The sequence below is a fragment of the Bacillus sp. T2.9-1 genome (assembly GCF_950097965.1).
Classification (GTDB): domain Bacteria; phylum Bacillota; class Bacilli; order Bacillales; family Cytobacillaceae; genus Niallia; species Niallia hominis.
The window spans coordinates 57,672-115,342 of the sequence record NZ_CATNHG010000108.1; the positions used below are offsets into that span (position 1 = coordinate 57,672).

A 57,671-nucleotide genomic window follows, 5' to 3' on the forward strand; every position below is an offset into this window, starting at 1 on the left:
ATAGAGCATTTAGCCGATATAAAAATGCAGACAGATTATGGTTCCAGCACCTTATCTCAGTCTGTTGTAGAAAGCTGGCTGCATCATGGCTTATATGAGGATTTTCTAAAGGAAGTAAAAGCTGAGCTCAGGTATAGAAGAGATTTTACAATGGGATTATTAAAGAAATATTTTTCAGATATTGCAACATGGCTCTCTCCTAAAGGCGGGTTCTATATATGGCTAAAACTAAAGCCAAGCATCTCTACACGAAAGCTATTTGATTTAGCACTTCGTGAAGGAATTCTTATCAATCCAGGAATCATTTATGATAAAACAGATGATCAGCATCTGCGCATATCCTATTCATATGCTACATTGGATGAATTAGAAAGAGGATTGATAATCTTAGCACAGGTAATTAAAATACAAGCAAAAGGACAGTTCTACTGATGATGTCCTCAGTAGCGCCGTCCTTCTGCGGTCTGAAAAAATTCTTGCAAATATGCGGTATTGTCTATATTCCTATTGCATTCGCTGCTATCTGTACAAATAAAATTTCCAATAGCCTTGTAATAATCTGCATTTTTGGGTTTTTTGTCTTTGGTAATCGTTGAAAAATAAGCAACTTCTCCAAAGCTATTGCAGAAAGAGCAAATATTTTTTTTATTAGTTGCTGTCATTTTCCCCTCCATTCCTACTAATTGTCCTTCTAAATCATAAATAATAAATTTTCTATTAGACTTTCCATCCGTCCAGCTTAAATAGGTTAGTTTATGGTGATCGATTGTTGTTAAATCAGGTAATTTTAATTTCTTTTGCTTTGGAAATAATTTTTTTAGTTGTTGTTCCGTCAGTTTCGGAAATGGCAATACATATGCAGTAAGTCCCTCGATGTATTGATCGTATTCATTCTTTGTTTTCCATTTGGAAATATCCAATAACGCTTGCTGTTCACTTGATGCTTGAGGAAAAAGTTCTAAAACTTTCGCATGAGCTAATTCTATTACGGCAACTAACACTGTTTTAGGTAAGCTTTTATTCATACTATCCTTAATAATGGCGATCTGTTTTTTAATAAAATTCAGTTGTTCATTTTTGATAAATGGTTCTGTCATTGCATTCTCTCCTATTATTTTGTTGTGTCCTGTCTTTCTATTTTAGTAAAACTCACTCCCTTTCTAAAATGGAAAAGATGATTGAGAAACAATTTTTACATAAAAAACACTGATGAGAGGTCACCAGTGCTAGTCTTTCTTTTTATGTGAGTACACGATTTTCTTAATTGTTTCCGTGGAGAGATGATATTCTATTGCCAATGCCTGAATAGTGCTTCCATTAGCAAAAGCTGCTTTTATTGCATTGTTTCGGCCATCTAGCATTTTTCTTCCACCACTTGAAGTTCCCCACTTCTTATACGCATTTTCTTGTTTCGGAATATACAAGGTCTCACCTTGAACATATTTTTGAATTTCTACAACAAGCTTTTCAGGTAAAACATTCGTTGCATTTGTATACTTCAATTTTGCCCGCTCCCTTATTTTTATTTTTTTCTAAAATAAGGTGCAAAGCCAAAATATTAGTTAGCGATAAAAATTACTTGTTTCGCCCCATGCAAAGTATCGCCTTTCTAATAATAGGCTTTGCATGAGTGGAAGTAGTATCAGACAATCGTATGTGATTCTCCAACTGTAAGCACCCCCTTTTACATTATTATAGCTAAATTTAATAAGTGTTTACATTCAAAGTTTAAGACTGCTTTCGTATCAAACAGCCAAATTTAAAGAATGGCCTCTGCTAATAAGGTATATGACTGCATTTTGTCCTCAAAGTCATAAATATTGGTGATTATCATAAATTCCTCTGTTTGATAGACTTCACTTAAATGCAAAATCTCGTCTTTTACCTTTTTGGGCGTCCCAATTATCGCTCGTTTTCGATTTTTTCTTATGATTGCTTGGTCTTCTTCTGATAGCTGAATCCCTTTTGCCTCTTCTTTTGAAAGAATAAAAGTGTCTTCGCCTTTTTCAATTGCTAGCAGCCAAAGATCTTGGCTAACTGCCATTTCTTCTGCTTCTTCCTGTGTTGGTGCACAAACAACAAATACACATACATTTGCTTGTGGGTTTCTAAGAATGCTAGACGGCTGGAAGTTCTCCCGATAATGTTTCATCGCAATGCTGCCACTGATTGGATTTATAAAGTGCCCATAAGTAAAAGCAGCTCCCTTTTCTGCGGCTAATCTAGCTCCCCGCTGCGAGACACCTAGCATCCAAATTTCTGGTCGAGTTTCAATGGATGGATACGCTTGGACCTCTTGATTAGATTGCGTATTGGCTATATATTCTTGAAGTGCCGTAACCTGACGCGGGAATTCATTTAAGCTTTTTCTCATTCCATCTGTTAAAGCTAGCCGAGTAGGCGCAGATCCACCTGGTGAACGTCCAATCCCTAAATCCATTCTGTTCGGATACAATGCTTCTAACACCTTAAAGTCTTCCGCAATTTTAAAAGGACTATATTGTGGAAGCAAAACGCCACCAGAGCCTACACGTATCTTATTTGTCTGTGCGGCAATAGTCGAGATAAGAACCTCTGGGGAAGTCCCAGCAATTCCATTGGAGTTATGATGTTCAGCAACCCAAAAACGAGTGTAGCCAAGCTCCTCTGTTCGTTTTGCCAATTTAATTGTATTTTGAAGTGCAAACCCTGCATTTAAATTCTTACTAATAACAGATTGATCCAGTACACTCAATTTCATTTGAATGACCTTCTTTCCTTACGTTTTAAAAAATATTACCATATTTCCTTTGCAATAAGCTCATAAGACTTCTTTCTACTTTCATAGCTATTCGTAATAGTCACAATCATCATTTCGTCTGCATTGTACGCTGATTGCAGCTCAACCAATTCCTTTTTAACCTCTTTTGGACTTCCAATAATCATCTTTTGACGCATTTCTTTCATTCTTTCTTGTTCCTCACTCGTAAAAGAATAATTTTTTGCCTCTTCTATAGTGGGAATACCTTTATTTTTTTTCCCTTTATCCGTTTGGATTTTCGATAGGAACCAGCTTAAAGCCAGCTCTTCAGCCTGTTCTGTTGTTTCCGCGCAAATAATCGATATCGTTACAATCACTTGAGGTTCCTGAATGCCATCATTTTGTCTAAATGAGCTTCTATATGTATTCACAATCTCGATTCCATCTCTATCGCTCATAAAATGTCCAAATGCATAGGCTGTCCCATGCTCTGCCGCTTGTATAGCACTTTTTTCACTCGTTCCGAGAATCCATGGAACAGGAGCCACATCAGGAAAAGGGTGTGCTGTTATTTTGGAGAACATCTGATCTGCTGGGTAGTTATTATATAAAAAATGTAGAAGCTCTTTAATGGAGTTAGGCATATTCCGAACATTTTCTAAAAAGTTCCCAGAGAGCGCAATCGAAGCTTCGGCAGATCCTCCTGGCGCTCTCCCTATTCCTAGATCGATTCGATTTGGAAATAATGTCGCTAGCATATTAAATGTTTCCGCTACTTTATACGGTTTATAGTGTGGTAATAATATGGCTCCAGCACCAATTCTTATCTTTTCTGTATTGGCACCAATATACCCAAGCATTACTTCTGGAGCAGAACTAGCAAGGCCGGGAAAATCATGATGTTCCGCAATCCAATATCTTGTATATCCTAGTTTTTCTCCACATTGGGCAAGCTTCATTGATTCTATAAGTGCATCTTGAGAGGTTTTCCCAGATAAAACAGGTGCTTGATCTAAAATACTTAATTTCATATAGAGAACCTCCCTTTCCGTGTATATATAAGAAAAAACAGATCTCTAAATCCGATAAAGATGATCTGTTTTGCTAATTCCCTTCTGAATTTATTCCACTTCCACTAATTCCAAAAAGAAATCACTAATGCTGTTTTCATCGGAGAAATTGGTATAGGAAGTGGAATATTTGTTGATTTTCCCTCTAAAAGCCACTTGCTCATTAGGGATATTTACATCAAATACATTTTCGTATAAAAACTTCGTAACTACGTGGTATTCTTCCCCACCTCTTACTTTAAATTCAAAGCTTACCATTGTTAACAGCTTCTCTGATTTGTTACTTTTAACCTTTTCCTCTTTATAATTGGAAACAGTTAATGCAAAGTCATTTAAGAAAACTTTATTTACCATCTTAATAGCTCCTTATTTAGAAAGTGGAAGCAGAGGGACGGTTATGGAGGTCGGGTTAATCGACCTCATTAAAACCTTCCCTCTGCTCCCCTATTTTCACCGTAATTTCTGTTCCTTTTCCTATCTCACTTTGGACTTGGATTTCTCCTTCATATAAATCAATGAATTTTTTGACAATGGAAAGGCCTAGACCATTTCCCCCAATATTTCGATTTCTTGATTTGTCGGCTTTATAAAAACGCTCAAATATATGCATGAGTGAATCTTTGTCCATTCCGATTCCTGTATCTCTTATTTTAACAGCAATACTCCCATTCTCCGATTTAAATGCCTCGTGAATTCATTGTTATCGTAGAAGAATCATCAAAAAATGAATTAGAAAATATTGCAGACCGGATTATCCAAAGTACTTCGCAACCATATTTCATAAACAAAACGGAAGCTCAAGTTTCTGTTAGCATTGGTATAAGTCTCTATCCGAATGACGGTGAAACGAAAGAAATACTTCTTGAAAATGCGGATAGAGCAATGTACTATGCGAAAAACAATGGAAAAAACCGCTTTAAATTCTATACACCTGATTTAATGAACATTGATCCCCCAAAAGAAGGATTTATCGAAAAATGGCGGAATACACTCCAGAATTCTTTATTTAAAATTGATAAAAAGGGGAAATAGGATTTAAATGCATTTGTACTGGTTAATTAGACATTGACTAGCAAAAGACTAGCAAAAGTAAGAGGAGGGGACATAACTATTCTAATTTTAAGATAAACCCAAACAATTATACGAAGATACCAACGAAGGATTCGGCTAATTGTTTGGGCTTTTTTAATCATTTAATTGTATTCAAGGAAATTTGTTGCTATGACCTGCAGCTCAATACACTTCGCTTTCCATGTGGCAATCGCCAATCCTCTTCATTGCAATATAGACTACATTTTCATACTAGTTATTTATGATTATACATATAGTCATATGTTAAAACTAATTTATTCCAACCACTCGTTTTTCCTCTTGCACTCCTTTAAGTCCTACTAAAGTTATAATCATCAAGACAATTCCAATACCTGCTCCAAATATCGCAATTTGGTGCATCCCTGTAATAGAATCCGATTTTAAAAACAAACCATTTCCTGCAGAGGCTAGCATTGCGCCCATATACATAAATCAGGGGTAAATATTGCGATAAAACTTGATAGACCTACTAATGATGTGGCTATTAAAAAAAGTAATCTAGGACCATATAAATCAATCAATTTCCCTACAACAGGCTGCCCTATTGCCGTTGCTAAATACAAAGCAGAAATAAGCCAAGCTGTTTGTGAAGGTGAAACACCGAATGCTTTTCCAATTGGAATTAAAGTAACAGAAATAATAGAAGAGTTAATAGGGTTCAAAATAGACCCTAAGATCATCGGGGCAATCAACTTTTGATTAAAGTAGCTTTTATCTTGAGTATTTGCCAATATTATTCCTTCCTTCTTATTTATCATGTTCACACAAATAGACTCACAACAAAACAAGGACTATTTTTTGAAAAAACAACCCCCTCTATCTTTCATTCAGTGTATCAATCCAGTCTTGCACATTTAACACATCAGCCTGACTAGGAAAGACTTTATCCATTAAAACGTCATGGACCTCTTTATTCGTATCGAAACAGGCGTCCGCTAGTACCTTTAATTGAAAATCCTTGTCCGCTGCTTCCCTTAAAGTAGATAGAACGACTCCACTTGTTGAAATTCCACTAAGAACTAGTGTATCAATTTGCTGGGAACGCAAAATAATCTCCAAATTGCTTCCAGCAAATGCACTTATTCGATATTTTGTAACAATAGCCTCCCTTACTTCTGGTTTTACAGATTCATGAATTTGTGTTGCTTCATCAAGGACAGTCATCCCACCGTACTTTAATACACTGGAAAATCTTTTGTTTTTTGGACTAATTTCAGGGTATCCTTCTCTGAATCCCACTCTAATAAAAATGACTGGAATAGCATGTTGGCGGGCTGCCATTATTACTTTCTGATAGGTTGTTAATGCCTCTTCTTTATTTTCCCCTAAGTTTGAAACAATGCCGTTTTGAACATCCATAACTAGTAGCGCTGTTTTACTATTGTGATATTGCATATATTGTAATCTCCTTTCTATTAGGTTAAAATTAAGCGGAGTACTCTCTCACTTATAATAAACGGAGAATTCTCCGATTGTCAATGAAAAGCATTATTTTTTGGGGAGTGATAACGAATGACTAATGGAAAATTAACTAATATACGATTGGAAAGACGAGATGCAGCAGAGAATCGTCAACGAATATTAGAGGCAGCGCTGAAGTTATTCGAGCAATATGACGTGGAACAAGTTAGTATGAATCAAATTGCAAAAGAAGCAGATATTGGTACAGGAACACTCTATCGTCGGTACCGTAACAAAGGGGAATTATGTCTCGATTTAATCAAAGATAATATAGTAATATTCTTTGATAATATGGAAAATTATTTGCAGGATAATCAAACAGCTACTCCAGCTGAGCGATTAAAAGGCATTATTCGTTTATTCATCCAATTTAGAGAAAGCAAAGCCCAATTGCTTAAAGGTGTAGAGGATTCTGAGGCATCACCACCCTCAAAACCCAGAACGCGCAGTCCCTTACACGATCAATTGCATCAGCAATTTGTGAACCTATTCAATGAAATGAACAGCACTTCAAAAAAAACTGACACCAATGTCTTTAAAGCAGATATTTTATTAGCCGCTCTTAAAAGTGATTCCTATTTATTTCAACGAGAGGTTCGTGGATATTCACCAGAAGATATTGCAGAAGCACTATATGAAATGTTCATTCTATAAGCTGCAAAAAGACGGTTCTATTGAGGACAACAATATTAATTGTCCTCCAGTAGAACCGTTCCTTTGACTGCCTTGATCTTAAAAATCTATATTTTCTTCACAAATTCCGATTTTAATTTCATTGCTCCAAATCCAGCAATTTTACAATCAATATCATGATCACCGTCTACCAAGCGAATATTTTTCACCTTTGTTCCTTGCTTTAAAACAGAGGAACTGCCTTTTACCTTAAGATCCTTGATTACCGTAACTGTATCCCCGTCGTTCAAAACATTTCCATTTACATCTTTGATCACTCTATTATCACCATCTGTTTCCAAATCAGTGTTTGACGTCCACTCATATCCACATTCTGGACAAACCAAAAATGTCCCATCATCATATGTATATTCCGAATGACATTTCGGACAATTAGGCAAATTGCTCATTATTTTATTTCCTCCACCGCTTGAATTTGTACTAAAGTACTATTATATCAAAAACAGTGGAGCAGTAGAATGAACCTCCATACAATCATTCATTCAAATAAGGTCTTGCTTATGACGTTCTTTTAAAAAATCCCAAGATATCTAATTTTGCAGATGATGCTATTTATGGGAAAGGTAATTACAATAATCTCAAAGGAATCTACACGAAAGATTCGTAATCAATAGTAACTAAGCATTTCTCAGTTCTTATTAGCCTCATATACCTTCAACTGCTTACCTTTTATGGTTGTTTTCTTCATTTTATCCAGTACCATAGGCCCTTTATTATTTAAAATTTCAACATAAGAATGAGTATCCATTATTGTAATGATCCCAATATCCTCTGCTGTTACTCCGTCTATTTTAGCGATCGTTCCAACAAAATCTACTGCTCGAAGCTTCTTTTTCTTACCGCCATTAAAGTATAGCTTCATAATATGCTTGTTTAGTTTTTCATTTTTCGCCTTTTTAATTGTTGGCTCTACGTTTTTCTTTGCCTCAAATTCCGATTTATTAGCAGAAACCTCTTCTTTGGAAGGAGCTATTATAGCTGGAATTACAAAACCGATATATTCTTCAATCTCTTTTAAGAACTTATCTTCAAATGGGGTAACAAATGTGATAGCTTTCCCTTTTTTACCTGCCCGACCTGTTCTACCTGTACGATGCACATAGCTTTCCTTTTCTAAAGGAAGGTCATAGTTAATAACATGGGTGATATTATCAATATCAATCCCTCTAGCTGCTACGTCTGTAGCAATTAAATAGCGGAACTCTCCCCTTTTAAAGTCATTCATTACTTCAAGTCTGTCTTCCTGTACCATACCACCGTGAATTTGATCACAGTTATATCCTAAATCAGATAACTGATCACACAATGTATCTACTCTATCCTTTGTTCGGCAAAAGATGATACAGCTATCGGGATTTTCAACAATCGTTACATCTTGAAGAATAGAGAATTTGTCTTTTTCCTCTACTTTCATAAGCGAATGATCAATTTTATCCGTTGTGAGTCCAGTTGCCTTTATTTCAATATCAATAGGTGTCTTCATATAGCGAAGAGATAGATCTTTAACCGCCTCAGGTAGGGTAGCTGAAAATAGCATCGTCACTCGATTTTTTGGTAATGCCTTTATAATAGCCTCTACCTGTTCAATAAACCCCATGTTTAGCATTTCGTCTGCTTCATCTATTACAAGGTAGTTAATTTGATCTAAAATCAACGTACCTCTTTCTATATGATCTAATACACGTCCTGGTGTACCTACCACTATATGCGTTTTTTGTTTTAATTCTGTTTTTTGGATAGCAAAAGGCTGTTTTCCATATACAGCTGTTGCTTTAATCCGTTTAAATCTCCCTATATTGATAAAGTCCTCTTTCACTTGAACAGCAAGTTCTCTTGTTGGTGTCAAAATTAACGCTTGAGGCTTATTTTCTTCCCAATCAACTAATTCACAAATAGGAATCCCATAAGAAGCAGTCTTACCACTTCCTGTTTGTGATTTGACAACAAGATCGATTTTTTCTAACACGAGTGGTATTACTTTACTCTGAACTTCTGTTGGTATTTTATATTCTAAACTATCCAGAGCCTTTACTATTTGATTACTTAATTTAAAATCATGAAAACCTTTTTCACTCATTACGAAGCCTCTTTTATTTTGAATTATTCTTCTTATTATTTCCGTAACATTTATTCCCTTATACAAACTTCTATTATACGCTATCTTTTCTTGGCAAATGTACAATCCTTTATAAAACAGTCTAAAAAAGACCTACCCTTTTGGTAAGTCTAATGCTTGATATGCGGATTGATACTTTCCGCCTGCTGCTACTTCTGAATGATACAATGCTCTTATAGCCGAACTTTTATCAAGGTCATGTTCATCAATCAAATCCTTTAAGCGTATCTGTAAGTCCTTATTATCTTTGATTAACTTTTTCATTTGTGATTTCATGTATTTCATAAGATATCTATCCTTCCTAGAGCACAGCTTGCACTTCACTCTATTATGACATAGAATCCTCAAATATTAAAAACATCTTTAACTTATGCTAAGGTTCACCAATCTTATGCTCCGTATTGCCTTTTCTCGTGCGCTTTAGGTGCATATTCCCATTTCACCAATTTTTTCTAATAGAAAAAGATGACCTCTACACAGGCAGAGATCATCTTCTATGACTAAAACTCACTTATTTGGTTGCGGATTATCTTCCTCATTCTCTAGCTATAGCTATAAGTTAGGATGGTTGCGTTACTAAAGTGCGCTTTAAGAATTCTCTCGTACGTATTTGTGTCGGGTTATGGAAAATTTGATCTGGACTTCCTTCTTCTGCAATAACTCCTTTGTCCATAAAGATAACCCGATCAGATACTTCCTTCGCAAATTCCATTTCATGTGTTACGATGATCATCGTTTGACCGGAATTGGCGAGGTCTTTCATGACTTTTAGTACTTCTCCCACCATTTCTGGATCAAGAGCGGAAGTAGGCTCATCAAACAACATGACATCTGGACTCATCGATAGGGCTCTCGCAATTGCAACACGCTGCTTTTGACCACCAGATAGCTGTTTTGGCTTTGCATTAATATATTTATCCATTCCCACAACTTTTAAATAATGCATGGCCATCTTTTCTGCTTCTTCTTTGGATCGTTTCAACACCTTTACTTGTCCCACCACACAATTTTTAAGGACATTGTGATTATTAAACAAATTAAATTGTTGAAATACCATACCAAGATGTTTGCGATAATCTGCGACATTATGATTGCTATCCAATATATTTGCACCATGGTAAAATATTTGCCCGCCACTTGCTTTTTCTAATAAATTTATACAACGAAGAAGCGTAGATTTACCAGATCCAGAGGAACCAATGATGGAAACAACTTCCCCTTTATTTACGGAGAAATTAATGTCTCTAAGTACTTCATGTGTTCCATAGGATTTGTTCAGATGCTGTATATCAATGATTTGTTCCATCGTTCTTCACCTTCTTCCATTATTTTTTATCTAATTCTAACTGTGCATCATTTCCGATGATCGTGTAATTATTCGATCCATCTAACTTTTTCTCCATATATAGCAATATTCTCGTAACAATAAAGGTCATTACAAAATAAATCATACAAGCTACGAAAAACGATTCAAAATATCTAAAGTTATTTCCTGAAATGGATTTTGTAACAAAATATAATTCCGTAACAGAAATTACGTTTAATACAGATGTATCTTTAATATTAATAACAAATTGGTTTCCTGTTGCTGGTAGGATATTTCGAATAACCTGTGGTAACACTACATTCCACATTGTTTGTAGATGATTCATGCCAATTGCATGAGCCGCTTCAAACTGGCCCTTATCAACGGAAACAATCCCACCACGAACAATTTCCGCCATATATGCTCCTGTATTAATGGATACAACAATAATAGCTGCAGTGAGCACATCCATATTTAAACCAAAAGCTAGCGCGGAACCATAAAAGATAACCATCGCTTGGACGATCATCGGTGTTCCGCGGAAGAATTCAATATAGATAGACAAGATGATATTAATTACTTTTAATATAACTTTTTTTACTACTCGTTCCGGGGTCGGGATAGTGCGAATAACCCCTGCAACCAATCCGATTGCTGCTCCAATAATAGTTCCGATTAACGCAATCAAAAGCGTTACACCAGCACCACGAAGAAACATCGGCCAGTTCTCTGAAATTATTTTAATGATCCACTCAAAACTCATCTTTTCTCCTCACTTACTTGATAAAACCGTCTGTATAAAGGCTACAGTCGGTTTTATCCTTTTTTATTCTGCTGCAGGTTGATTTTTAATAGCATTATCCATCATGCTTGTACGTTCTTCTTCTGGAATATCTGCTAAAATTTTGTTAATCTTCTCTGTTAAGTCACTGCCCTTTTGAAGACCAACAGCGGTAGTTGTCTCCTCTTCTGACGTTTTGAATCCATCCTTAAATTCAACCATTACAAACTTATCATTTGCAGTGGAAGCACTAATCCCTTCTGGACGTTCAGATACATATCCATCAATAACTCCTGACTCCAGTGCTACTCTCATAGCGGGGAAGTTATCCATTGCCGTCTTTTTTTCTACACTATTAATTTGATCAATAACAGAATAATGGAATGTATTTAACTGTGCCGTAATTTTTGCTCCTTTAAAATCCTGGATAGACGTAGCATTTTCAAACTCACTACCTTTTTTTACTACCATTACTAAATTGGATGTATAGTAGTTACCTGAAAAATCTATTGTTTCTTTACGCTCTGCAGTCGGTGACATCCCTGCGATGATGGCATCAATTTTTCCTGAAACTAATCCTGGTACTAAGCCATCCCACTCTGTTTTTACAATCACTAATTCTTTTCCTAAACCTTCTGCCACTTTTTTAGCAATCTCTACATCATAGCCTCCAGCATATTCTGAAGACCCTTCAATTTTCACCGCACCATTAGAATCATCATTTTGCGTCCAGTTAAACGGAGCATAACCTGCCTCCATCCCTACTTTAAATGTATTATCATCATTCGATCCAGAAGCTGAATCGCTGCTTGTCCCACATCCAGCTAATAAAAGCATTGCGGATAATATTAAAACTAAAAATAATGTTAACTTGTTTCTCATGATGTCTTTCCCCCTGTTTTCCTATTAATCTACTAAAACAAAAAAAGACCTGAGATAAACTCAGGTCGTAGTATATGCGATAGCCCTAAAGTCCTCTCTTTTATCCCAAATGAGATAGCACAACTCAATAAACTAGGTGTTTATTGAGACAGTCCTGCAGCTCTTAACTACAGACCCAGCATGTAATATGGAGAATATTACAAACTTCGGCGACATTTCCTTCTCCCTAGCATCAAAGCTCCTCAAACTCCACTAAAGACTGTTAAATATCGCGCCTCTACCTCACTGTAAAAAAAAAGTGAGGTCTTATTCAATTAGTTTTTATAGTAACGTATTTTGTCGATATTCGTCAACTTGTTTTTTGTTATCCATTATTTCTTTTGAATTTTTAGTGAACTTTTCCTCTTTTTCAACCAATAAAAAAGGATCAACCATATCGTTATGGCCAATCCCTTTTAAAATTATTATTTAGCTTTCTTAGAAACTCTTACGACATTAAAGATACTGGCTGCTAAGCCGCCCCATAGGATAACCATTCCAACTACCATCATGGTGATCGCACTAGCTGACATATTAAACAACCTCCTTATTCTTGTCTAGAGCATTAGATTTCCACTTTTTAAAGGATAGAAGAACCCCAATAATGATGCTCAAAGCGACTACTAACACACCTGCATACAAAATTAATGTTGTTGGATATCCTTCATAATTCTCCTTTAAATTCTGACGAATGTTGTCAACCATCATATAACCAAGAACAAGAGGTGTTACAATACTTAAACAGAACTTCCACCAAGCACCAATACGTATATCAGAAATAGCATTCGAATGAGTCTGTAGTCCATTTAATCCTCTAAAGAACCAAGCAATTAAGATGACTTCTACTAATCCTGCCGTAACAATTCCAAAGTTATTTATAAAGTAGTCAACTACATCAAGTAAATATAAACCGCCATTTGTTGCAAAAAGCAAGGAGATTACTGTTGCCACTAGCCCGCTTGTTAGTACCGCTTTTGTTCGTGATACATTAAACTTCTCTTGAACTCCTGCGATGAAGGTTTCTACGATAGAAATAAGCGATGTCATACCTGCAAAAACAAGAGAAAGGAAGAATAATACCCCAAATAGACCATTCATTCCAGGGAATTCATTGATGATGCTAGGGAAGACTACAAATGCTAGTCCAATCCCACTACTTACTACATCTTCAACAGCAACGCCTTGTTGATTTGCCATAAAGCCGAGTGCAGCAAATACACCAATACCTGCCAATAATTCAAAGCCAGAATTTGCAAATGCAGTAATGAATGCATTATTATTTATATCCGACTTTTTCGGTAGATAACTTGAATAAGTAATCATGATTGCAAACCCAATCGATAAAGAGAAGAAGATTTGCCCATATGCTGCAATCCAAACCTTTCCGTCAAGAATCATTTCCCAGTTTGGTTTAAAAAATGCGTTTAATCCTTGTGTCGCTCCATCAAGAGTTAAAGCACGAATTACGATTACTAAAAACATAACAATCAGGATAGGAAGGAATATTTTATTTAATCTTTCAATCCCTTTTGAAACTCCACGATATAAAACAAAGAGTGCAACTGCCCACACACAAAGTACTGGAATAACAATACCAGGAACTAATCCGCCTATTGTGCCAGGTTGATCCGCTATCTTTAATACACTACCAAAAAAGAAGCTTTCAGGGTCTGAACCCCATTGCGTTCCAAATGAATAAATTGTAAATTTTATCGCCCATGCGACAATAACTGCATAATAAGTACAGATGACAAAGGCAATTAATAATTGCCACCAACCAAGCCATTCTGCTTTTTTATTTAAACGGAACAGCGATAGTGGTGCTGAACCACGAAATTTCTGACCGATTGTAAACTCTAAAATTAATATTGGGATCCCTGCTGTTATAATTGCAAATAAATATGGTAAGAAAAAGGCTCCACCTCCATTTTCATAAGCTACTGCTGGAAACCTCCAGATATTCCCTAAACCAATGGCAGATCCGACAGCTGCCAAGATAAAGCCATACCGTGATCCCCATTGTTGACGTTGTTCCATAAGATGACCTCCGATTAATCACTGTTTTAGAAAGATTCAGATAATTTTTCACATTTTATTAATATAGCGGCTATTTTTTGAAATGTCAAACTATTTATTGATTTTTTTGTCGAATTTTTGTTTTTTCTTTTCTATCACTTGTTTTGCATTTCTCCGTACAAAGGAACTCCATGAAAAACTTGTTTCCCCTAACTGTTACACATCCCTTAGCATATAAATCTACGGAAATTGTTTAAATAAATATAGTAACTGTAAAAAATCCTATTTATGGAAGCGATTGAGCCCAAACAAAAAACCAAAAAATATTGAGTTCTCAGCATTTTTTGGTTTTAATCTCTCTATTTTATTAACTAACTATTTTTTGAATAGACATTTTAGAATAGGCTGCTAAATCATTTCAGAAATGCATGGAATTACACACTCTATCCATCTTCGACAAATTTCGAGAATTCCCTGTGCATCCTAACTTTCAACCTACTCTACTTGTTCATGGAATGAAGAAAGTCTCCTAATAAACTATCTAAATCTTCATTTTCACTGTCTTCTGGTTCCTTTTCCGCTTCTGCTTCTATTGATTGATTATGTGTTGCTTTATCCCAATCAAAATTGTCTAAATCATCCACGCTATCTATCTCTTCGACAACAGCTCTTTCCTCGATTGCATGCAAGTAGTCATCTACTTCCGATGCTGCCTTAAGCTCGCTTGTGCTTTCTTCTTGCAAATACAGGGCCTCGTCTATATCTAAAGAATTACTATTTAAAGATGCAAGCAAAGCTGTTGAACGAACTGGATCTTTTAAAAGCTGGTATATAATCGCACCTAACAACGCCTCAGAATGCTCGTGCTTCAACCAATCTCGCTGTGATTTGCTTAATTTATGGGGAAGAGGAATTGTAATTGTTTCTCGTTCCTTTGAAAAGGACTGACCAACCCCTTGTAGCACAAACTCAGCTATTTTACTTGAAAAATTTCTTCTTTCGACTTCCTTAAGCTTTTGTAAATGATTTAAAAGATGATCAGGAATATCAGAAGGGACACGAAATGAAATAGCTTGTCCTCGCTTAATTCCCTTTGAACTAGAACTTTTCATATCATCACCCTATTAATTTTTCACAGGTTCTTGTGGTGGATTAGGCTTCTCTGTCTTTCTTACAAAATCAGTAATGAGCTTATAATAAGCATTTGCCATCATCCAAATGCTCTCTTTCTCATCTTCAAAGAATTCAATGTTATAGCCATCTAAATTATTATTTAATGTTTTAATGTACTCTTTTAGTACATTTGCTCCTCCACCAACAAAATAACAGATTTCTGTCTGAGAATTCTTCTGCCATACGTTACGTAATAATCGATATTGTTTTTTCGCTAGTTCAAGTAAGATACGATCCGTAATGTCATGAACACTTGTCCGGCTTCCCTTAACCATAATATGGTTTCTGTCATTTTTTCGCGTGATAATTTCCACTACATCACGTCGACTGTCTAATTCAATGCCGTGTTTGGATCGAATTTCTTCTCTTATAGACTCTAGTGATTCCGATACACCAAGATTAAATCCTTGCGCTTTATCATCATCGACATTTCGATTTTTTATAACCGCGATATCTGTAGATAAACCACCTATATCCTGAATAATTATTCTTTTATCAATTAAATCTTTATTAATAATTTTCAACTGATTATCCATGACAAGATTGATATAGGCTGCAAATCCTTCAGGATAAATTTTCACTTCATTAAATTTAATATTTACTTTCAACCCTTGGTATTTAGGGGTCACAAGAAATTCCACTTGATGGACAGAACCAACTAATTTAGATCGATATCCTGCGTCCTTACCTTCCTTTACTTCCCGTAGAGGGAGCCCTGTTCCAAGCGTATAGTTTGCGTCAATGACATTTTTCATTCGTGGGAAAGAATTCGAATTCTTCTCATTGACTGCATCTAAAGCCAATGTAGCAAAAAGCATGACTAATGTTTGATCTTCCTCCGATTTAGCACTGCCTGGATCTAATTCGGTTGCACTGCTACTCTTTGTTGCTAAATGGCCAACACGATAGATAGCATTATTTTCTTTTAATGCAGGGGAGTGAACCTTAATATGTATTCCTTCGAGAGGATTCTTGTTATCTAATTCTTCTATTCCTATTACAGGACGATCTTCTGTATCTCTTGCCACAATATTAGGAATATTCAATTCGTACTCTACTTCTCCAAAGATTGCCTTAATGGAGTCATTACCAACATCTACAGCCGCAATTCTAGAGCTCATCTTTTCATCATTCCTTTTCTTTTTATTGGATACTCTGTTTTCTAAATATCCTATTTCTTATTTAAGGCTATAAGAGATTGCTAGATTAATCAATTGATTTGCCAAAAAAACACTTAATTGTAAACATCTCGTAAACTAAGTGTATTTGTAGACATTTTCGTAATCTTTGAATACAAATGTGTATACATTCGGTAAATACAGTATGTTTACACATTTGTTTACACGTAAACGACTTTGTATACGTGGTGTTTACTTTTTGTATACTTGTAATTGTTTACGTAAACAATTCTTTTCCAAGGAAATTACTGTCTAGGCTTTTAAACATTGTTCGGGGATTTCCTTTATCTTGATATCATCTCCTAAGAAAAAGGAGTCAATTTTATTAGTTCAGTTTATTCTTCTGTATCCTGAATATTAGAGTTGGTATTTTGATAAAAACAGCACCTCTCTATCAATGGAGGATGCTGTTTTTTTATTATTCAGTTGCCCATTTTATTACTACTAGAGAATATTTAATACTAAACTTATACTTTAGAAAAAGTATCAGGATCAGCAAACATCCGTTGGTCCTGATTTAGTGCACTAATTTTATCCATGTCCTCTTCGGAAAGTTCAAAATCAAAGACATCCTTATTTTCAGCAATGCGATGGGGCTTAACCGACTTTGGAATCGTCACTACTCCTGTTTGTATGTCCCAGCGGATAATAATTTGCGCTGTTGATTTATTGTATTTTTTTGCAAGTTCAACCAAAATTGGATTCTCAAGCAGACCACCCTGCATTAACGGAGACCAAGCTTCAAGCTGGATGCAGTGCTTTTTGCAAAAATCATGCAATTCTCGTTGATTAAATCTGGGATGATATTCTACCTGGTTGACCATCGGCACAATTTCACCTTTTGCAATGACTTCTTCTAGGTGATGAACTTTAAAATTACTTACACCAATAGCACGAACACGTCCATCCTTATAAAGCTTCTCAAGTGCTTTCCAAGTGTCTATAAATTTCCCTTGTGAAGGAAGTGGCCAGTGTATTAAATAAAGATCTAGATATTCGAGCCCCAATTTCTTCATACTAACGTCAAATGCTGCCAATGTTGCTTCATATCCTTGATCAGCATTCCAAACTTTCGTTGTAATAAATAGCTCCTCACGAGGAACATTTGATTCAGCGATGGCTTTGCCTACACCCTCTTCGTTTTTATAAGCAGCAGCCGTATCCACGCTTCGATAGCCGACCTCAAGAGCAGCTCTAACTGAATTTACAACCTCTTCTCCGTCCTTTACTAGAAAGACGCCTAAGCCTAACCATGGCATCTCCACACCGTTATGCAAAGTAGTAGTACTTCTAAGATTAGAAATCATTTATTATCTCTCCTTATTAAAATAGTCATTACATCTTTACATAATCTCTCCACTTATGAACAGGCTGCCAATTTAATAATTTCTTCGCCTTTTCATTGTTTAATAGCGGTGCAAAGCCGGATAAATCTTTACGAAAATCCGTTACAGTTGGATAGCATGTTTCCATTAACTGTTTGCTGTCAATATCCATACTTGTTTCATCCGCCCCAATATTAAGGGCAATTGATCCAAGTCCGTCTGTCTCAACAGCTAATCGATAGGCTGTCGCTGCATCTCGTGTATCAATATAACTCCAGAGAATCGTTTTTCGCTGTTCTGGATCATGGATAAACCCAGGGAAATTTTCGTACTTTTCAGGGGAGATAACATTTCCTAAACGAAAAGATACGACCTGCATCCCTGTTCTACGATGAATCATATCTGCTGTTTTCTCATTTACAATCTTGGATAAACCATAACTCTCTTCCGGCAATTGTGGGTAATTTTCATCTATTGGTACATATTGTGGTGTTAGATTCTTCTTTGAAAAACAAATACCATAGGAGGACTCACTTGAAGAGATTACTGCTTTTTTAATTCCTAGACTTCCTGCTGCCTCTAAAATGTTATATGTGGACATAACGTTATTTTCAAATGTCACTTCATTTGGATGGGAATATGCAACCGGAATTGCTGCAAGATGAACAACAGTATCAGCGTCCGCTAATACTCCATATACTTCACCAAGATTTGTTAAATCTGCTATTACCGTTCTGCAGAGCGCTTCTTTTGGATACTGCCTATCCACATTAAGAACTTCATACCCATGATCGATAAACTCTTTTATGACATCTCGGCCAAGTAGACCACTTCCACCTGTAATGACAACCTTTTTCTTCATTTTCTCTCCTCCGTATCAACTTAATAGAAAAATAATTCTGTAGTTCCTAAAAGTTATTTGCATTTTATTTATACTTTGTTTATCGTGTAAACTAAGTATAGGTAAAACGCTTCCATTTTTCAAATAATACCTTTTATGCTGACCAAAAAAGTTAAAGGAAATGGTTAAGACTGTAAGCCATCCATGGGCTGAAGGCCTCGAATAGTAAATGGGGGAGTACAGGTTCGGATGAGCTATGAATATCCCTCTTCTCTTATACTAATTAACCACTAAAGGCTTGGGGAATTAGAAAAAAATAGTTTAATAAGCAATGATTCCAACTATTTTAAACGATCAATTAGCATTCAGAAGGACTACCGCTATTTTTGTGGAAGTAAAAAGTTATGAAGATTTATGACCCCCGAAAGGAGTAAGCTTAAAAAATGGAAGCTATGGCGCTTAGGTATTTAAATAAAAATATTCTTCATCATATTAATATGATAGAAAGTATTAAACGACATCAAGCAAATATCATACGATCAGATATTCACGGGGTTGTATTGTTTGATGTTCCGAGCGAGACCTATATGATTAGTTGTGACAGTTTGGAAGATTATAAGAGATTGTTACAAGATATTGAAGAGATAAAAGAATGCGAAGTATTTCAAAGTTGGGCCAAATCTTATGTTCAGGAGAAATACCATTTAATTCATAGAGATACCTATTATCAGGCAGCGATTTTAAAAGAGTTTCCCGTAACTATTCCAAAACCAATATTAACCATAAGACGTCTTAATGAAAATGACATTTCTTTAGTGAAAACTTTTTATCCTACTAATGATTATACATATGTTATCCAACGTCTTATGGAAGGTACTCTTTTCGGTGGGTTTTCAAATAATAAGGTGATTGGATTTATTGGCATTCACGATGAAGGTTCAATTGGCTTACTAGTAGTGATTGAAAAATACAAAAGACAAGGGTATGGACTCGCTCTACTGAACTTCATCATTCACCATTTTATAAAAAATAATAGAATCCCTTACTCTCAAATTAGTCATACGAACCAAGCTTCCATATTTCTTCATCAAAAAGCAGGGATGGAGATTTCAACAGGTGTGATTGAGTGGCTCACTGCACAGTGACTATCCGGAAAATACTTTGTGTGTTCCGTTTTCTAGCTATTGATTAATATTCTTATGCGCTAGAAAACTTTTTATTTTTGCAGCTATGCCGATGATTAGATAACTAATTCCGTTAGCAATAATGACTAAACCAATGAAAGCTGCTCCAAATCCTGCTCCTTCACCAGTACCACCACTACTATGGTCCAGATTCACAAATAGGGAACCAGAAATGAAAGCAATAATGGGTCCAAATACACCGATGATAATACCTGATAACCAAAAAGGCAATTTGATTCTTCGATTGAAGTAAATTGCGGAAAAATTTAAAATTAATAGAGCTACTATCAATACAAGCCAAATCAATCCATCTCCACTCATATAACCCTCCTATTTTCGGTTTTTACTCATATATAGTTTTTTTCCGTACTAGTGATGCACGAAAAATATTGTTTAGGAAATAGATTGACTTAAAAAGTCACTTTTAGAATCGATTCTATCTAAAACAAACCCATAAAACGTTAAATTTTTACATTTTTATAGAATACTAATTTACTTGTAATCATTTTTCGGTCCTTCATCCATTATTACCTCTACCATATTGGAAGCACCCATCCTAAGCTTAGGTCTAAATTCTGAGTTCGGCTTACTATAAAGCTCCAACGGACTTATCATAACCCCATCATCCGTATTATGAAGGATTCCGGGCACAGAGGAATAAATTCTGTCATTATTATTTGCATTCTTGGCAAATATGGTAACAGATGTTCCGTTATGATTATCTATACTCATGGACACCTTGTATCTGTGGAATGAGCCTGTCCCATTTGACTGAGCAGAATAGACCACGGGAACAACTGCGAGTATAGTATCATTTAACCTTAATTTTATTACTTCTGTCTTAGTTGCTCGACTATCTCTCCTAACATCCCCCATGTGTTCAACTGCTCCGTTTCCAAAGCTTCTAAGAGGAGGGGTTCCTTCTGCTCCAAACATAGCCACATCTATTTGCTCACCATTCTTAGTGTAGACTAAAGCATATATATCGTAATCGGTACCAGTCTTCCAAGATACTGTCGCAGTAATTTCAGGCGTTTTCTCGATAATAACTGGCTTTTGACTTTTATCGAGACTTACCTTCCCCTTTACCTTTTCAAGGCTTATCTTGGTATTTTGTTTATTTTTATTCTCAGGAAAATTTACAGCTCCGACAGGTTCCTTAAGTGTTTGTTTTTGAATAGTTATAGATTCGGATGGCTTATTTTGCTCCTCAGCTTTTACCTCCACACCATAATTTTCACATAGACCTTCCAGCCCAGAATTAAAGCCTCGCCAAATAGATCTAGCTTTTGTCTGCCCATTTCTTAGATATAATTCAGCTACTACAATTCCATTCTCACTTGTGAAATGAGATGGGGTTAGCTGAACTGAATTATTATCCGTACAGATCTCCGCCTCTAAATTCTTTGCATTGGAAAATCCAGTGCTATTATCCTCTGTTAGTGTTATTGCTATTTTAGTAATACCTTTAGTGGCTTTACTCATATCAAAATTAATTTTATGTACGTTTGTATTCCCAACTTTCTCAGGGGGTATAAGGGTAGCTACCCCTGAAGGACTTTTTGGTTGATTATAAAATATGATTCCGCTATCTCCTTGTACCTTGTCTGAATCAGTTAAAAGAAAAGCCGTTAAGGATATATCAATCCTATTAGAAATTTCATAGCTAACCGTTACATATCCTTTTGGGGAACTTAACGCTGTATTAGCTCCCATTTGAAGAATTTGATTCATTTATAACCTCTCCCCCACTTCTCTATGCTTACTGCCATTCAAACTAGACAAAAATCTACCAACTGCTACTTTTTACTATCTACATTAATTATATATTATCATTTGGAAAAATTGGTTAACATTTACTTTATGCTATTATATTTTTTGGAGAAATAAGCTGTATGAGGAAGCTAATAAAACCAACCAGTTTTCAAAATAAAGCAATAGAGGCTGGGACATAAGCATTTCAACAAACAATAAATTCGAACACTCATGTAATTATTTCGCATAAATATTCGCGTTTATTATCTTGGTAAAAGGTTTAAAAACGAAATGAAATGGAGCGGAGGACGCTCGACTCCTGCGGGAAATAGAGGAAAGGCTGAGCCTCCTCTCCGGCGCATCGTGCATCTGTAGCGCAATGGAACGACTTAGTTTTTATACTTGACTATGTTTAAAAACATAGATAACCATCATGAGAAAGTAGATTTATTTAAGAGCTAAATTAGAGATTGTTCGTCTTTAAAGACTAGTTATTTAGTTTTGTCCCAGCCTCTAAACTAACTATGGGGCCTTATAAAAGAGAGAATCTATTTAAACTCTTCTCTCAAATGGAGATTGATTTACTTTTCATATATCCATCTCTCTGCAAACTCTGGAAAATCAATATATGGATTCCGATTTCCCTGTAAGTCATAGATAGCAAGGTTACGATGTTTTTCATACAAAGATACCGGAAATTTCTGATGCCACTCTAGTAAAACCTCCAGATTTACTAGATTATTGTCCATTATTCCAATATATCGAGTCATAAAATAAAAGGTTGCTCTTGCAACAATTCCCTTTCCATATTCAGGTTCAAACTTCCCTTCATCCGCCTTTCCACAGCCTTCTTGAATACCTAAAATAGAGCTTTCTGGAACATAGTCAGGAAAATCCGCATAAGGGCTGTTTCCACGGCGGCTGTTACACGAGGGATCACAGGCAAATAAATGATGCAAATCCCCTCTCATTGGCTGACGTTTATCAAACCAAGACTGAGGTACTACATGCTCACAGTTTAACGTGACCTTATCGGATAAACTATTACTATTAACACCTGTCTCTTCAAGCATACGAATATCCTTTTCTATAACAGCTAGCGGATCCATTTCCTTCCCTGAATAAATACTTTTAAGTTTCCCATTCTCATTAAGATCGACCCATGGATAAACATAACGATGAGGTGCATAACCTAACTTATTTTGATGTGTTTTTTCTAGTAACTCATGCATCGTTTTTCTATCAAGCGAGCTATCTTTATAATATGTTTGTTTCATTTCTTTGTCTCTATCCTCTTCATAATAAGCGTGGTTATTGCTGTACTCTAAATAGATTGCTTTTGCTATATCTAGTTCCTGTACTAGCATTTCTTGAATCTCAAATTTCTGGTTTTGATTCGATTCTACTTCCTTATTTGAAGCCATGTTTTCTTTTCGCTGCATCTTCTTCCCTCCTATAGGATTAAATGGAAGTTAATTCATGATATTATTAATAGTTTAACAATTATAACTATTTATTCACAGCTACTTTCGAAGTAATTTCTTTTCTGCTATTAAAATATGGCATGAACTTATCCGCATAATAGTGAGTTTTCCAAGAATAAAAAAACAAAACAGTATTCCTCAAATTGAACCGAGGAATACTGTTTTGTTATGATGATTTCTGTTTTACCTAATCGAAAAAATAGTAAGCAATCTTTCCCTTCTAAATGGAAAATTTCTTTGATTCCATCCCCATGCATTAACAACAAACAATTATTTGGCGTATAAACTTCCCCTTTTTAACTTCACACCGATCTACTATTTCAAAACCTACTTCATTTAGTATTTCATCTATATCTTCCGTTGTCACGACGACCATTTTTTTCGCAAAGCGACGTGCACATTGAAGCATTTCAAATTTTTCCTTATCTGACACGACGGAGCAAAGGTTATAAGGCATGTCTATAATGGCAACATCATACATTTCTGTTATGTCTCTGATATCTCTTAAGAATACTGGTCCAGAAAGGTCAAAATGTGCGAGATTATTACGAATGCCTTTCATTACTAAAGGATTGTTGTCACTACCTGTTATATTAACTCCCATCGATAAGCCCTCTACCAATACTGTCCCGATGCCACAGCATGGATCAATCACCTTAACACCCGTTAATTCTGGAACCGCAATATTCACTAGTGCTCTGGCCACTCTTGTATTTAATGCCGTTGAGTAATTGTGAGGCTTTTGTTGATGAATAAGCCAAATACCTTGGTTTTCCGAATAGCATCCGAAATACCATTTTCCTTTTAACTTGGTAATCGCGAAAACTATCTCAGGATGATGAAGATTCGCTACACCTGGAATCAAGCATCCAACTTGTCTAGCGATGGCTTTCCTTTCTTCAAAACCCATTTTATCTAGGGGATCTATATCTCGATAATTGATGCCAATTACCTTATAAGTACTATTCCACGCAGGCCTGGCTTCAACCTTTTTTAATAGATCTTCCAACGTATCACCCTTAAATAGAACTTCTATTTTTCCTTTTATAAAAGGACTCCTACTTGGGTCTATATTCATCCTGCTCTCTAATATAAAGGCATGTAAGTTAGCACGAAATAGGGAACGAACTTCCAATTTACATAAATGCTCTTCTTCTTCAGCATAATTAAATGTATATAGAAAGGTGTTTGGCACTACACTATTTTGGCTCAAGTTCTTTCTCTCCCTTTTTTTTGGATAAGCCCCCTTAGCTGTTCCATTTTTTCAATCTCAAAATGCCATACTCTTGATTAGGAGTATGGCTATCCTGACTTTCCTATAATTCTTACATGTTAGATTTGGTAAAGCCTTCTTCTTTTAGATATTCACGTGCTTCCATATAGCTTGAAAAACTATTTTCTAAATTTACTCCGGCATATATATTCCAGAATCCTTCTTCTTGAAGAAGGAGGAGCGTATTATTTTCAGAATCAGCCCATTTTTCTTCTTCCATTGCTTCTTCTTCAATCGTCTCTCCTTCTAGTGCATTGGGTTCTAATGATTGAATAGATTTTTCGATAATTTCTCTTAATTCTTCCTCTGAAAAATCTCGAATATTCACCATACCTTTATCATCTGTATCATACTCATTTAGCTTGTCCGCATACACAAATCCATTTCCATTTGGATGTAAGTGATACACTACGTTCTTTTTGTCACTTCCACTTTCCAAATAATGAAAATTAACACGTTTTAATGACACATTTTTTCGTTCCAATTGGGGGAACGATTCGATGATTTTTAGTTTATCTTCAAATGATAGCATATTTGCCTCCAGGATGTTTTTGATACTAATTATTATAACAAAAGCTTATTTACTTATGATAGGGTTCCTTGATAGATCTAAATGAGTTTTCATCGGTAATTAGGTTCAATTTTTAAATTTATACATCTTGCATTTATTCTGACCTTCCACGTACTATTTTATCTTACTCTCTTAGTCCCTTTAATATCCTTTTATTTGTAACAGGTGAGAATCCACAAAACCTCTCTTCTTGACGTGTTTTATACTTATTTTTTGATAAATAATCCAAAATCATTACATTAGCCTGAATCTCATCAAAATCCCTATCTTTCGTTTATTCAATATTATCATCTAAGCTTTCGTCTATTCATGAATTAACATATACTTATTTCTCAGTTCGTTAAATAAATCGGAATGAAAGATAACCCATTTTCTTTTCTAGCTTTTTCAGCTTCTTCTGGATTTTCAGCTTGAATTTCAGTAAGAATATCTGATGTTTGTGATATGGAAACTTCTATAATTTTAGAATTTTCATGATTTTTCAATTTTCCTATTACTGTTCTGTCGATTGAAAATTCGGATTGATATTTTTTAAGATATAAATCTATTTCTTTCATTTCATCATGTGAAAGTGGTTCTGCTATATATCCATTTTCAGCTAACACTTCGTCTATAATTTGTTTTTCACTATCTTCCGATTGTTTTTCTAAAGTTGCAGTTCCACTACCAATGAGTGGTATTTTAATATCGTCACCGATTTCAAGAATACAGTCTTGTCGATTTTTAACCGGAGCAAAAATCATAATGTACTCATCTTCTGCACCTTCTACTTCACCCTTACTAAAAATTGGATCAACTCGTTCACCAGCTGATTTCAAAAATACACCCGATTTTTTTTCATCAACGATATAACCATATTCCTTATCTATTTTTCTTGCATCAAGAAATTTATGTTCCAATTTACTCATTACTCTGGTTTGTATTCCATCCATGTTCTGCACGGCATTCGGACTAGGTGGTATAGTAACGACCACTCTTGTTTCTAGCTGCGAAAATTCTATCTGCTTAATCTTGTATGTTTCTTGTCTAAAAGTGAATTCTTTATTTACTTCTACAGTTTCTCTATCTGAGATGGCTGATTTAGCAAGCTTAAAATCAATAGGCCAAATTGTTTGAACCATACTAGGCCCGTTTTTATCATCATATATTGTCAAGTTTTCAATTTCTAAACGAATGTCCTGTCCTTCATATTCTTTTATTGAAGCAAAAGATAGGGCTTCAGCCACCTTGTTTTCTTTACTATCGTAATATCTACTTCCCCAACCTACAGAACCTAATTTCTTTTGTTGATTTCCGACTATCAGGTTGATCGAACTTTCACCCTCAAACAAATCAATATAAAAGTTTTTTAAATCTGTATTATCACTTTGATAGGTCAATAGAAGTTTTGTCTCCTTATCATCCGTCATTACACTCTCAAAATGCACGGTTATATCATATTTTTCATCATAAAATGTTTGATCAACAGCTTGACCATTCCCTAGATTAATTGCCGTTCTTACACCGGTATCATCAATATGCTTACTCGAAAAGATTTTATCATATACCTCTTGAATAGTTGCTAAAACAGGAGTAAAAGTGAACATAATAGCAACAATTAAGCCAACTACTGCAGCTAATGAAATTCTTTTATAAAGAGTTACTTTTTTGTTTTGGGTACTAACATTACTTAGTCTAACAACCTTTTCTCCATTGCCTAGTTTTTCCGCTTTATGTATCTGAGTCTCTATTTCATCCCAAACATCTGGCACTTGTTTTTCAATAGCATTGTCCAAATGCTTCAATATTTTATCTTTCTTCATCAGAAATCCTCCTTACTCTATACCTTTTCTAAGTTTTTTTAGAGCTAAACTATACTTCCAAAGTACAGTTCCCAAAGGCATTTCAACGATTTTGGCGATTTCTCTGTGCTTCATACCCGAGATGTCCTTCAAGATGACAATCTGCCTTTCCTCGCAATCAAGCAATTCCAAGTATTTTGATAAAATCATTTTTTCTAAAGGATCTCCCGAAAGATATTGCACATGTTCAAAATAATCATTGTCAAAACCTGTTAGTTCACGCTTTTTCTTTCGATACAGATCTAATGCTGTGTATCGAGATACGCTAGTAAGCCACGCTTTAACATTTGTTATCTCATTATGTTTCATATGCTGAAAAAGTTTAATATACACTTCCTGTAACACATCTTCAGACAATTCAAAGTCTCTTAGTATAGAAAGTGCAATTGCAAACACATGCTTCTTATATTCACTGAACAATTTCTTAAACTCTTCGATGTTATCTATGGATGTATCTGATTGATGCAGACTCGTTTGACCCATTTTACTTAAGCCTCCTTTCACATACAAGACGTTTCAGACTCCTCTTTTATTGGTTAAAATTTATTTTTTTAGGGATGATTCTCAGTCAGTGATTCTACGGAAGATTTTGTTTCACATAAATGTTGTACATTCATATCATAGACCGCTCCGAATATTGTTTAATAAATAAAGCTGACTGTTAAAAAGCCTATTTAGGATTGGTTTTTATTTTCTCAGATTTTTCAAAAAACTACTTTTCGAATAGACATTTTGAATCAATTAGCTGCTATTTCATTTAGCAAATTCTTGTAGTTACACTCTTTGTCAATCTTCAACAAAATCCGAAGAGTCAATGCGAATATAACTTTGTGAAGGTATTCTTCAGGGGAGGGTGTTGGCGTTCTCCCCCTGAAGAATGGCATCATGGAGGAAAACCATAATAAAATAAAACTTATCAAAAGACGGGGATTTGGCTATCGAATATCCATTTGTTTATGCGATTACGTTTAGAAACTGGCCCATTATTCGGTATCTTTTATTGAAATAATATTTTCCTATGATAACATAGAAATGTAAGTGGTTACATAAAAAATACCCCTTCATAACAACCTCCACTTAAAATAATTGAAAAAGGAGGAGTTTATGAAGAAAATTTTAGTGCCGTTTGTTCGTTTAGCTCGACTCTTTTCTGTAACATTGCCTTACAGTTCAAGTGCTGCCAATTCCTCAGTTAAATACTGAGGCTATCGAATTCAGTATATACTTATGAGGATTTTTATGGAAAATAAAGAGAATTTACTGCAAGTACAGGAGTTATTACGGAGAATATGTGTCTCATGTTTAATGAAAGGATTGACAACATGACATTTAAAAAACTACGCTACACTGTTATGGGGATATTAATAGGATTAGCAGTTGTGTTCTTAATACTAGTTATAACAGTTACTCAATTAGAGTTAAATAAATGGCAAGACACCATCACCCTCTTATTTTGGATTTATATAATCCTAGTATTTGTGTACATTATTTTCATTAATTTAGTGCCCTTGATATGGAAACGTTTAAAAAAAGGTAAGGACACACTATAGTAATCTTTGCCACAGTGACTCCCCCCAAAATCTTGTTTCACATAAATGTTACACAGTCCATAACGTATAAGTTTGCGATTATTGTTTAATAAATATAGCGACTGTAAAAACGCCTATTTAGGATTGTTTCTTTTCTCAGATTTTACAAAAAACTATTTTCCGAATAGACATTTTAGAATAAGTTAGCTGCTATTTCATTTAGCAAATTCATGTAGTTACACTCTCTATCCATATTCGACAAATTCCGAGGAGTCACTGTGAACAGTTTTATCTGGTTACAATCAACCATCCTTTTATGACTACTTTTTCCCCGCATTTTCCTTCTACTCTGATTTTATGCTCTATTTGTTTGATAGTTAGAGTTATTTGATCTTCCAAATAAACTGGTGAAGTAAATGTAAATTCATGCTGGCACACCCATTCTTGAGGAGTGAGAATTTCGCTCGAAATCATCCTTAACACTTGGGCCGCTACTAACATTCCATGGACAATTTTATTAGAAAGTCCTTGTTGTTTCGCTGTTTCTATATCTAAATGAATGGGATTATTATCACCTGAAACTACCGCATACTGTTCAACCTCTTCTTCGGTAATTTTAAAGGCAAGCCGCTTCATTTCAAACCTCCCACAATCAAATCCGATATTCCCTCAAAACAAAGTTGTCCATCCTTATTATATAAATGGAGAGTTTGTTTAATAAAAGTAAGCTTTTGACGTTGAAATGGATTTGTGACTTCCACTATCGCTCTATAAATCTCATTTGTATACATTCTTTGATGTTGGAAACATTTCTGTCTTCGATGAATAATAGGCTTTTGCAGCTCCCATGGAGATTCAAACCATTTATAAGCAATCATTGGCATGGTTGGAGGAAGAGGAATGCTTTCGCCTTTTTCTCCTTCAGCACTTTGATAAGTAGAATTTTGATCACCAATCAATTGAACAAATTGCAGTACATCTTCTTGAGTAAAAATGATTTCATACTCCTTCGTTTTCATATTGCCACCTCGAATAGGACTGCTACTCCGATTCCTCCACCGCTGCCTATTGCCGCTAGTACATATTTGACATTCTTTCGCCTTTGTACTGCGTAGAAAAGCCTCGTGATTAAAATACTTCCTGACGCTCCATAAGGATGTCCTAACGTTAAAGCTCCTCCGGAAACATTTATTTGATCACATGAAATAGATAGTTCGTTCATACAGGCAACTATTTTTGAAGAGAAAGCTTCGTTTATTTCAATTAAGTTAATATCCGCAATAGTAAGCCGGTTTCTTTTTAATAAGGCTTGAATAGCCGGGATGGGGGCTGCTCCGGGATAATTGGGATGTACACCTGAGATTTCACTATCCAAAAATCGCAAGATAGGTTGGAAACCATTTTTTAATGCTAAATTTTCTTCCATAACAAGAACAGCTGAAGCCCCGTCATGAATACCGCAACTGTTCGCTGCTGTAACCGTACCGGTACTATTAAATATGGGCCTAGCTCTTTTTAATAGTACCTCCATATTTCTTTTTCTAAATAGCTCTTCATCCTGATGGTATTCTCCAATCGGAATGATCTCCTGAGTAAAATATCCTTTTTCATACGCCAGCCAGCTACGCTTGTAACTTAGAAGTGCATATTCATCTTGCATTTCTTTTGAAATAGCATATTTTTCTGCCACATATTCTGCAGCTACGCCCATATCTGGGTCGCCAATTTTTTCAGGAGAAAATCTCGCTCTTGACGAAAAGGGAGAGGTGCTCGTACTTTCTACACCACCGGCAATGTAACAACTTCCAGCGTCACCTTGAATATAGTAACATGCCATTCGGATCGCTTCTAACCCTGCACTGCATTGACGGTCAATTGTAAGTCCAGTTATAGAAAGAGGTAATCCTGTTTCTAAGGCAGCATAACGGGCAATGTTTCCACCTGGACCAACAACATTCCCCAAAATGATGTCATCAATCTTTTCTTCTAATCCATTCACTAAATGCTGAAGAAGCGGAACTACAAGCTCATGTGGCTGAATATCCCGTAAAATCCCACTCATTTTTCCGATTGGTGTACGCTTTGCCTGGACAATTACTGCTCTTTTAATCACTGGTCACCTTGCTTTCTATTTGTTTTATTAGTTCAGCACGAGCAATCTTTCCACTCGTTGTATAGGGCAATTCAGATAGAAAATACCATTTACGAGGAATTTTATAAATAGACAAATACTTTTTACAAAATCTTTTTAACTCTAATGGGCAACCCTCCCCTTTTACTACCGCAGCCACCACCTGACCCCAATACGAATCTGTCAGACCGATTACCGCAACTTCCTCCACATCCGGATGCAAGGAAATAACTCCCTCTATTTCTTCAGGAAAAATATTGATTCCTCCATATAAAATCATATTTTGCTCACGGCCTGTAATATATAAATAGCCATCTTCATCAAAATAACCCCTATCATGGACCGTAGCCCACCCCTCTTTATCCTGAATCGAATGAACGGTCCTTCCATCATGATCAATGTATCCATTTATTATAAGTCCACTTCTTACATAGATCGTTCCAATCTCATTGGGTTTTGCTAAAATCTGATCTTGCAGCCTTATTTGTACCCTTACGCCGTAACAAGGCTTCCCAACGGTTGCTGCCTTGTTCATACCATCTCGATTAGAAATTACAGTAATGAAACTCAATTCACTAGCTCCATAGAACTCATACATGATTATTTTTGGAAAGATATGATAGATCTCTAATTTTAATCTTTCAGACCACTTTGCACCCGATGAAAGGATTTTTATAGACTTATTGATTTGAATTCCTTGTTTCAGAAATGCTTCTATCATTGTTGGAACGACATACATCGTTGTAATGGGATAAGATTCTATCCATGATTGACCTTCAATAGGAGAAAATTTGTCTAATAAATAGACAGTTCCTCCTAAATACAAAGTGCTAATAGCTCCATAAAGAAAGTGAGAATGCATTAATGCCCCTGGAATTAAAATATGATCCGATTCATTTATTTCTAAATCAAAACGGTTGCAATCAATGCTCGCAATCCATGAATCCTGGGAACGAACAAATGCTTTTGGGTTTCCAGTTGTGCCAGAGGTGAAACCAATATAAAAAGGCAAATTTTCTTGGGTATACCTATTTATGTTCCATTCAAACCGAGAGATTTCCAGTAAAGCGTCCTCTAAATTCATTAAATTCGGAATTTTTTGTTTAAATTGATAGTAAATTTCTCGTGTTGTGACAATCATTAAAGGATTAGAAAGTTTTACTCTCTTTTCTAATTCAATTTTCGTCCATTTCACATCATAAGGTACCGCAATCCAACCAGCCTTGGATGCACCTGCAAAGAGTTGCAGGAAAGGGATCCCATTAGGCAGAAGAATTCCTATTGTTTTATTTTCTGAATGCAGTGAGTGCAGCCAATTTGCCGTTTGATTGACTAATTCACTCCATTTTTGATAATTGATTTGTTGATGATTTGTATGGATTGCTATTTTATTCGGAAAAATTTCCGCTAAATTTTCATATGTTTCCGTTATATTGCCCATTTTTATCACCTCTATAGAAAATACATATCAAGAGTATCTCTTTAGTATTTACATATGTTTAGTTATGTCATCCGAGTAATTCGATGCTAGAGATCTTGAAAAAACTAGGTGCTTTCTTAATCTGTAGACTAAAATCGAAGCTAGTACAGCTTTTAATACATCCCCAGGAAAGTAAACCAAACTAACTTTTACAGCTTTTAATAGGGAAATATGCATAATCAATGCTTGTGTAGGGATACCAATTAAATAGATTAGCAAGATTCCAACTGTCAGATTAATAAATAACACATGATGTAGTTTTAAATTTGCTATACGTGATAATAAAAATCCAATAACGAATGCTGTTATTGGCCAAGAAATTAAATAACCAACATTCGGTCCCACAAATACACTTAATCCGCCTCGACCACCCGATAGAAGAGGTACTCCAACGGCAACTAGCAGTAAGAAGACAAGCTGGCTTATTGCTCCTAACCTTGCACCTAATACTCCCCCTGCAAGAAGAACACCTAATGTTTGCAATGTAATAGGTACCGGTGTAAACGAAAGAATAATAGGCGGAACGAGACCAAGAGCACCCATGACAGCAGCAAACAGTGCTACAAAGGTAATTTCTTTAATTTTCATTTTCACATTCTCCTCAGAATATATGTAATTAATTCAACTATGATAATATTCAATATCATATTAATTGTCAACTAAAAATAAAAATAGGTTTACATTTATTTTTTATTTCAAAGACAACTTAAGTTGGTCTCCTTTGGTTTAAAGAATTCAAAAAAGGCTTGGCACGCCAAACCTTTTAGTTTATATAAGCTAATCAAATTTAAGTAGGGCTGGATTTCTCAGTTCACAGTGATTCCCCAGAAAATCTTGTTTCACATAAATGTTACACAGTCCATAACGTACAAATTATTTAATAAATATAGCGACTGTAAAAAACATACAGGATTGTTTTTTCTTTTCTCTGATTTTACAAAAAGCAACTTTTCGAATAGACATTTTAGAATAAGTTATCTGCTATTTCATTTTAGCAAATTCACATAGTTACACTCTCTATCCATATTCGACAAATTCCGGGGAGTCACTGTGAACATAACTTTTTGTTGATTGAAGTGGAAGGCATGAGACTTCTGCGAGAGAAGCGGTGTTAGACAGAAGGAGTACATGCCCCTATTATCCAAGCACTTCAGGGGTTAAGAGGATTGATTCCAAGTGAATCATCTAGCGGAGATACAAATTGTTTACTTCACTATCATCTCCTTTAAATCTATTATCGTACCAGATTCAATCATAAAATCTATTCCAAGAATGCCGTTAAATCCATAGGTTTCTTTGGTTATTCCTAACTGTAATTGAAAGGCATCGAACAAATGATGATTGATTATTAAATCAGATACAATTTGTTCATAGCAGAGTTCACTTTCTCCTCCAACTCCATACATCCTTCTTGGTCTGCCATTAGCTCGGTCAATAATTAGATCAATTGCTTCTACTTCATCAGTATCGGAAATAGTTGTGGAACATCCAGTATCTAAAAGAACATCATTTAATTGCATTGTCTTTCCATTATAAGAGAGCAGAACGGAGACTAGAGGTAACCCTTCACGCATTTCAATCTTCATTGAAGTCGTCTCCTTACTCCAATAAATTTTTCTTCTTTAACTTCAATCGTTTTGTGGTCAGTATGAAAAATATAGTATTCACGGGTAGGTTCAGCTAAATGGAGTTTTTTATATTCTTTCCATGCTTGAGTTGAATCGGAGAAGTAAGAAATGACTGATAATTCATCAAAATAACGTATTGAATTTTTTGAGTAGGCGGAGATAGCTTCGACAAGAACCCATTGCTCCGGATATTGTTCACGAACTTGTTCCCATTTCACCACAGACACCTCCTAGTACTTTTGAAATTAGTATATCATCTTTATAACAACAAGTGCACCATCCAGAAATTTAGAAGATTACTGGATGGTGCACTTGTCCTTTTTACCACTCTTACCTTATAAAAAGGAGTTTATCTTTTCTTTAATAGAAATCCAACCGACAAATCCAAATAGAGTTTAAAAAGTAATTCAAAAACCTCATTTATTTATGGTAAGGTTCAACTAAATTTCACTGGTAATATATATGTTCATACCTAATTTCCGTAAAAATAAAAGGAGACCATAATAGTCCTCTGATTCCTTACTTCATCACTTTTTCATATTATTGTTCTCAATAAATTTTCCAAAATCAAATCATCGGAAGTGTTTAGTAACTCCTTTATACCATTACATTTTTAATTAAACACTCTATTACTTTTAATTTGATTCCCCTATTTCTCTTTTGATTTCTTCTATTCGTTTTTTCCCCCAATCATACATCATTTCCACAATTGGAAGTAACGTCATACCCAATCCAGTCATTGAGTATTCCACTTTAGGCGGAACTTCTGGATAAACCTCTCGATGAACAATGCCGTCTTCCACCAATTCCTTTAATTGATTCGTTAAAATTTTATGGGATATTTTTGGAAATAATCTTTGTAATTCACTAAAGCGGTGCGGACCTTCAACACCTAAATGCCATAAAATCACAACTTTCCACTTACCACTGATAATCGATAAAGTAAGTTCTTTTTCACAGTTGTAATCACCATTTATTATCTTCTCTTTAATTTCATCTCTAAGTGTATCCGACATATTTTCTGCCTCCGCTTTCAATTGTTACTTTAAGGTTACCCTGTTACAAAAAAGTGCATTCTTCCCAGAATAACAAACAGGTTGTAATATATATTTGTGAGTTAAGACAAACTATTTTAGGAGGAATAACAATTATGAGTAAAAAAGCACTTTTAATTATACCACCCGAAAGATTTAATGAAGATGAATTATTTAAACCAAAAGAGGCACTTGAAAAAGCAGGAATAGAAGTAACAATTGCAAGCACAAAAACTGGCGAAATTATTGGCGATTTTGAAGGTAAGGCAATATCCGAAAAGGTCTTTACCGATACTACAGCAACCGATTTTGACGTTATTTCTGTTATTGGTGGTTCTGGCACAAATGATCATCTCTGGAATAATGGAGAATTATCCACGTATTTAAAGAAAGCACATAATGATAAAATTCTTGTTACTGGAATTTGTGCTGGTTCAGTTTCTGTCGTGCAAACTGGCTTACTTGAAGGTAGAGAAGCAACTTGCTACCCTGTTGACGTACAAAAAGACCAACTGAAAGCAAATAATGTAAAGTATGTTGAGAAACATGTTATTGCACATAGTGACATTATCACAGGTGACGGCCCAGATGGCGCTGAAGAATTTGGAAAAGCACTCGTTAATGCAATAAACTAACTTAAAAGATGATAAAAGCCTTTGGTGTATACCAGAGGCTTTTTCAATTTTTAATCTTCTCTTATTCCTCATTTTATGTTAGTAAATAACTTATCTAACCACTGATTATCAAGTACAATTTCCACTCTCTATTTTACCACTATTTGTGATACGGTTCACCGTGGTGTATCTAAATGAGGTTTAATTTCATCTTTAATATATTTAAAACATCAAATAATGCATACTAATTTACACTTTGTTCAGCAAGTTACTTTAGTAGACAAAGATGGATCAGAGATTCTTCTTCATTAATGTTTCGAATACCTTTGGTAAGTTAATCGTCAACGTGAGAAGGCTGCCTTCCTTGATTCAGCCATCTCCCTTTGTGTCAAAAGTGGCCGAGAAGTTGGGGCACATCCCAAGAAAATCTTTCGATTAGTAAAATATTTTTGAGTCACCTATACTAATCCGATTTGTCTAGTTACATTGACAAAGAATACTAATAAAAGTTAATCACCCTCTAACTTATTACCAGTAAGTAAATTTAATAATGATTTAGCATTTTCTAATAAATCATCATAGGTAATTACTTCAATTTTATCTCTAAAAACTAAATTTCTTCTTCTAAGTTTTTCTTTTGTTTCTAGTGTCAAAGTATTAGATCTTCCAATTACCACATAGCCTTTTGGTGAATATAATTCTTGAATTTTTTCACGTGCATATGAGTTATTATGTTCAATCCACTCTAACCAGTCCATTATTTGTTGTTCTGCATGTACCAACGTACTGGCTGGATTGCCTTGTTTAGTATAAACATTTAAAGTACTAGCTTCAATTTCAACAACATCATAAAGTCCGTTATATCTTTTCAAAACATAGTCAGCTTCGTATTCAGAACCAAAACTATGCTTATCTAATACCTCAATATATTCTGTTCCAAATAAAATTGGATAAGTCGTTAATATTTCTTGAAGTCTATTCTCATTTCTCGAAAAACTATTTAACCCTTCTGATAACTCATTAATTCCATCTTTTAAATTATTTATTACATATTGAGCATTATCCAGTTTTTTTAGTTTTTCCATTAATTTATTCTTATAATAATTTACTTCACTGAATGAATAAATTCTTGGTGTTTTCTCTCCTTTCAACTCACCTTTTTGTTTTTCAAAATCTGGAATTAAAGTATCTGCAAGTTTGTATTTTTTCACTTCATTATTTTCATTTATTAACTCAAAACCATGTTCATATAATTGGTTATAATAGCCGCTAAGGCTCTCTTCCAATTTATCGTGATTAAGGAAAACAGGTATATTGTAAATAACTGACATAGCCAATTCATGAAGTATTGCTTTGTCTAATTCATCTTGCGACGCTTCAACGGATGTTTGCAATAAAGCTACCATCTCAAGACTGTTATAAGAGCCATTAAATGTATAACAGATAATGTGAAGTAGCGGTCTGTCGTCTTGATCAACGTCAAAAATCATTTCTTTGACAATCTTGTAAAACTCAGAATCCTTTTTATATTTCTCTATATTTATTTCGACATCTTTTTTTGTAGATGAATACCTTTCATATTCTTCGTCATGGTTCTCGCCATCATTTGTAATAAAAGTACGTACTAAAATGGGCTTCTTATACAAATCTAACCTGTTCATGCATATCCCCCTTAGAAAAAAACTTCTCCTCCATCGTTTCAAATCCTTTGATAATAGTTAAAGCAATATTCAGTCGTATGCTATTTATGGATGGGTACAGGCGATGTAAAAAGTATGAGTAAGGTTGTTTAATTCAAGATTTTCGAAATTTAGAATTAAGCATTTCAAAAGCTCATGGTACACGTTTTGTCTGCCATACTTCTTAGTCATTAAATTTAGTCGACAGTTTTAAATTATTGTCCGGCACTCTGCTTTGTTTTTATTATTTCTAAAGCCATTCTCCTGTACGTTCTTATAAATCCATAACTTTTTTGGATAAGGTGATAAAGAGCAACATAAGCGTTTATAGCATTACTCGAACGAAACTGAACTTCTCCTTTATGATTTTTTATCATTTCCTCATCAAATTCAGTAGCGTTTTGTTCGCCAATTTTCACATTTGGTTGATTTAATATATAGTCACTGAAATCTAATTCCTTGGAGTCTTCTATAAACTTAATGCACAAACTTTCAATTTCTGGCCAACTCTGTACGTAACCTAACTTTACTAATTCTTCAAGAGAATCTACTAACTCTTTTAGACTTTTAAAGTAGTATTCTATGGCTGGAGTAAAATGATGATCAGAGAGCCTAGCTGTTGATTTAAATAGATCTCTCATGTCATTAAATTTGAAACTTTCATTAAAGGTAGTGCCAGGATTTCTTTCATTTATAGGCGTAGTTACTGTAAATAAATACATTTTGTATCTTTTTATATTTAATTCAATTAGTTGATTAAAAGCTGAGAACCTCTCTATTGCTCGCTCTTCATCTCTTTTTTGTTGTATCTGTTTTTCATTTTCCTGAACTTCAATTCCATGCTGATGAGATAAAGAATTTAGAAAAAGACCTATTAAAATGATTCCTAACAGAGATTCAGAGGCAGTAAGTAATTGGCCTAAATTTCCAACAGGTGTAATATCACCATAGCCTAGAGTAGTAATTGTTATAATACTAAAATAAAAATAACTGAAAAATCCTGCCTCATGATTATTTAGTTGCAAGCTTGACTCAGGTAGAAGAGTAAATGCGACTGCATAGAGTGGGATTAAACTCAAAAACCAACCCCCATATACAATAGGCTTCTTATTCATGAGGTTTTTTAAAAATTCTCTCATAATATCCCCTCTTAATTCTTTACTGAAAAAAATCTCTTTTATTAATTAAGATACGTTAATTTTTTTTAAATCTTTCAGGAGTACTAAATAACTTTTCCTGCTTATGTGTGAATGATAATTGAAAAGACGAACGAGCATCTCGACTCCTTAAATCTATAGTTTATAAATTTTTATACAAATGAGAATGGGGCTTATATTTCAAAACCTACCAAAGGGGGAGATATGTGCCGTCTCTTTAATAACCTATTTGCCTATTTATATATTTAAAATTAATTGATAGTAAAAAACCTCATTTACTTGTGATACGGTTCACCCCTATTAATCCGAAAAGCCCGATAAACCTGCTCCACCAAAATCAACCGCATCAACTGATGAGGAAACGTCATCTTACTAAACGAAAGCTTATCATCTGCTCTCTTTAGCACCTCATCACTAAGCCCTAAAGATCCACCAATAATAAAAGTAACCTTGCTTTTTCCATATGTCCCTAGCTTATCAATGGTATCGGCTAGCTCTTCTGAAGACTTTTGCTTACCTTCTATAGCTAGTGCGATAACATGTGCATCAGCTGGGACTTTGGTAAGGATTCGTTCGCCTTCTTTTTTCTTTACTTGCAGCATTTCTGCATCACTTAAGATTTCTGGTGCTTTTTCGTCTGGAACTTCAATGATTTCTATTTTAGAATAGCTTGAAAGTCTTTTTGTATATTCTTCGATTCCAAGCTTTAAGTATTTTTCTTTTAATTTTCCAACTGTAACAATTGAGATATTCACATGCTTTCCTCACTTTACAAACAAGATATCCACATAAGTTATCCACATATCCACATTTTTAATCCACATATAGTATGGAATCACTTGTTCGCCACCATATATATGGCGTTATTTTTACAATATTCACAGGTTGTTGATAACTTTTCTTTATCTGAAATTTGTTCCAAAATCGGAAATGTTTCAAACTCATTTACTACAGAATCTATTGCTATATCAACGTGTTCAGCACAACTATAAATCATTTTTCCTTCTCCTTTTAGCGATTGCTTTTTTCATTTTTCTAAAAATAATTGTGGATAATCATTTTTTCTAATCCAATTATTAGTTATCCACATTCCATCTTATCATTCTACCCAAAAACTGCAACCACTCTAACAAAATTCATTTACTTTTCACGATAAGACCTTATCCACAAACAACTTCATTATTTTTGGAAAAAAATATTTCTCCTTATTCTCTTTTAATAAAAAAGTAGAGCAAAACTTTTGTCAGTTTTGCTCTACTTTTCTTTTTTACATTTGATCTTCCGATAACGTTAGCTCTGCTGTTTCTAACTTTCCATTGCGATAATATTTTACTTCCATGGAATCGCCAATTTTCTTTTCATTATATAAATGCTTTCTTAAATCAATTAAGTCCACTATTTCTTTGCCATCTAGTTCCACAATAACATCTAGCTCTTTTAATCCTGCTTTTTGAGCTGGTGAATTTGGTGAAACATCTTTAATTGCTACACCTGTAGTGATATCCTCTGGTAACTTTAATGCTTCCTGCTGATAGTAGCCCGGAATATCGCTAACAGATTGCAACTCTACTCCCATGTAGGGTCTTTGTACTTCTCCATGTTCTTCTAAATCTTCAATAATTGGTATAGCTGAATTAATTGGTATCGCAAGCCCAATCCCTTCAACAGCAGATTCGGCAATTTTCATACTATTGATACCGATAAGCTGACCTTCAATATTAACAAGGGCTCCACCACTATTTCCTGGGTTAATGGCGGCATCTGTTTGAATAACCTCTGATTGCCAATCTGGTGTCCCGTCCTCATTAATATCAACTGGAATCGTTCTTTCTAATCCGGAAACAATTCCTTGTGTAACCGATCCAGAAAATGTTAACCCTAATGGATTACCAATTGCAATGACAGGTTCACCTGCTTTCAGCGTATCTGAATTACCAAATTCCGCTATCTTTGTTATTTCGCTTGCATCTACTTCGACTACTGCTAAATCTGTCCAAATATCAGCACCAATTAGTTCCGCACTAATTTTCTTTCCGTTTGATAAAGTAACCTCTAGCTCTGTCGCACCTTGCACGACATGATTATTTGTAACAATATATGCCTTGCCATCACTTTTTTTATATATAACACCTGAACCTGTACCAGCCTCTTCTGCCGTCGTTTCATCTGCCCAGAAATTAGAGGACTGCAGATTGGTAATTCCAACAACTGAATCAGCTGCTTTATCAACTGCCTTTGTGACATCTGTTTCGACATTCAATGAGACATTCTGCGTTTTTACCCCTTCCGAATTGCTTATCACACTGCCGCTTTCTTCCTTATTCGGAAGAATCGCTAAATCTGTTAACCGTGGGCTAATTAATAAAACAAGTACTGCACCAATAATTGCACCAATAAATCCAGAGAAGAAATATCCTTTTCGTGACCTTTTCTTCTGCCCATCTCCCTGATTCCCATAATCGTAATCCACGAGCTTCATTCCTTTCTACAGACATTATCTAAATACTTTCTAACATATTCTTTATTATTTTTCCTTTTTTTTAAAAAAACAAACGAACTACTTAGAGATGTTTTCACCATATGATACCCAAAAGCATTGATAGCATACTTCCATTTTTCCAAAAAAAAAAGCGAATAACCAAGTATCCGCTTTTTTTATCCACTTATATTGCCATCATTTTTGTCGGTATTCTAGGATCTGTATCAAATAAAGTAACCTGTTCCCCTAACCCGACTCCACGGCTTTCCAATGTCTGTCCAACTGACATTCTTGCTAAATCCTTCATATTATTATCTAAGCTTAGGTGAGCAAGATAAATATGCTTTGTGCGATCTCCAATTACCTCGCTCATTGCAATTGCTGCATCTTCATTACAGACATGCCCTACATCGCTTAAAATACGTCTTTTAATATTCCATGGATATTTTCCCATCCTCAGCATCTGCACATCATGGTTGCTTTCAAACACATAGGAATCTGCATTGGAAATGATTCCTTTCATTCGATCACTAACATAACCTGTATCTGTGATTAGTACGAGCTTTTTCTCTCCTTCATGGAATACATAAAACATTGGCTCTGCCGCATCATGGGATACGCCAAAGGATTCAATGGATAAATTGCCAAATGTCTTAACGGTTTCCATATCAAATTGAAATTTCTGCTCTGTGGGAATTTCGCCGATTAAGGGATCCATTGCTTTCCACGTTTTTTCATTTGCATAGATAGGTAATTTATATTTTCTTGCAACAATTCCTACCCCTTTAATATGGTCACTATGCTCATGTGTCACTAATATCCCTTTTAAATCACTCATTTTCCGTTCAATGCCTTGAAATAAGCCTTCCATTTGCTTTCCGCTTAATCCAGCATCAACTAAAAAGGAATGATCTTCTGTTTCAACAAAGATGGCATTTCCTGTACTGCCACTTGCGAGAACACTAAACCGCATTTTTCTCTCACTCCAATTTCATTTCCTCTGTTTCTGGTTGAATAACTGCCCCGTCCAAAGCATTTACATAAAAGTCTTCTTCATCCACTGTTACTTTCCAAGTTGGAGCAAGCAATTGTGCAGATGTATCAAGCTGTGTATAATAGCCTAATTCTACATAGCTTACATACGAATCACTTTCTATGAAGTTATTTGTAAATAAGTTCAGAATAACATCCAACGGCTGAATAATGTTTTCCTTTTCATCCATTTCTTGAATTTTTTCCAAATACGTCTGGTTATAGGAAACGATTTTGTTCTCTTCATTTACATTAAAGGTAATTTCACCCTTTGGATTTCGATATAATGTCTTTCCAGCATGCTGTTGATAATACGTAATGGTATTTCCACTCTTTTCCCAAAAGCGATACTCTGAACCGTTAAGCACTTGATTAAACAGAAATTCAGTTAACTCCTCTGGGTCAAAATCTTCTTTAATACTAATTGGCTCCACTAACACTGCTTGAAGATATATGCTATCTCTTACGGTAATTTCTTGACCACTTAATAGCCCTTTTTCCATCTTTTTGATCTCATCATCCGTGAATTTCTTCGACTTCGCTGATAAATATTGATCCTTTTGGTTATTGACTGGAAGCTTTTCTTTATCATATTTAATTCCTAACCGTGAAAGCGTATTGGTCGTTGGCTCTGTTGTATAGTCATCCGCCCGTTGGTATTCTTTAATCTTTATATATTCATAAATTAGATATACATCCAATATTAAGAAGGCAATAATAAATATGGTCTTTATCTTACTCCAGTCCATCTAAGTTGCCTCCTGTTCCTTCCGAATATAAGGTATACCATTTATTATCATATTGGTAAAACCAGGTTGGTTCTAAGGAAACGATATTTTGAGAATCGACCTGCATATCATATCCCATCACAATATTCTGGAGTTTTTCTGTCTTTAACTTTTTATTATTTTGGAGATATTGTAAAACCTCTTCTCCTGATGAAACCGTCTCTTTTGAAAAATCAAACGGAGTAGTCGTATTAATAATAATTAAATTACTAGTTAATAGGCGCTTCGCCTTATTATTTTCCCAGAACAAACGAATATCAGATAGTTCTGTTTTCAAATTAAACACAGGCATTCCATTTGTGTTGTATAAACGAAAGGTTATCTTTCTGTCTTCATCTCGTCCCACATATAAATAGTCATTAATCCAGCCACCTCGCTGATTGATTAGATCGATACTATTATTAATGATATGCTTCTGAATCGTTTCGTTCGAAATGCCAGAAGGTTTAAAGAAGCTGACAATATGGGTATCTTTATATATTCTAAGTAAACCCGAATCGTCTGTATACTCTTCCCAATTTGTTAAAATTTCTTTTTGGGCGATACTAGGATTAGTAAATAATGCTCTTTTCAATCGGATCGATTCGATTTGTCTCGTAAAATATTTGTATTTATTGACTTCCCTTTTCTCACTAGGCAAATAAATTAAATACTGGTCATTTGGTTTATACGAAAAATAGGTAGAATAAACTGTTTTTTCCTTAAAGACACTATCTTTAAATTGATTCAGTTCCTCAACATATTTCGATCGTACCGATGTTTCATATACTTTCCCCGTTTCTTTAGACAGAAAATAAACCTTTCCATCCTTATATGAAAACAAAATCGTATCAAAATCAAAGGAATTATCCTGATCTACTCTTAAAATATCTTTGTAAATTCGAAAGGGAACTTGTCCTGGAAATCTTATTTCCAAACTATTATCCTGCTCTTCTAAAAAGCTTGCTACACTTTCCACTTTTGAAGTTATATTACGAAAATCTGCATACTCAAATTCTTTAAGCTTCTGGATAATAGAATCTATTTCTTCCCTTGAAATTGTACCATAATGATTCCCATCTATGTGTTGGTAAATTCCGTCTGGCTTTACAACTTCACTTACTTCCTTTGTTTCTCCTAATTCCTCCAGAGCAGTAGTTGACCCACTACCAATTGAATCAAATTCCCCGCCCTGATCTGTCCAAAGGAGATAATATAATAACACACTTAAAGCTACGAGAAAGATTAAAATACCGCTTTTTACACTCTCATATTTCATCCCCAATCATCCTCTTCAGATTGAATATACGGTAGGGTGAAAGATATTTTTGTTCCTTTGCCTTCTTTACTGGATGCCCAAATTCTTCCCCCATGTGCTTCTACCATTTCTTTTGCGATTGCAAGGCCAAGTCCAGTTCCACCGAGCTTTCGTGTTCTCGCTTTATCAACACGATAGAAACGATCAAATATTTTATCAATATTTTCTTTCGGTATACCAACACCATTATCTGATACACTTACGATTATTTGCTGTTCCTGTTCCTTAATAGAGAAGGTAATGTTTCCACCTTCAGGAGAGTACTTCATTGCATTGGAAATTATATTATCTAGTACTTGTGTTAATTTATCTTCATCAATTTCCACAAATGCTGCTTTCTTTGGCAATTTTCTTATGAAGCTAACATTTTGTTGTTTCGTCAATTCAAAACGGTCAATAATTCGATTATAAAAAACGATAAAATCAACAAGTTCTTTATTTAACTGATAATCACGGCTATCTAATTTAGAAAGCTGCAATAAGTCATTTACTAAGCGTATCATTCTCTCGGTTTCATTTTGGGTGACATTTAAGAATTTTGGAGCCAATTCTTCATCTTTCCAAGCTCCATCATATAAAGCTTCTACATAACTGCGCATCGTAGTTAACGGGGTACGCAATTCATGGGAAACATTCGCTACAAATTCTTTTCTTTCCATATCAATTTTTTCCTGCTCCGTAATATCATGGAGGACCGTAATTAAACCATTAACAAACCCTGTCTCTTTTTGTATAACCGAAAAATTAGCCCGTAAAATATATGGCTCATAATGAGTGCTATAATCCAAAATAACCGATTCTCTTTCCTCCAATAGCTCCTCAAATGTATATTTCCCATTAAGATCAAGGAGATTAATAATTGGCTCCGAGAGTACTGTTTCACGTGAAACATCTAGCATCTTTGCAGCTGGCTCATTTATAAGAATAATTCGCCCTCTTCGATCTGTTGCAATTACTCCATCTGTCATATAGGCTAAAACAGATGATAATTTCCGCCGCTCACTTTCTGTTGTTGCCTGTGATTCTTGAAGCTTCTTTGTTAAATTATTAAACGTGATTGCTAATTGTCCAATCTCATCAAAACCATATACTTTAACCTTTCTGGAGAAATTCCCCTTCGATAAAGCAAAGGCATGCTTTTGCATATCTGAAATAGGCTTTGTAATCGTTCTTGCTAATAAGACTCCTAATATTGCCGTTACAAATAAAGTGATAATCGTTCCTTTTTGAAAGATTTGATTGATCTTATCAATTTGTTTATAGACATTCTCAATCTTGCCCTCTAAATAAATGGCTCCGACTATTTCATCTCCATTTGTTTTTATAGGCGTAATCAGCTCATAGATTTTCTCACCGTTTTTCTGCTTAATCGGATTATCCGGTTGAGAGGAGTTTGAGAGAACTCTCCTTACCGAAACATCAACCATTTTCTGGCCGACCAAATGTTGGTTTTCCGGATCAGAGGTTCCAACGATAATGCCATTACTATTAACAACTCTGATTTCTTTAATATCAGATGAATTATTATCACTTAAAATTCTTTTGATATCTTCCTCTAATGTTGAATCACCGTTTTCAACAAATCGTTCCTTTACGAGCTGCTCTTCTAAATAGATAGATAAAATATTTACTTTCTCTTGAATCGATATTTTAAAACTGTCTAATAGCGTTGTTTGTAGGGTTTTTACAAAATAAACCCCAATTATCTGAATAGAAATAAGAATAAGCAAAACAATAACTAATACAAGCTTCAAATGAATAGAACGAAAAAAACTTACTTTTTTCATTAATAAATTTACTCCTGCTCAGGATTTCTTAAATAGTAGCCAACGCCTCTTCTTGTCACGATCCAAGTCGGATGACTAGGATTATCTTCAATCTTTTCTCTTAATCTTCTTACCGTTACATCGACTGTTCGTACATCACCATAGTAGTCATAGCCCCATACTGTTTGAAGCAAGTGCTCTCTAGTCATAACTTGTCCTATATGTTTTGCTAAATAATAAAGTAATTCAAACTCACGATGCGTTAGCTCGATCATTTCGCCTCTTTTTGAAACGATGTAAGCATCTGGATGAATAATAAGGGAACCAACTTCAATTTCATTCGATTCTTTTTCTTCTTCTGCAGCAGATGAAACTTGCTGATGTCGTCTAAGATTTGCCTTTACACGTGCAATTAACTCTCTTGTACTAAAAGGCTTTGTCACATAGTCATCTGCACCTAATTCTAGCCCTAAAACCTTATCTATTTCTGAATCCTTTGCCGTTAACATAATGATCGGCATTTCATATTTCTTTCTGACTTCACGACATACTTCCATGCCATCTCTTTGCGGAAGCATAATATCAAGCAATACTAAATCTGGCTGGATTTCTTCCACTTTCTCTAGGGCTTCATTGCCATCATAAGCACAATACACTTCGAAGCCTTCTTTCTTTAAATTAAATTGCAGAATATCTGCAATTGGTTTTTCATCATCTACAACTAAAATCTTTTTATTCATTCAGGTATTCTCCTTCTATCAAAGTTTATCTATCGTAACTTCCATACTTTTATTGTTTACTTCTACTGTCTACTTTACCATTTTAAATTTATATATTCACTTTTTTTCTATTATAAGTTTAGTGATACGTTAGCTTTATCCTCTTTGTTTAGATCGCTTGATGACTACTTCCTCATCATTGCTTTATCCTCTAAATAGCCACAAATAAAAAAGACAGTGAAGCTTTCTCTATAAGTCCACTGAATCTTTCATCCATTGAGGATTAAAAAATCCCTCTATAAGAGAGGGTTACCATTTCCGATTATTCTTCTTCATTCCAATGCATGGGAAATATCCCTGCATCATTCATTATCGAAACATCCTTTTTAGGCTATTGTATATGCCCTCAATTCATAGTATAGCAATAGAAAGAGTCTCATTTTACTATAAGAAAAAAATACAAATGAAGATAGCTAAATTATTGAAACCTTTTATACTAGATAATCGTCTATATATATGAGTTTCATTTTCCCTTAATTTTGGCAAGGAAATCCTTTCCTAGAATGGATTACCTTGTCCTTTTTTTATCTATTATAGCCTCTACTTAATCTTCACTAGACAGTAAAATAATTCCCCGCCCTGCTAGTAATTCACTTTATATATAAAGATCATTACGAAGAAGGCATATACATTTACTTTAGCATATATTTAAAGGAAATAATGTTTTGCTATTATATTGTAATGAAATTGTTGTATTATTATCATGTTATGCAGAGATTTGTAATAGAAAGGATCTTTCGCGGTTTATTTACAGGGAAATAATTTGGGCATAAAAAAAACAACGAACATTCGTTGTGAATACAAAATCAAGGTGGCTCAGGACGGAATCGAACCGCCGACACAAGGATTTTCAGTCCTTTGCTCTACCGACTGAGCTACTGAGCCAAACTATGGTGACAAATGCTTAGCTCTAACATTTAAGCAAAGGTCGTTATTTACTTGTCTTCATTATGTATAAGATAAATGTATATAAAATATGCAAATGCATAGGAAGAAAAAATGGCGGTCCGGACGGGACTCGAACCCGCGACCTCCTGCGTGACAGGCAGGCATTCTAACCAACTGAACTACCGGACCATTTTTTGCATAATATCTCTAAAAGATATTATGACCCATACGGGATTCGAACCCGTGTTACCGCCGTGAAAGGGCGGTGTCTTAACCGCTTGACCAATGGGCCATGATTGATATCTATAAATGGTGAGCCATGGAGGATTCGAACCTCCGACCCTCTGATTAAAAGTCAGATGCTCTACCGACTGAGCTAATGGCTCCTATTATAAGCTTGTCTCTTTTGTTTTTGTCATTTGCGACGCTTTTTATATTAGCATATTATCAAAATAAAAAGCAATACTTTTCTTAAAACTTTTTTAAAATTATTTTTTCATTTTGCTCTAAGCTACATTTCCTTTTAAGATTAATGTACTTTTTTGCGTTTGTTTATAAATCCACAACCTTACTATTATCGCAAATTCAAATGCTAGCCAACAACCATTAAGAATAAGTTAATCGTCTCTTTAATTCAAACAAAGTAGTCTGTATTCTCTCATACCCATCTATCTACTTGGAAAAACAAAGGTCGTTCAAAATTTAGAACGACCTTTGTTTTCATGTTTAGATTTGTCTCCAAGGGCTGTGTATAATATTTGTTTGTGTACGATCCGGCCCAACAGAGAACATAGATAATGGAATCCCAGTTAACTGTGATACTCTTTCTAAATAATGACGAGCATTTGCCGGAAGATCGCTTAGTGTTTTACAGCTAGTAATGTCTTCTGTCCAGCCTGGTAGCTCTTCATATACTGGCTCACATTCTGCTAATACTTTTAGGCTTGCTGGGAACTCTTCCATTACTTCCCCTTTGTATTTATAAGCAACACAAATTTTTAACGTTTCAATTCCTGTTAAAACGTCAATGGAATTTAGAGAAAGATCTGTAATACCACTAACACGACGAGCATGTCGAACTACTACACTATCAAACCAGCCAACACGACGTGGTCTACCAGTTGTTGTTCCATATTCACGACCAACTTCTCTAATTTGGTTTCCAATTTCATCATTTAATTCTGTTGGGAAAGGTCCGTCTCCAACTCTTGATGTATAGGCCTTTGATACACCTACAACATGTTTAATTTTAGTAGGCCCAACACCTGAACCAATTGTTACACCTCCAGCTACTGGATTAGAAGAAGTGACAAATGGATAAGTACCTTGGTCAATATCAAGCATTACCCCTTGAGCACCTTCAAAAAGAACTCTGCGTCCATCATCTAATGCATCATTTAATACAACAGAAGTGTCACAAACATATTGCTTAATTTGTTGACCATATTCATAATATTCATTTAAAATATCCTCTAATTTAAAGCCTTCTGTTTCATAGATGCGCTCTAACAGACGATTTTTTTCCACTAAGTTTCTTGCAAGTTTTTCTTCAAATACTTCTCTATCTAATAAATCAGCAATACGGATCCCAATACGTGCAGCTTTATCCATATAAGCTGGTCCAATGCCTTTTTTCGTTGTTCCAATTTTATTAGCACCTTTGCTTTCTTCTTCTACTTCATCTAATTTCAGATGATAAGGAAGAATAACATGCGCACGATTGCTAATTCGTAAGTTATCTGTTGTAACATTACGGTCATGTAAGTACTTTAACTCCGCAATAATTGCTTTTGGATCCACTACCATACCGTTTCCAACAACACTAATTTTTTCTTTATAAAATATCCCAGATGGAATTAAGTGTAATTTATACGTTTCGCCATTAAACTTAATTGTATGTCCTGCATTGTTACCACCTTGATAACGTGCAATCACTTCTGCATTTTCAGATAGAAAATCGGTAATTTTACCTTTTCCTTCGTCTCCCCACTGCGTTCCTACCACCACTACTGATGACATATCCTAGAGCACCTCCACAGGTTTCTATATCTTTTTATTATATCCTTAATCAAACATTCCTATTTTACCAACTTTTTAACATAAAAGTCAACAAAACACGAACAATCTTTTTAATCAATTAAAGTTATGTTCGTAAAAACAGATAAATAAAGATAGTTAATTTTGTAGTATTTGCTCCTATTGATGCATTTATTCATCTAAAAAAAGCATAAAAAAAGATTAGTAGCTTTAAAACTACTAATCTTTTTTTATTAGGCACCTGTCGGCATCGCGCCATCCTCAAAACGCCGTTCTAGATTAACGAATTTATTGTATTCTTTTACAAAGGCTAGCTGTACGGTTCCAGTTGGACCATTACGCTGTTTCGCAATAATGATTTCGATAATATTCTTGCTTTCTGATTCTTTATCATAGTAATCATCACGATATAAGAAGGCTACAATATCCGCATCCTGCTCAATACTTCCTGATTCCCTGATATCGGACATCATCGGACGCTTATCTTGTCTTTGCTCTACACCCCGTGATAACTGAGATAAGGCAATGACAGGCACTTGAAGTTCACGTGCAAGCTGTTTTAAGGAACGAGAAATTTCCGATACCTCTTGCTGTCTATTTTCACCAGCACGGCCACTTCCCAAGATTAGCTGTAAGTAATCAATTAATATCATTCCTAAGCCGTGTTCTTGCTTTAGACGACGGCATTTTGCTCTTATATCTGTAATCTTTACCCCTGGTGTATCATCAATGAAAATACCTGCATTGGACAAGCTTCCCATTGCCATCGTTAGCTTTCCCCAGTCCTCATCTGTTAACGATCCTGTACGTAGACGCTGGGCATCTATATTCCCTTCTGCACATAGCATACGCATGACAAGCTGCTCTGCTCCCATCTCCAAACTAAAAATGGCTACATTTTCACCTGTTTTTACAGCAACATTCTGAGCGATATTTAAGGCAAAGGCCGTTTTACCAACAGATGGTCTTGCTCCAACGATAATTAAGTCATTTCGCTGAAATCCTGCCGTCATTTTATCAAGTTCAGCAAACCCTGTTGCTATCCCTGTAATATCGCCTTTGCGATTATGCATTTCTTCAATATTATCGTATGTTCGAACAAGAACATCTTTGATATTATGAAACGCCCCAGCGTTTTTCCGCTGTGCTACTTCTAAAATATTCTTTTCTGCTTCACTTAATAAAGCTTCTACTTCATCTTCACGTGAATACCCATCTTGGGCAATATTCGTTGCTGTTCGAATTAAACGGCGCAACAATGACTTTTCTTCCACAATTTTTGCATAATATTCTATATTTGCAGCAGTAGGTACCGAAGCAGCCAACTCACTTAAATAGCTGACTCCACCTGTATCCTCCAAATTATTGGTTGCTGCTAACTCTGATGTCACTGTAATTAAATCGACTGCTTTTCCTTCGTCATTTAATTTCAGCATTGTCGTATATATTCTTTGATGTGCGCCTCTATAAAAATCTTCTGGTATAAGGATCTCAGAAGCTAATGTTAAACTTTGTGGTTCAAGGAAAATGGCCCCGAGTACAGCTTGTTCTGCCTCAATATTCTGTGGGGGCATTCGATCATTTAAAACTTCACTCAATCTATAAAACCTCCTTAAAATGAGAGGATATGATAAAAAACATAGCCTAGATTAAAAAAAGCAACAATCTATTTTACAAAAAGAGCTTCCTTCCTGCTAAAGAAAGGTATTTTTGTAACAGCTGTTCCTTTTTCTCTTCTTTCCAATTACCTATTAAAATGATATATCTTTTTATAAAGCTCTAATATTCATCTACATTTTTAGTTAAAAATCAGTCAAACAAAAAATGTGACCAGCTAAACCTGTATCACATTTTCTTAAGCTTATTCTATTTTAACATGTTTAGAGATAAATGGAACTTCCAATATTAGCTTAATTCCTTAACATGTACATTTAAAGTTGCTGAAACCTCATGGTGAAGCTTTACGGGAACCTTTGTCACGCCTAGAGAACGAATAGCATCATTTAATTCAATTTTTCTTTTATCAATTTTAATTTTATGTTTTTTATTTAATTCATCAGCAATTTGCTTACTTGTAATAGATCCAAACAATCTGCCGCCTTCACCAGATTTGGCATGCAGCTCAACTGTTACTTTTTCCAGCTTTTCTTTTAATTCTTTTGCTTTTTCTAGTTCTTCCATCGCTTGTTTCTCTTCTTTTTTCTTTTGAGCATTTAGCGTACTAACTGCTGATGCATTTGCTTCGACAGCCAATCCCTGTTTTAAAAGAAAGTTATGTGCATAACCATCTGCAACGTTTTTCACTTCGCCTTTTTTCCCTTTACCTTTTACATCTTTTAGAAAAATTACTTTCATTCTTTTCTTCTCCCTTCGAAATACTCATCTATTGCTAGCTTTAGTCTTGCTTCTACTTCTTCCATTGGCATATTTGAAAGCTGGGTAGCTGCATTGGTTAAATGGCCTCCACCATGTAAGCTTTCCATAATAATTTGGACATTGATTTCTCCTAAAGAGCGAGCACTTATGCCCATCATTGTTTCTCCTCTAGGAGCTATTACAAACGAGGCAATGATTCCATCCATTGTTAATAAAGTATCTGCTGTTTGTGCAATCAGAACACTATCCACTACTTCGCCTTCTTTGGCAGTGGCTATTGCAATACCCTCTTTATAAAATTGAACATTTTCAATTATTTTCGCTCTTTTCACATAGTTTTCAATGTCCTCTTTGAGAAACTTCTGAACAAGAACTGTATCTGCTCCTTGTCCTCTTAAATAGGACGCTGCATCAAAGGTTCGAGCTCCTGTTCTTAAGGTAAAGCTTTTCGTATCAACAATAATTCCTGCTAACAGAGCTGTTGCTTCTAGCATTTCAATTTTAACACTTTTTGGTTGATATTCTAATAATTCAGTAACAAGTTCAGCAGTTGAAGAAGCATATGGTTCCATATAGACAAGAAGTGGATTCTCAATAAATTCTTCACCTCGTCGATGATGGTCAATTACTACTACATCTTCTATTTTATTCAATAAATGCTCTTCAATCACTAGAGAAGGCTTATGTGTATCAACAACTACTAGCAAAGTATCCCCTGTTGCCATCTCTAAAGCTTGATCAGGTGTAATAAATTTCATAAATAGAGACTCTTGCTTTTTAATTTCTTCTAGCAGCCTTCTAACAGCTGTATCTATTTCCTGAAAATTAATGACGATAAATGCATCTTTTTGATTCATTTGAGCAACTTTATGAATTCCAATTGCTGCGCCAATAGCATCCATGTCAGGATTTTTATGTCCCATTATAATAACTTTGTCACTATCTAAGACTAATTCTTTTAAAGCATGGGAAATAACTCTGGCTCTAACTCTTGTTCGTTTTTCTACTGGATTAGTTTTTCCACCATAGAATTTCACTTTACCATTCGGCTGTTTAATTGCAACCTGATCTCCGCCTCTTCCTAGGGCTAAATCAAGGCTAGATTGCGCAATATTCCCTAGCTCTGGCAAGGAGGATACGCCTGATCCTACCCCAATACTGAGTGTTAAAGGAACATTCTGCTTTGTTGTTAATTCTCTAACATCATCTAATATGGTGAATTTCCCTTTCTCCAAGCTTTGTAAAATATGTTCATTAAAAATAGCAATGAAGCGATCAGAAGATATTCGTTTTAATAATACTCCATTATCTGTAGCCCATTTATTTAAAATGGCAGTAACAGTATTATTGATGCTACTTCTCGTCTGGTCATCCATCCCTTGTGTTAAATCATCATAGTTATCTAAAAAGATAATCGCAATTGCAGTACGTTCATCTTCATAAAGCTTCTCAATTTGCGTTTGCTCTGTAACATCAAAAAAATATAAAAGGCGCTCTTCCACTTTATGAATAACTCGAAATTTCCTTTCATGCAATGTAATGATTTCTGTTTCGACCTCTTGTTTAATTAAGGGGATAATCGATGGTGAAACATCATATAATGACCTTCCAACAAGTGTATCCTCTGCAAAACAAGATGCCAAAAAGGGATTGGTCCATTCAATATAATAGTCATCATTTATAAGCATGATTCCTATCGGCATTTCCATTAGGGCCTCTTCCCCCACCTTTTTGACTCGGTAGGAAAGAGTCGTTATATACTCTTCCGTTTCCTTTCTTTGACGACTTTCTATTCGTAAGATGAAATAAAAAGGGGTAACTAAAAGGACTAACCCAATTAAGGAAAATACCCAGTTATAAAAAGAGAGGATTCCAAGCATGATAATGGTAATACCGATTAAACATATTAATGGATACCGTATGGATCCTTTCTCTAAAAAAGTAGGCAATTTTTCTCCTCCTAAAACTCGTGAGATTTTCACGTAATCCTTGCTATGTATTCTTTATACCTGATACTATTATACCCCATTAAACTAAATTAAAATATAAAAAGGTCTATCCCTCTCTGGTTATCCAAATAATAGAGGATGTAGGACATACATAACGGGAAAGGGTTTGCATCATCACTTAATATTTTACTATCATTCTGATTCTTCTTCAACGAAGTTACTCAGAAGAAATACTAGAATAAAAATAAAGCAGACATCTTTAGGACATAAGCAGTACAAAAAAGAAGCTCTTACAATAATATGTTAGGTATGGTATTGGACAGAAAAAAATGCGACAGAGTGGTTCATTTTCCCGAAATAATACAAAAACCCTATTAAACAAAAGTCTAATAGGGTTTTTTATAGGCTAATTATTCTCCACTAACGTATGGTAGTAAAGCCATAGTACGTGCACGTTTAATAGCAATCGTTAATTTACGTTGGTATTTAGCGCTTGTACCTGTTACACGACGAGGTAAAATTTTACCGCGTTCTGAGATGAATTTTTTTAGTAAATCTACATCTTTATAATCGATTTTAGTGATGCCGTTAGCTGTAAAGTAACATACTTTACGACGTTTAGCACGGCCACCTCTGCGTCCACCCATTGCCATGAGATTAACCTCCTTTTTTGATCATCAAAATTACATTAGAATGGTAAATCATCATCTGAAATATCGATTTGACCGCTATTTGCAAATGGATCTTCATCCACTTTCGTATAATCCTGATTATTTCTATTTGTTTGAGGTCGCTGATTCTGATAATTATTTGATCCTCCAAAAGGATTATCTTGTTCTCTTGAGGCACCATAATTCATGTTGTCACTTCTATTATTAGCAGAGCTGTTTCTAGGTTCTAAGAACTGAACACTTTCTGCTAATACTTCGGTTACATATACACGTTTTCCGTCTTGTCCATCATAGCTACGCGTTTGAATACGACCATCGACACCCGCTAAACTTCCTTTTTTCAAGTAGTTAGCAACGTTTTCTGCTGGTTTTCTCCAAATAACACAGTTAATGAAGTCTGCTTCTCTTTCACCTTGCTGATTTGTAAAGGTACGGTTAACAGCAAGTGTGAACGTTGCAACAGCAACTCCACTTGGTGTATAGCGCAACTCCGGATCCTTAGTTAAACGGCCAACAAGAACTACCCGATTCATCATCAGTTTCAACTCCCTTCCATCTAAAATGTTTCACGTGAAACATTGTTTATATATTATTTTGCTTCATCTTTAACTACGATGTGGCGAATGATATCTTCGTTGATCTTAGCTAAACGAGAGAATTCTTCAACCGCTACTGGTGCAGCGTTAACTTTTACTAATTGATAGTAACCATCGCGGAAATCATTGATTTCATATGCAAGGCGACGTTTACCCCACTCTTTTGATTCTGCTAATTCCGCTCCATTATCTGTAAGAATAGCGTTGAAACGCTCAACAAGTGTTTTCTTAGCCTCATCTTCAATATTTGGACGGATGATGTACATAATTTCGTACTTTTTCATCACTTTCACCTCCTTTTGGTCTAGACGGCCCATAGTTGGGCAAGGAGCAACTATACATTACTCACAAGGTAAAAGTATAGCATACTTCGTTTCAAATAGCAATGTACTAAAAATAATATAAGTTATTACTATTTTATCTTCGTTTAATTAGACTTTTATGCATACTTTTTATTTAATCCTTGTCGGGTTTGAAGTACTTCACAATACTCGCATAACAATCCATCAAAAATTGTGTCCCATGATTGCGTTAACGCATAGATTCTAGCTTCTCTCCCCATGCTCACTCTCATCTTTTCATCAAATAACAATTCGCTAATAGCTTGAAGAAAGCTTTCAGCATTTTGTTTTTTGCATATTCTGCCATTGATATGATCTATGACAAAGTCTTTTACGCCACCCTCATTAGCAACAATTACTGGAGTTCCACAAGCCATTGCTTCTAATACAACATTTCCAAAGGTTTCTGTATAGGATGGGAAAACGAAAAGGTCGGCTCCTGCATATATCCTTGCCAAGTCATCCCCTTTTATATAACCAGTCAATGTAATATTTTGTTGTGACTTTTCCTTTTCTCTCCAAGCCTCCTTATTTGGTCCATCTCCAACTATTAGCCAATGGACTGATTCCTTTATATTCGAGGGCAATTTATCCACGATATCATTTAATGTAGCCAAATCTTTCTCTGGTGCTAATCTCCCTACATACAATAAAATATGGTTTTCTCTGATATGGTACTTCCTTCTAATTTGTTCTTTCGCATCGATGTTTGGCGTGAAAAGTTTAGAATCAATCCCTCTTCCCCAAACTTTTAATTCTCGAAAATCCAATGACTCTAATTTTCTTTGGGTTTCGTTACTGGGAACAAAAATTCTTTCTGTTGATTGATGGAACCATTTTAAATATTTCCATAAAAATGGCTCTAGTAAGGAAGCATGATAATATTTAAGATATTGATCAAAATTAGTGTGATAAGAAGAAACAACTGGGATGTTTAATTTTTTGGCAGCGAATAATCCATACAGTCCCATCATATAAGGTGTAGCCAGATGAATTAGATCTGGTTTAAACTGTTTTAGATTATTTTCTATCTTTCTTGGGTTCGTAATAACTGTCCGGCACTCTGGATAAACAAAAAATGGAAGGCTAGGAAATTGGTTGATATTTGGGTATGTAGTAGAAGATTTATTTTCTGGAGAATATACTTGATAGGAAATTTGCTTTTTTTCCAAATGGTTACTAAGCCTCCTCAACGTCTGTGCAACACCATTCACTTGAGGAAAATAAGTGTCTGTGAAAATGGCAATTTTCAAAAACTCCACTCCCTTTTTATCAAGTTAATTATAGCTATTCCTAGCTTACCATTGCCATGCTTGGATAGTTTTAAAGAATTGTAAAAAGAGTGTACATTATTATTTACAAAAAAACACGCATTAAAAGATTTATTAGCACCATAAATGTACTAAAGTAATCTTTGTTATGCGTGTTGTTCTAATTCATGGGGCTGTTTTCGTAAAGTTTGTTGCTACAATTCACAGCGCCTTAATTTTTCCTTATACGTTAAAACGGAAATGGATAATATCGCCGTCTCTAACTATATATTCTTTACCTTCTAAACGAACTTTACCAGCTTCTTTTGCAGCAACCATATTGCCACTTGCTAATAAATCATCATATGAAACAGTTTCCGCACGGATAAAGCCTCTTTCAAAATCAGAATGAATAATTCCTGCACATTGTGGTGCTTTCATCCCTTGTACAAATGTCCATGCACGAACTTCTTGAACGCCTGCTGTAAAGTAAGTAGCTAATCCAAGAAGATGGTATGCTGCACGAATTAACTGATCTAAACCAGATTCTTCGATTCCAAGCTCTTGCAGGAACATTTCCTTTTCTTCTCCTTCAAGCTCTGCAATCTCTTCTTCAATTTTCGCACAGATGACAATTACTTCAGCACCTTCATTTGCAGCAAAATCCTTTACACGTTTTACATATTCATTATTCGCTGCATCTGCGATTTCATCCTCGCCTACATTCGCAACATATAATACAGGCTTAATTGTTAAAAGATGTAGTCCTTTAGCAATTTTCGCCTGTTCTTCTGTAAACTCAACCGTTCTTGCTGGTTTTTCTTCTTCAAAAGCAGCCTTTAGTAATTCTAATACTTCTAATTCAGCAACAGCTTCTTTATCTTTTTGCTTCGCCATTTTTCCAACTCGGCCAATTCTTTTCTCTACTGATTCTAAATCAGCAAGAATTAATTCTAAGTTGATTGTTTCTATATCAGAAATGGGGTCTACTTTTCCTGATACATGGGTAATGTTATCATCTGCAAAACAACGTACTACTTGGCAGATAGCATCTACTTCACGAATATGAGATAAAAACTTATTGCCAAGACCTTCCCCTTTACTTGCCCCTTTTACAATTCCGGCAATATCTGTAAATTCAAAAGTTGTAGGTACTGTTTTTTTCGGTTGTACTAATTCTGTTAATTTTGTTAAACGTTGATCTGGTACTTCTACAATTCCAACGTTTGGATCAATTGTACAGAACGGATAGTTCGCTGATTCTGCACCTGCTTGTGTAATTGCATTAAACAATGTAGATTTACCAACGTTAGGCAAACCAACTATTCCAGCAGTTAACGCCATTATGC

At 35.1% G+C, this 57,671-nt stretch carries 60 protein-coding genes, 4 tRNA genes, 1 pseudogene and 1 riboswitch (1 of these 66 only partly in view); of the genes and pseudogenes, 6 read left to right on the forward strand and 59 right to left on the reverse strand.

What is annotated here, in order from left to right; genetic code table 11:
- Positions 1 to 432: the 3' portion of an aminotransferase-like domain-containing protein gene (locus QQZ16_RS15880; protein WP_235250846.1), read on the forward strand. Its footprint begins 1,038 nt before the window's first position; the window shows 432 of its 1,470 coding nt (coding positions 1,039-1,470); its start codon lies off the left edge, out of view; its stop codon occupies positions 430 to 432.
- Positions 433 to 440: 8 nt separating this feature from the next.
- Here QQZ16_RS15880 and QQZ16_RS15885 read toward each other — a convergent pair whose 3' ends face one another.
- The 6 genes from QQZ16_RS15885 to QQZ16_RS15910 form a co-directional block, all read right to left on the reverse strand.
- On the reverse strand, positions 441 to 1,097 hold the full coding sequence (locus QQZ16_RS15885; RefSeq protein WP_031535473.1) for a FusB/FusC family EF-G-binding protein: 657 nt from the start codon (positions 1,095 to 1,097) through the stop codon (positions 441 to 443).
- 129 nt (positions 1,098 to 1,226) lie between these two features.
- On the reverse strand, positions 1,227 to 1,502 hold the full coding sequence (locus QQZ16_RS15890) for a CD3324 family protein (RefSeq protein WP_031535475.1): 276 nt from the start codon (positions 1,500 to 1,502) through the stop codon (positions 1,227 to 1,229).
- Between the two features lie 257 nt (positions 1,503 to 1,759).
- A complete protein-coding gene (locus QQZ16_RS15895; protein ID WP_109768075.1) occupies positions 1,760 to 2,740 on the reverse strand; it encodes an LLM class flavin-dependent oxidoreductase in 981 nt (326 codons plus the stop codon).
- Between the two features lie 35 nt (positions 2,741 to 2,775).
- Positions 2,776 to 3,771 (reverse strand): LLM class flavin-dependent oxidoreductase, encoded by a 996-nt coding sequence (locus QQZ16_RS15900; RefSeq protein WP_235250845.1) that lies wholly within the window; start codon positions 3,769 to 3,771, stop codon positions 2,776 to 2,778.
- Between the two features lie 90 nt (positions 3,772 to 3,861).
- Positions 3,862 to 4,164 (reverse strand): DUF3219 family protein, encoded by a 303-nt coding sequence (locus tag QQZ16_RS15905; RefSeq protein ID WP_235250844.1) that lies wholly within the window; start codon positions 4,162 to 4,164, stop codon positions 3,862 to 3,864.
- Between the two features lie 55 nt (positions 4,165 to 4,219).
- Positions 4,220 to 4,504 (reverse strand): ATP-binding protein, encoded by a 285-nt coding sequence (locus tag QQZ16_RS15910; RefSeq protein ID WP_435406663.1) that lies wholly within the window; start codon positions 4,502 to 4,504, stop codon positions 4,220 to 4,222.
- On the opposite strand from QQZ16_RS15910, the gene QQZ16_RS15915 reads away from it, so the two are divergent.
- Complete coding sequence (locus QQZ16_RS15915) at positions 4,492 to 4,842, forward strand: diguanylate cyclase domain-containing protein (protein ID WP_235250843.1); 351 nt, start codon at positions 4,492 to 4,494, stop codon at positions 4,840 to 4,842. The genes QQZ16_RS15910 and QQZ16_RS15915 overlap by 13 nt on opposite strands.
- Before the next feature lie 309 nt (positions 4,843 to 5,151).
- Here the strand turns inward: QQZ16_RS15915 and QQZ16_RS15920 are convergent, their stop codons facing one another.
- From QQZ16_RS15920 to QQZ16_RS15930, 3 genes are all read right to left on the reverse strand, one after another.
- Complete coding sequence (locus QQZ16_RS15920; protein ID WP_235250842.1) at positions 5,152 to 5,292, reverse strand: hypothetical protein; 141 nt, start codon at positions 5,290 to 5,292, stop codon at positions 5,152 to 5,154.
- A gap of 17 nt (positions 5,293 to 5,309) precedes the next feature.
- Complete coding sequence (locus QQZ16_RS15925; RefSeq protein ID WP_235250840.1) at positions 5,310 to 5,633, reverse strand: MFS transporter; 324 nt, start codon at positions 5,631 to 5,633, stop codon at positions 5,310 to 5,312.
- An 85-nt stretch (positions 5,634 to 5,718) separates the two neighbouring features.
- Complete coding sequence (locus QQZ16_RS15930; protein ID WP_235250838.1) at positions 5,719 to 6,297, reverse strand: isochorismatase family cysteine hydrolase; 579 nt, start codon at positions 6,295 to 6,297, stop codon at positions 5,719 to 5,721.
- A 117-nt stretch (positions 6,298 to 6,414) separates the two neighbouring features.
- Here QQZ16_RS15930 and QQZ16_RS15935 point away from each other — a divergent pair, with 117 nt between their 5' ends.
- On the forward strand, positions 6,415 to 7,017 hold the full coding sequence (locus tag QQZ16_RS15935) for a TetR/AcrR family transcriptional regulator (protein WP_235250836.1): 603 nt from the start codon (positions 6,415 to 6,417) through the stop codon (positions 7,015 to 7,017).
- 86 nt (positions 7,018 to 7,103) lie between these two features.
- On the opposite strand, the gene QQZ16_RS15940 is transcribed toward QQZ16_RS15935, so the two are convergent.
- From QQZ16_RS15940 to QQZ16_RS15995, 12 genes are all read right to left on the reverse strand, one after another.
- Positions 7,104 to 7,445 carry a zinc ribbon domain-containing protein YjdM gene (locus QQZ16_RS15940; RefSeq protein WP_235250834.1) on the reverse strand — a complete coding sequence of 114 codons (342 nt, stop codon included), beginning with the start codon at positions 7,443 to 7,445 and terminating at the stop codon, positions 7,104 to 7,106.
- 239 nt (positions 7,446 to 7,684) lie between these two features.
- Complete coding sequence (locus tag QQZ16_RS15945) at positions 7,685 to 9,133, reverse strand: DEAD/DEAH box helicase (protein WP_235250832.1); 1,449 nt, start codon at positions 9,131 to 9,133, stop codon at positions 7,685 to 7,687.
- 132 nt (positions 9,134 to 9,265) lie between these two features.
- On the reverse strand, positions 9,266 to 9,457 hold the full coding sequence (locus QQZ16_RS15950; protein ID WP_031535506.1) for a hypothetical protein: 192 nt from the start codon (positions 9,455 to 9,457) through the stop codon (positions 9,266 to 9,268).
- 274 nt (positions 9,458 to 9,731) lie between these two features.
- On the reverse strand, positions 9,732 to 10,478 hold the full coding sequence (locus QQZ16_RS15955) for an amino acid ABC transporter ATP-binding protein (protein ID WP_031535507.1): 747 nt from the start codon (positions 10,476 to 10,478) through the stop codon (positions 9,732 to 9,734).
- Positions 10,479 to 10,497: 19 nt separating this feature from the next.
- Positions 10,498 to 11,241, reverse strand: coding sequence for an amino acid ABC transporter permease (locus tag QQZ16_RS15960; RefSeq protein ID WP_048719147.1), 744 nt, complete (start codon positions 11,239 to 11,241; stop codon positions 10,498 to 10,500).
- 63 nt (positions 11,242 to 11,304) lie between these two features.
- The gene (locus QQZ16_RS15965; RefSeq protein WP_048719145.1) at positions 11,305 to 12,141 is read right to left on the reverse strand and encodes a transporter substrate-binding domain-containing protein; all 837 of its coding nucleotides are present in this window, start codon (positions 12,139 to 12,141) and stop codon (positions 11,305 to 11,307) included.
- A gap of 107 nt (positions 12,142 to 12,248) precedes the next feature.
- Positions 12,249 to 12,429: riboswitch (Lysine riboswitch) on the reverse strand.
- 176 nt (positions 12,430 to 12,605) lie between these two features.
- Complete coding sequence (locus QQZ16_RS15970; RefSeq protein ID WP_081836551.1) at positions 12,606 to 12,713, reverse strand: methionine/alanine import family NSS transporter small subunit; 108 nt, start codon at positions 12,711 to 12,713, stop codon at positions 12,606 to 12,608.
- A gap of 1 nt (position 12,714) precedes the next feature.
- On the reverse strand, positions 12,715 to 14,217 hold the full coding sequence (locus QQZ16_RS15975) for a sodium-dependent transporter (RefSeq protein ID WP_235250830.1): 1,503 nt from the start codon (positions 14,215 to 14,217) through the stop codon (positions 12,715 to 12,717).
- Between the two features lie 479 nt (positions 14,218 to 14,696).
- Positions 14,697 to 15,308: a hypothetical protein gene (locus QQZ16_RS15980; protein ID WP_284561521.1), complete on the reverse strand. Its 612-nt coding sequence runs from the start codon at positions 15,306 to 15,308 to the stop codon at positions 14,697 to 14,699.
- 12 nt (positions 15,309 to 15,320) lie between these two features.
- Entirely contained in the window at positions 15,321 to 16,490 is a 1,170-nt protein-coding gene (locus QQZ16_RS15985; protein WP_031535512.1) for a ParM/StbA family protein, read from the reverse strand.
- A 524-nt stretch (positions 16,491 to 17,014) separates the two neighbouring features.
- Entirely contained in the window at positions 17,015 to 17,854 is an 840-nt protein-coding gene (locus QQZ16_RS15990) for an aldo/keto reductase (protein WP_031535514.1), read from the reverse strand.
- 28 nt (positions 17,855 to 17,882) lie between these two features.
- Positions 17,883 to 18,734, reverse strand: a complete 852-nt coding sequence (locus tag QQZ16_RS15995; protein ID WP_031535516.1) for an NAD-dependent epimerase/dehydratase family protein — start codon at positions 18,732 to 18,734, stop codon at positions 17,883 to 17,885.
- 422 nt (positions 18,735 to 19,156) lie between these two features.
- On the opposite strand from QQZ16_RS15995, the gene QQZ16_RS16000 reads away from it, so the two are divergent.
- Complete coding sequence (locus QQZ16_RS16000; protein WP_031535518.1) at positions 19,157 to 19,858, forward strand: GNAT family N-acetyltransferase; 702 nt, start codon at positions 19,157 to 19,159, stop codon at positions 19,856 to 19,858.
- A 36-nt stretch (positions 19,859 to 19,894) separates the two neighbouring features.
- Here the strand turns inward: QQZ16_RS16000 and QQZ16_RS16005 are convergent, their stop codons facing one another.
- From QQZ16_RS16005 to QQZ16_RS16035, 7 genes are all read right to left on the reverse strand, one after another.
- Entirely contained in the window at positions 19,895 to 20,218 is a 324-nt protein-coding gene (locus QQZ16_RS16005) for a hypothetical protein (protein ID WP_031535519.1), read from the reverse strand.
- A gap of 171 nt (positions 20,219 to 20,389) precedes the next feature.
- On the reverse strand, positions 20,390 to 21,631 hold the full coding sequence (locus tag QQZ16_RS16010; protein ID WP_031535521.1) for a TerD family protein: 1,242 nt from the start codon (positions 21,629 to 21,631) through the stop codon (positions 20,390 to 20,392).
- A 602-nt stretch (positions 21,632 to 22,233) separates the two neighbouring features.
- Positions 22,234 to 23,019: an endonuclease I family protein gene (locus QQZ16_RS16015; RefSeq protein ID WP_031535523.1), complete on the reverse strand. Its 786-nt coding sequence runs from the start codon at positions 23,017 to 23,019 to the stop codon at positions 22,234 to 22,236.
- 373 nt (positions 23,020 to 23,392) lie between these two features.
- Positions 23,393 to 24,349: a TRM11 family SAM-dependent methyltransferase gene (locus QQZ16_RS16020; RefSeq protein WP_031535525.1), complete on the reverse strand. Its 957-nt coding sequence runs from the start codon at positions 24,347 to 24,349 to the stop codon at positions 23,393 to 23,395.
- A gap of 112 nt (positions 24,350 to 24,461) precedes the next feature.
- Positions 24,462 to 24,941, reverse strand: a complete 480-nt coding sequence (locus QQZ16_RS16025; protein WP_031535527.1) for a hypothetical protein — start codon at positions 24,939 to 24,941, stop codon at positions 24,462 to 24,464.
- A 371-nt stretch (positions 24,942 to 25,312) separates the two neighbouring features.
- On the reverse strand, positions 25,313 to 26,782 hold the full coding sequence (locus QQZ16_RS16030) for a DUF4179 domain-containing protein (protein ID WP_031535529.1): 1,470 nt from the start codon (positions 26,780 to 26,782) through the stop codon (positions 25,313 to 25,315).
- 12 nt (positions 26,783 to 26,794) lie between these two features.
- Positions 26,795 to 27,304: an RNA polymerase sigma factor gene (locus QQZ16_RS16035; protein WP_031535531.1), complete on the reverse strand. Its 510-nt coding sequence runs from the start codon at positions 27,302 to 27,304 to the stop codon at positions 26,795 to 26,797.
- Between the two features lie 384 nt (positions 27,305 to 27,688).
- Between QQZ16_RS16035 and QQZ16_RS23285 the strand changes: the two are divergent.
- Positions 27,689 to 27,825 (forward strand): annotated as a pseudogene (locus QQZ16_RS23285) (transposase); the annotation flags it as partial.
- 813 nt (positions 27,826 to 28,638) lie between these two features.
- Here QQZ16_RS23285 and QQZ16_RS16040 read toward each other — a convergent pair.
- From QQZ16_RS16040 to QQZ16_RS16075, 8 genes are all read right to left on the reverse strand, one after another.
- Entirely contained in the window at positions 28,639 to 28,986 is a 348-nt protein-coding gene (locus tag QQZ16_RS16040; RefSeq protein ID WP_051640907.1) for a MaoC/PaaZ C-terminal domain-containing protein, read from the reverse strand.
- A complete protein-coding gene (locus QQZ16_RS16045; RefSeq protein ID WP_031535537.1) occupies positions 28,983 to 29,369 on the reverse strand; it encodes a hypothetical protein in 387 nt (128 codons plus the stop codon). Before QQZ16_RS16045 ends, QQZ16_RS16040 begins: the two co-directional genes overlap by 4 nt.
- Positions 29,366 to 30,460, reverse strand: a complete 1,095-nt coding sequence (locus tag QQZ16_RS16050) for an acetyl-CoA C-acyltransferase (protein WP_031535539.1) — start codon at positions 30,458 to 30,460, stop codon at positions 29,366 to 29,368. The genes QQZ16_RS16045 and QQZ16_RS16050 overlap by 4 nt, the downstream gene beginning before the upstream one ends.
- Positions 30,456 to 31,922, reverse strand: coding sequence for an AMP-binding protein (locus QQZ16_RS16055; protein ID WP_031535542.1), 1,467 nt, complete (start codon positions 31,920 to 31,922; stop codon positions 30,456 to 30,458). The genes QQZ16_RS16050 and QQZ16_RS16055 overlap by 5 nt, the downstream gene beginning before the upstream one ends.
- 48 nt (positions 31,923 to 31,970) lie before the next feature.
- Positions 31,971 to 32,549 (reverse strand): biotin transporter BioY, encoded by a 579-nt coding sequence (locus tag QQZ16_RS16060; RefSeq protein WP_031535544.1) that lies wholly within the window; start codon positions 32,547 to 32,549, stop codon positions 31,971 to 31,973.
- A 617-nt stretch (positions 32,550 to 33,166) separates the two neighbouring features.
- Complete coding sequence (locus QQZ16_RS16065; protein WP_031535546.1) at positions 33,167 to 33,547, reverse strand: hypothetical protein; 381 nt, start codon at positions 33,545 to 33,547, stop codon at positions 33,167 to 33,169.
- Complete coding sequence (locus QQZ16_RS16070) at positions 33,544 to 33,807, reverse strand: hypothetical protein (RefSeq protein ID WP_031535548.1); 264 nt, start codon at positions 33,805 to 33,807, stop codon at positions 33,544 to 33,546. The genes QQZ16_RS16065 and QQZ16_RS16070 overlap by 4 nt, the downstream gene beginning before the upstream one ends.
- 417 nt (positions 33,808 to 34,224) lie before the next feature.
- On the reverse strand, positions 34,225 to 34,605 hold the full coding sequence (locus QQZ16_RS16075) for a winged helix-turn-helix transcriptional regulator (protein ID WP_031535550.1): 381 nt from the start codon (positions 34,603 to 34,605) through the stop codon (positions 34,225 to 34,227).
- Positions 34,606 to 34,739: 134 nt separating this feature from the next.
- Between QQZ16_RS16075 and QQZ16_RS16080 the strand changes: the two genes are divergently transcribed.
- Positions 34,740 to 35,258 carry a DJ-1/PfpI family protein gene (locus tag QQZ16_RS16080; protein WP_031535552.1) on the forward strand — a complete coding sequence of 173 codons (519 nt, stop codon included), beginning with the start codon at positions 34,740 to 34,742 and terminating at the stop codon, positions 35,256 to 35,258.
- A gap of 488 nt (positions 35,259 to 35,746) precedes the next feature.
- Here QQZ16_RS16080 and QQZ16_RS16085 read toward each other — a convergent pair whose 3' ends face one another.
- The 23 genes from QQZ16_RS16085 to ychF all read right to left on the reverse strand — a co-directional run bounded on the left by QQZ16_RS16085 (position 35,747) and on the right by ychF (position 57,666).
- Positions 35,747 to 36,898, reverse strand: a complete 1,152-nt coding sequence (locus QQZ16_RS16085) for a Shedu anti-phage system protein SduA domain-containing protein (protein ID WP_031535554.1) — start codon at positions 36,896 to 36,898, stop codon at positions 35,747 to 35,749.
- A gap of 233 nt (positions 36,899 to 37,131) precedes the next feature.
- Positions 37,132 to 38,055 carry a potassium channel family protein gene (locus tag QQZ16_RS16090; RefSeq protein ID WP_031535555.1) on the reverse strand — a complete coding sequence of 308 codons (924 nt, stop codon included), beginning with the start codon at positions 38,053 to 38,055 and terminating at the stop codon, positions 37,132 to 37,134.
- 293 nt (positions 38,056 to 38,348) lie between these two features.
- Complete coding sequence (rlmH, locus tag QQZ16_RS16095; protein WP_031535558.1) at positions 38,349 to 38,828, reverse strand: 23S rRNA (pseudouridine(1915)-N(3))-methyltransferase RlmH; 480 nt, start codon at positions 38,826 to 38,828, stop codon at positions 38,349 to 38,351.
- Positions 38,829 to 38,908: 80 nt separating this feature from the next.
- Positions 38,909 to 39,070 carry a CxxH/CxxC protein gene (locus QQZ16_RS16100; RefSeq protein WP_065429117.1) on the reverse strand — a complete coding sequence of 54 codons (162 nt, stop codon included), beginning with the start codon at positions 39,068 to 39,070 and terminating at the stop codon, positions 38,909 to 38,911.
- Between the two features lie 270 nt (positions 39,071 to 39,340).
- Entirely contained in the window at positions 39,341 to 40,552 is a 1,212-nt protein-coding gene (locus QQZ16_RS16105) for a S1C family serine protease (protein WP_031535559.1), read from the reverse strand.
- Positions 40,553 to 40,736: 184 nt separating this feature from the next.
- Entirely contained in the window at positions 40,737 to 41,525 is a 789-nt protein-coding gene (locus QQZ16_RS16110) for an MBL fold metallo-hydrolase (RefSeq protein ID WP_031535561.1), read from the reverse strand.
- Between the two features lie 7 nt (positions 41,526 to 41,532).
- On the reverse strand, positions 41,533 to 42,333 hold the full coding sequence (locus QQZ16_RS16115) for a two-component system regulatory protein YycI (protein ID WP_031535564.1): 801 nt from the start codon (positions 42,331 to 42,333) through the stop codon (positions 41,533 to 41,535).
- Positions 42,320 to 43,630: a YycH family regulatory protein gene (locus QQZ16_RS16120; RefSeq protein ID WP_031535566.1), complete on the reverse strand. Its 1,311-nt coding sequence runs from the start codon at positions 43,628 to 43,630 to the stop codon at positions 42,320 to 42,322. The genes QQZ16_RS16115 and QQZ16_RS16120 overlap by 14 nt, the downstream gene beginning before the upstream one ends.
- On the reverse strand, positions 43,627 to 45,456 hold the full coding sequence (gene walK, locus QQZ16_RS16125; protein WP_031535567.1) for a cell wall metabolism sensor histidine kinase WalK: 1,830 nt from the start codon (positions 45,454 to 45,456) through the stop codon (positions 43,627 to 43,629). Before walK ends, QQZ16_RS16120 begins: the two co-directional genes overlap by 4 nt.
- An 8-nt stretch (positions 45,457 to 45,464) precedes the next feature.
- On the reverse strand, positions 45,465 to 46,175 hold the full coding sequence (gene yycF / locus QQZ16_RS16130) for a response regulator YycF (protein ID WP_016201493.1): 711 nt from the start codon (positions 46,173 to 46,175) through the stop codon (positions 45,465 to 45,467).
- 851 nt (positions 46,176 to 47,026) lie between these two features.
- Positions 47,027 to 47,099, reverse strand: a tRNA-Phe gene (locus QQZ16_RS16135).
- 115 nt (positions 47,100 to 47,214) lie between these two features.
- Positions 47,215 to 47,291 (reverse strand) — tRNA-Asp (locus tag QQZ16_RS16140).
- 31 nt (positions 47,292 to 47,322) lie between these two features.
- A tRNA-Glu gene (locus QQZ16_RS16145) sits at positions 47,323 to 47,394 on the reverse strand.
- 18 nt (positions 47,395 to 47,412) lie between these two features.
- Positions 47,413 to 47,488 (reverse strand) — tRNA-Lys (locus tag QQZ16_RS16150).
- Between the two features lie 340 nt (positions 47,489 to 47,828).
- Positions 47,829 to 49,121 carry an adenylosuccinate synthase gene (locus tag QQZ16_RS16155; protein WP_031535569.1) on the reverse strand — a complete coding sequence of 431 codons (1,293 nt, stop codon included), beginning with the start codon at positions 49,119 to 49,121 and terminating at the stop codon, positions 47,829 to 47,831.
- Between the two features lie 251 nt (positions 49,122 to 49,372).
- Entirely contained in the window at positions 49,373 to 50,737 is a 1,365-nt protein-coding gene (gene dnaB, locus QQZ16_RS16160) for a replicative DNA helicase (protein WP_031535572.1), read from the reverse strand.
- 307 nt (positions 50,738 to 51,044) lie between these two features.
- On the reverse strand, positions 51,045 to 51,494 hold the full coding sequence (gene rplI, locus QQZ16_RS16165) for a 50S ribosomal protein L9 (protein ID WP_031535574.1): 450 nt from the start codon (positions 51,492 to 51,494) through the stop codon (positions 51,045 to 51,047).
- Positions 51,491 to 53,464 carry a DHH family phosphoesterase gene (locus QQZ16_RS16170; RefSeq protein ID WP_031535577.1) on the reverse strand — a complete coding sequence of 658 codons (1,974 nt, stop codon included), beginning with the start codon at positions 53,462 to 53,464 and terminating at the stop codon, positions 51,491 to 51,493. Before QQZ16_RS16170 ends, rplI begins: the two co-directional genes overlap by 4 nt.
- 410 nt (positions 53,465 to 53,874) lie before the next feature.
- On the reverse strand, positions 53,875 to 54,111 hold the full coding sequence (rpsR, locus tag QQZ16_RS16175) for a 30S ribosomal protein S18 (RefSeq protein ID WP_031535579.1): 237 nt from the start codon (positions 54,109 to 54,111) through the stop codon (positions 53,875 to 53,877).
- A 41-nt stretch (positions 54,112 to 54,152) separates the two neighbouring features.
- Positions 54,153 to 54,671 carry a single-stranded DNA-binding protein gene (gene ssb / locus QQZ16_RS16180; RefSeq protein WP_031535581.1) on the reverse strand — a complete coding sequence of 173 codons (519 nt, stop codon included), beginning with the start codon at positions 54,669 to 54,671 and terminating at the stop codon, positions 54,153 to 54,155.
- A 53-nt stretch (positions 54,672 to 54,724) separates the two neighbouring features.
- Positions 54,725 to 55,015 (reverse strand): 30S ribosomal protein S6, encoded by a 291-nt coding sequence (rpsF, locus tag QQZ16_RS16185; RefSeq protein WP_031535583.1) that lies wholly within the window; start codon positions 55,013 to 55,015, stop codon positions 54,725 to 54,727.
- Between the two features lie 155 nt (positions 55,016 to 55,170).
- Positions 55,171 to 56,325: a glycosyltransferase family 4 protein gene (locus tag QQZ16_RS16190; protein WP_031535585.1), complete on the reverse strand. Its 1,155-nt coding sequence runs from the start codon at positions 56,323 to 56,325 to the stop codon at positions 55,171 to 55,173.
- 240 nt (positions 56,326 to 56,565) lie between these two features.
- Positions 56,566 to 57,666 carry a redox-regulated ATPase YchF gene (gene ychF, locus QQZ16_RS16195; RefSeq protein ID WP_031535587.1) on the reverse strand — a complete coding sequence of 367 codons (1,101 nt, stop codon included), beginning with the start codon at positions 57,664 to 57,666 and terminating at the stop codon, positions 56,566 to 56,568.
- Between the last annotated feature and the right edge of the window lie 5 nt (positions 57,667 to 57,671).

Excerpts from the sequence above, each read along its gene's own strand:
- QQZ16_RS16010 (WP_031535521.1), bottom strand. The coding sequence starts at position 21,631 with ATGAATCAAATTCTTCAAATGGGAGCTAATACAGCGTTAAGTTCCCCA.
- rpsF (WP_031535583.1), bottom strand. The coding sequence starts at position 55,015 with ATGAAAAAGTACGAAATTATGTACATCATCCGTCCAAATATTGAAGAT.
- QQZ16_RS16080 (WP_031535552.1), top strand. The coding sequence starts at position 34,740 with ATGAGTAAAAAAGCACTTTTAATTATACCACCCGAAAGATTTAATGAA.
- QQZ16_RS15935 (WP_235250836.1), top strand. The coding sequence starts at position 6,415 with ATGACTAATGGAAAATTAACTAATATACGATTGGAAAGACGAGATGCA.
- QQZ16_RS15955 (WP_031535507.1), bottom strand. The coding sequence starts at position 10,478 with ATGGAACAAATCATTGATATACAGCATCTGAACAAATCCTATGGAACA.
- ssb (WP_031535581.1), bottom strand. The coding sequence starts at position 54,671 with ATGATGAATCGGGTAGTTCTTGTTGGCCGTTTAACTAAGGATCCGGAG.
- QQZ16_RS15970 (WP_081836551.1), bottom strand. The coding sequence starts at position 12,713 with ATGTCAGCTAGTGCGATCACCATGATGGTAGTTGGAATGGTTATCCTA.
- QQZ16_RS15950 (WP_031535506.1), bottom strand. The coding sequence starts at position 9,457 with ATGAAATACATGAAATCACAAATGAAAAAGTTAATCAAAGATAATAAG.
- yycF (WP_016201493.1), bottom strand. The coding sequence starts at position 46,175 with ATGAATAAAAAGATTTTAGTTGTAGATGATGAAAAACCAATTGCAGAT.
- QQZ16_RS16155 (WP_031535569.1), bottom strand. The coding sequence starts at position 49,121 with ATGTCATCAGTAGTGGTGGTAGGAACGCAGTGGGGAGACGAAGGAAAA.
- QQZ16_RS16085 (WP_031535554.1), bottom strand. The coding sequence starts at position 36,898 with ATGAACAGGTTAGATTTGTATAAGAAGCCCATTTTAGTACGTACTTTT.
- QQZ16_RS15900 (WP_235250845.1), bottom strand. The coding sequence starts at position 3,771 with ATGAAATTAAGTATTTTAGATCAAGCACCTGTTTTATCTGGGAAAACC.
- QQZ16_RS16060 (WP_031535544.1), bottom strand. The coding sequence starts at position 32,549 with ATGAAAATTAAAGAAATTACCTTTGTAGCACTGTTTGCTGCTGTCATG.
- QQZ16_RS16115 (WP_031535564.1), bottom strand. The coding sequence starts at position 42,333 with ATGGACTGGAGTAAGATAAAGACCATATTTATTATTGCCTTCTTAATA.
- QQZ16_RS16075 (WP_031535550.1), bottom strand. The coding sequence starts at position 34,605 with ATGTCGGATACACTTAGAGATGAAATTAAAGAGAAGATAATAAATGGT.
- QQZ16_RS15960 (WP_048719147.1), bottom strand. The coding sequence starts at position 11,241 with ATGAGTTTTGAGTGGATCATTAAAATAATTTCAGAGAACTGGCCGATG.
- QQZ16_RS15895 (WP_109768075.1), bottom strand. The coding sequence starts at position 2,740 with ATGAAATTGAGTGTACTGGATCAATCTGTTATTAGTAAGAATTTAAAT.
- QQZ16_RS16045 (WP_031535537.1), bottom strand. The coding sequence starts at position 29,369 with ATGAAAACGAAGGAGTATGAAATCATTTTTACTCAAGAAGATGTACTG.
- QQZ16_RS15990 (WP_031535514.1), bottom strand. The coding sequence starts at position 17,854 with ATGATTTCTAATCTTAGAAGTACTACTACTTTGCATAACGGTGTGGAG.
- QQZ16_RS16025 (WP_031535527.1), bottom strand. The coding sequence starts at position 24,941 with ATGCTATCATTTGAAGATAAACTAAAAATCATCGAATCGTTCCCCCAA.
- QQZ16_RS15930 (WP_235250838.1), bottom strand. The coding sequence starts at position 6,297 with ATGCAATATCACAATAGTAAAACAGCGCTACTAGTTATGGATGTTCAA.
- walK (WP_031535567.1), bottom strand. The coding sequence starts at position 45,456 with ATGAAAAAAGTAAGTTTTTTTCGTTCTATTCATTTGAAGCTTGTATTA.
- rplI (WP_031535574.1), bottom strand. The coding sequence starts at position 51,494 with ATGAAAGTAATTTTTCTAAAAGATGTAAAAGGTAAAGGGAAAAAAGGC.
- QQZ16_RS16120 (WP_031535566.1), bottom strand. The coding sequence starts at position 43,630 with ATGAAATATGAGAGTGTAAAAAGCGGTATTTTAATCTTTCTCGTAGCT.
- QQZ16_RS16055 (WP_031535542.1), bottom strand. The coding sequence starts at position 31,922 with ATGGGCAATATAACGGAAACATATGAAAATTTAGCGGAAATTTTTCCG.
- QQZ16_RS15965 (WP_048719145.1), bottom strand. The coding sequence starts at position 12,141 with ATGAGAAACAAGTTAACATTATTTTTAGTTTTAATATTATCCGCAATG.
- QQZ16_RS16005 (WP_031535519.1), bottom strand. The coding sequence starts at position 20,218 with ATGAGTGGAGATGGATTGATTTGGCTTGTATTGATAGTAGCTCTATTA.
- QQZ16_RS15985 (WP_031535512.1), bottom strand. The coding sequence starts at position 16,490 with ATGAGCTCTAGAATTGCGGCTGTAGATGTTGGTAATGACTCCATTAAG.
- QQZ16_RS15995 (WP_031535516.1), bottom strand. The coding sequence starts at position 18,734 with ATGAAGAAAAAGGTTGTCATTACAGGTGGAAGTGGTCTACTTGGCCGA.
- QQZ16_RS16040 (WP_051640907.1), bottom strand. The coding sequence starts at position 28,986 with ATGAAGCGGCTTGCCTTTAAAATTACCGAAGAAGAGGTTGAACAGTAT.
- QQZ16_RS15975 (WP_235250830.1), bottom strand. The coding sequence starts at position 14,217 with ATGGAACAACGTCAACAATGGGGATCACGGTATGGCTTTATCTTGGCA.
- QQZ16_RS16110 (WP_031535561.1), bottom strand. The coding sequence starts at position 41,525 with ATGCGGTTTAGTGTTCTCGCAAGTGGCAGTACAGGAAATGCCATCTTT.
- QQZ16_RS16105 (WP_031535559.1), bottom strand. The coding sequence starts at position 40,552 with ATGAAGCTCGTGGATTACGATTATGGGAATCAGGGAGATGGGCAGAAG.
- ychF (WP_031535587.1), bottom strand. The coding sequence starts at position 57,666 with ATGGCGTTAACTGCTGGAATAGTTGGTTTGCCTAACGTTGGTAAATCT.
- QQZ16_RS16000 (WP_031535518.1), top strand. The coding sequence starts at position 19,157 with ATGGAAGCTATGGCGCTTAGGTATTTAAATAAAAATATTCTTCATCAT.
- QQZ16_RS16065 (WP_031535546.1), bottom strand. The coding sequence starts at position 33,547 with ATGAAGATTGAAATGCGTGAAGGGTTACCTCTAGTCTCCGTTCTGCTC.
- QQZ16_RS16100 (WP_065429117.1), bottom strand. The coding sequence starts at position 39,070 with ATGATTTATAGTTGTGCTGAACACGTTGATATAGCAATAGATTCTGTA.
- QQZ16_RS15885 (WP_031535473.1), bottom strand. The coding sequence starts at position 1,097 with ATGACAGAACCATTTATCAAAAATGAACAACTGAATTTTATTAAAAAA.
- QQZ16_RS15905 (WP_235250844.1), bottom strand. The coding sequence starts at position 4,164 with ATGGTAAATAAAGTTTTCTTAAATGACTTTGCATTAACTGTTTCCAAT.
- QQZ16_RS15915 (WP_235250843.1), top strand. The coding sequence starts at position 4,492 with ATGCCTCGTGAATTCATTGTTATCGTAGAAGAATCATCAAAAAATGAA.
- QQZ16_RS16035 (WP_031535531.1), bottom strand. The coding sequence starts at position 27,304 with ATGGGTCAAACGAGTCTGCATCAATCAGATACATCCATAGATAACATC.
- QQZ16_RS15945 (WP_235250832.1), bottom strand. The coding sequence starts at position 9,133 with ATGAGTGAAAAAGGTTTTCATGATTTTAAATTAAGTAATCAAATAGTA.
- QQZ16_RS15940 (WP_235250834.1), bottom strand. The coding sequence starts at position 7,445 with ATGAGCAATTTGCCTAATTGTCCGAAATGTCATTCGGAATATACATAT.
- rpsR (WP_031535579.1), bottom strand. The coding sequence starts at position 54,111 with ATGGGTGGACGCAGAGGTGGCCGTGCTAAACGTCGTAAAGTATGTTAC.
- QQZ16_RS16015 (WP_031535523.1), bottom strand. The coding sequence starts at position 23,019 with ATGCTAGTACAGGAACTAGATATAGCAAAAGCAATCTATTTAGAGTAC.
- QQZ16_RS16090 (WP_031535555.1), bottom strand. The coding sequence starts at position 38,055 with ATGAGAGAATTTTTAAAAAACCTCATGAATAAGAAGCCTATTGTATAT.
- QQZ16_RS16030 (WP_031535529.1), bottom strand. The coding sequence starts at position 26,782 with ATGAAGAAAGATAAAATATTGAAGCATTTGGACAATGCTATTGAAAAA.
- QQZ16_RS15980 (WP_284561521.1), bottom strand. The coding sequence starts at position 15,308 with ATGAAAAGTTCTAGTTCAAAGGGAATTAAGCGAGGACAAGCTATTTCA.